This is a genomic window from Curtobacterium sp. UNCCL20, assembly GCF_900101675.1.
Classification (GTDB): domain Bacteria; phylum Actinomycetota; class Actinomycetes; order Actinomycetales; family Microbacteriaceae; genus Curtobacterium.
In genome coordinates this window covers 416,083-470,795 of the sequence record NZ_FNKG01000002.1, presented here as the reverse complement: position 1 = coordinate 470,795, position 54,713 = coordinate 416,083, and the positions used below count along the sequence as shown (strand labels likewise).

Genomic DNA, 54,713 nt, shown 5'->3' with positions numbered 1-54,713 from the left:
CTATCACCGGGTTTCACGAGACGGAAACAGCGCCGAAAACTCCCGGTCGGACCGCGCGCCTACATTGAGCCGCATGACAACGGTGACGAGGATGCACGCCGTCGTGTCGGGGACGGTCCAAGGGGTCGGGTTCCGGTACTGGACCGCACGGAAGGCCGACGGGCTGGATCTCGCCGGGTACGCCCGGAACCTGTTCGACGGGACGGTCGAGGTCGAGGCGGAGGGGCCGGAACCGGCCGTGAACGCGCTGATGACCTTCATCCGGACCGGGCCGCCGTCCGCCACCGTGACCGACGTGTCCTGTCGACCGGTCGTCCCGCACGGCGACGTCGAGGGCTTCTCGATCCTGCACTGATCGTCCTCGCGCACCGATCGCCCGTCGGCACCGACCGTTCACCTGCGGATGTCGGCGCGAAGCGGAATAATCGAATCCACTCAGGCGGTTGCCCTGTCTGCGCGTCTCGCGCCCCCTCGTTCCACCAGTCGTGATCCACCAGGAGCCCCGCATGACCCAGGCCGTCGACACCGCACCCCGCACCGGGAGCGTCTCGCAGCCCTCCCCCGGCGAGACACGACTCGTGATCGGGCTGCTGCTCGTCTCCGCGTTCGTCGTCATCCTCAACGAGACGATCATGGGCGTCGCGTTGCCGCGGCTCATGGACGACCTCGACATCAGCGCCGCGACCGGGCAGTGGCTGACCACCGGCTTCCTGCTCACCATGGCGGTCGTCATCCCGATCACCGGGTTCCTGCTGCAGCGCTTCAACACCCGGCCGGTGTTCGTCTGGGCGATGAGCCTGTTCTCGGCCGGCACCCTGATCGCCCTGCTCGCGCCCGGGTTCACCATGCTGCTGCTCGGTCGCATCGTGCAGGCCAGCGGCACCGCGATCATGATGCCGCTCCTCATGACGACGGTCCTGACCCTCGTCGAGCCGGCGCACCGCGGTCGCGTGATGGGCAACATCTCGATCGTCATCTCCGTCGCCCCGGCGATCGGCCCGACGATCTCCGGGCTCATCCTCAACGCGTTCTCGTGGCGCTGGCTGTTCGGCTTCGTCCTGCCCATCGCGCTCGCCGCGCTCGTGCTCGGCATGGTCAAGGTGCGGAACGTCTCCACGCCCCGGAAGGCCCCGCTCGACGTCCTGTCGGTCGTGCTGTCCGCGTTCGCCTTCGGCGGGATCGTCTACGGCCTGTCGAGCATCGGCGAGATCGCGACCACCGGTCCGGTCGTCCCGATCACGGCCCTCGTCGTCGGTGTCGTCGCGCTCGGCCTGTTCGTGTTCCGCCAGACCCGACTCCAGCGCACCGATCGTGCCCTGCTCGACCTGCGCACCTTCCAGACCCGCGGGTTCACGATCCCGATCGTCGCGATGGGGCTGAGCTTCATGGCGATGTTCGGCACGCTGATCCTGCTGCCGATCTACCTCGAGCGGGTGCTCGGGCTCGAGGTCCTGCAGGTCGGTCTGCTGCTCCTCCCCGGCGGCTTGATCATGGGCCTCCTCTCCCCGATCGTCGGCCGCATCTACGACCGTCGCGGCCCGCGGGTGCTGCTCATCCCCGGCTCGATCATCGTCAGCGCCGTGCTCTGGGCGCTCTCGACGGTCGGCGTGGACACCAGCGTCTGGTTCGTCCTCGGCGCCCACGTCGTCCTGAGCATCGGCCTCGCCCTGACGTTCACGCCGCTCTTCACGGCGGCGCTCGGTGGGCTACCGCCGCGGCTGTACTCGCACGGCAGCGCCGTGCTCGGCACCGCCCAGCAGCTGGCCGGCGCTGCCGGGACTGCCCTGTTCGTCACGCTGCTCACCATCGGTGCCGCGACGGCGACGGCGGGCTCCGGTGCGGACGGCCTCGCGGCGGCGACCGCGTCCGGCGTGAAGACCGCGTTCCTGGTCGGTGCGGTGATCTCGCTGTTCGGCATCGCGACCTCGGCGATGGTGCGCAAGCCGGAGTCGCCAGAGGGTGCTCCGGCGCCCGCGATGCACTGACACCCAGCCCAGGGTGTCGGGTGCACTGCGCCCGACGCCCTGCGCTCGCCGCGGTGTCGGGCGCAGGTGGCATCGTGGGCACCATGCGGTCGACGACGAGCGAGCTGAACTGGTCCGGCACGGTCACCTACACGGCCGAGCAGGTCCTCCGCCCCTCGTCCATCGACGAGGCGTCCGAGATCGTCGCTCGGGAACCCCGGGTGCACGGGCTCGGCACCCGGCACTCGTTCAACGACTCGGCGGACGCTCCCGGTGTGCTCCTCGACCTCACCGGGATCCCCACCGACCTCGAGGTCGACCCGGTCCGGGCCACCGCGACGATGGGTGCCGGCACCCGGTACGGCGTCGTCGCCCCGGAGATCGACCGCGCCGGGTTCGCCCTGCACAACGAGGGGTCCCTCCCCCACATCTCCCTCGGCGGCGCGATCGCCACCGGGACGCACGGCTCCGGCACCGCCCTCGGGTCCCTGAGCACCGCCGTCCGGTCGTTCGAGGTGCTCGGCCCGGACGGCTCCGTGCGGACGATCTCCCGCGACGACCCGGACTTCCCGGGCGCCGTGCTGCACCTCGGCCTGCTCGGCATCGTCACCCGGGTCACCGTCGACGTCGAACCGGCCTACCGCATGCGGCAGGACACCTACGGTCCGATCCCCTGGGACACCTTTACCGCCCACGTCGCCGAGATCCACGCCGCGGCGTACTCGGTGTGCTCGTACACGGTGTTCGGCGACCGGGTGAGCGAGGTCCTGCTGAAGTCCCGCGTGCCGGACGGTGCCGAGGACGTCGCCGTGCCGGACGAGCTGTTCGGCGCACCCCGCCTGCCGGGCTCCCCCGGCGACGGCCACCACACCGCCCGCGACGGTTCGGTCGGACCGTGGTGGGACCGGCTGCCACACTTCCCGATCGAATCGGTGCCGAGCGTCGGGTCCGAGGTGCAGAGCGAGCACTTCGTCCCGCTCCGGCACGCCGCCGCGGCGCTCGACGCCCTGCGGGGGCTCGCCGACCGGATCCAGCCGCACCTGCACGTGTGCGAGCTCCGGACGATGGCGGCGGACCCGTTCTGGCTCAGCCCGACGCAGGGCGAGGACGTGCTCTGCATCGCGTTCACCTGGCAGAAGCACCCCGCCGAGGTCGCCGCGCTCCTGCCCGACCTCGAGGCGCGGCTCGCTCCCTTCGACGGCCGGCCGCACTGGGGGAAGATGAGCTCCCTCGGACGCGACGCGATCTCGGCGCTGTACCCGCGGGTACCGGACTTCCGCGACCTCGTAGCCCGGGCGGACCCGGACCGGACGTTCGCGTCGGCGTTCGGTGCGCGCGTCCTGGGGGCCTGACCCGCGCCTCCAGGCCGACCGTCGGGCACGGTGTCGGACCGGGGGGCCCGTGCCGGGCCGGCACCGCGATCACCGCAGGCGGGTGACCACCTTCGCGTCCCCGTCCCAGTGGCGGAGACCGCCCACGGTGAGCACCTCGGGAAGGGGCGAGTCCGCGGCCAGGACCCGGAGCGCCGCGGGGAGATCGACGTCGCGGATGCGCCGCGCGAGCGTGACATGGGGCGCCCACCGGCCGGGAAGCGAGGAGTCGAGCGACCCCGGAGCCGCGGCGCCGACCGCACGGTGGAAGCGCGCGAGCGGCTCGTCGACGACCACGCCGAGACCGAGCACGTGCCGACCGGGGCCGGCGGGGAAGAGGAGGATGCCCGCGAAGCGCAGGGCCTCCGGCACCGCGGCGTCGAGCTCGGCGGGGACGGGCAGGGACTCGCCGGCCACGAGCGTGACGTGCGGATCGTTCGTGCCCGAGTGTCCGAGGCTCGGCAGCTCCGCGGCGACGAGGGTCTGCCAGAGCACCCGGACCGCTCGGTCCGACGGGCCGTCCAGGACGAGTTCGATGCTGCGCACGTACCGAGTGAACCAACCGACCCCGTGACACCGATGTAACACGGCGGAACGGTACTCGCACCGTCCGGGGCGGCCCGTCACACTCGACTGCACGCCGCGGACCACCGCGGACCCCCACAGCACGGCCCACGAGGAGCACCGCCATGTCCGCAGCACCCGCACTGCCCGAGAAGCCGAAGGGCAAGCGCCCGATCGGCTGGATCATCGCCGCCGCGGTGGTCGTCGTCGCGATCGTCGTCGCCCTGATCGTCGGGGCCGTGCGCTCCAACGGGGACAACGGCAGCAACGGCGCCGCAGCCGGTGGCAGCCCGAAGACCGTCACGATCGGTGTCGCGGACAAGTCCCTCGGCTACTGGAGCACGTACACGAAGCTCGCGAAGGAGAAGCTCGACGTCACCGTCAAGCTGACGAACTTCTCGGACTACTCGCTGCCGAACCCGGCGCTGAAGGACAAGCAGCTGGACCTCAACCAGTTCCAGCACATCCAGTACCTCGCGGACTACAACGTCACCTCGAACGACGACCTGCAGCCGATCGGTTCGACCGCCGTCTACCCGCTGCCGCTCTACGCGACGAAGTACGACAAGCCGTCGGCGCTCCCCGAGGGTGCGAAGGTCGCGATCCCGGACGACTCGATCAACCAGGCGCGTGCGCTCCTCATCCTGCAGGCCGCGAAGCTCGTCACCCTGCGCGACGGCGGATCCGCGTTCTCGACGACCACCGACATCGAGTCGTCGAAGGTCGACGTGCAGCCGCTGAACGCCTCGCAGACCGCGAACGCGCTGCAGCAGGGCTCCGTCGCCGCCGCCGTGGTGAACAACAACTACGCGACCGCCGCAGGCCTGCCGATCTCCGACGCGATCTACCAGGACGACCCCTCGAGCGCCAGCGCCGCCCCGTACGTCAACGTCTTCGCGGTCCGCAAGGCCGACAAGGACAACGCGACCTACCTCGCCCTCGCGAAGCTGTTCCAGGACGACACGGTGCAGAAGGCCTTCAAGAAGGACCTGCCCGAGGCCGTCAGCCGCGACGAGAGCGCCGCGAAGCTCCAGTCCGAGCTCGCAGCGGTCGAGAAGGACGCGAAGGCGGCCAAGCAGTAGTGGCTGTCCTCGTCGAACTCCGCGGCGTCTCGAAGCACTACCGCCGCGCCGACACCGGCGAGAACGTGGTGGCCGTCGAGGACGTCTCCCTGGACGTGCACCAGGGAGAGGTCCTCGGCGTCATCGGCTACTCCGGTGCCGGCAAGTCCACCCTGGTGCGGCTCGTGAACGCGCTGGAGCTCCCGAGCTCGGGCAGCGTCACGGTGGCGGGCCAGGAGCTGACGGCGATCCCCGAGCGGGACCGCCGTCTGGCGCGTCGCCGGATCGGGATGATCTTCCAGCAGTTCAACCTGTTCCGGTCCCGCACGATCGCCGGCAACGTCGCGTACCCGCTGAAGGTCGCCGGCGTGCCGAAGGCCGAGCGCGACCGCCGCGTGGCCGAGCTCCTCGACTTCGTCGGGCTGCTCGAGCGCGCGCACGCCTACCCCGAGCAGCTCTCCGGCGGACAGAAGCAGCGCGTCGGCATCGCCCGCGCGCTGGCCGCGTCGCCCGACCTGCTGCTCGCCGACGAAGCGACCAGCGCCCTCGACCCGGAGACCACGTCCGAGGTACTGGGGCTCCTCCGCCGCGTCAACCGGGAGCTCGGCGTCACCATCATCGTCATCACCCACGAGATGGACGCCGTCCGCCAGATCGCCGACCGCGTCGCCGTGATGGAGCAGGGCCGGGTCGTCGAGGTCGGGGACGTCTACGACGTGTTCTCCGCTCCGGAGACCGACGCCGCGCAGCGCTTCGTCCGCACCGCGCTCCACGACCGACCGTCCGCCGAGACGCTCGCACGCCTGCGCGAACGGCACCCCGGTCGACTGGTCACGGTGCAGATCACCGACCAAGCCGGACTGCAGAACCGGATCGACGCCGCGTTCCGCGCCGCCGGTGTCACCGCCGAGCTCGTGTACGGCGGGGTCGGTGAGATCCGCGAGCGCCGCATCGGCTCCCTGACGTACGAACTGAGCGTGCCCGTGGGCGCGGCCGGTGCGGCTGGCGCGGCCGGCGCTTCCGGCGCTTCCGGCGCTTCCGGTGCGGCCGGTGCGGCCGGTGCAGCCGCCATCGACGCGGCCGTCGCAGCACTCCGCGCCGACGGGGTCACGACCGACGAGGAGGGAGCGGCGTGAACAACTCGTTCCAGAGCGTGATCGACACGTTCGACGTCTTCCTGTCCTCGATCCGCGACACCATCGTGATGTCGCTGGTCTCCCTCGTCATCGCGGGCGTCATCGGCCTGGCGCTCGGCCTCGCGCTGTACGCCACCCGTCCGGGCAACCTGCTCGGCAGCCGCACGGCGTACACGATCCTCAACGTCGTCGTGAACCTGGTGCGGCCGATCCCGTTCGTGATCTTCCTCGCGGCGATCGCACCGCTGTCGCGTGTGGTCGTGCAGACCACGATCGGCGTCCCCGCGGTGACCTTCGCGATCTCGCTCGCGGCGTCGTTCGCGGTGTCCCGGATCGTCGAGCAGAACCTGCTCGCCGTCGACCCGGGCGTCGTCGAGGCAGCTCGGGCGTCGGGCGCGCACCCGGTGTCGATCCTGCTGACCGTGCTCATCCCGGAGGGCCTCGGCCCGCTCATCCTCGGCTACACGTTCATCTACATCGGCATCGTCGACATGACGGCGCAGGGTGCGCTGATCGGCGGCGGCGGCCTCGGCGAGTACGCGACGGTGTACGGCTCGCAGCGGTACGACTGGTGGGTCGTCTACGTCTCGGTGGCCGCGATCGTCGTCATCGTGCAGGTCGGCCAGTTCATCGGCAACCGGCTGGCCCGCGCGACCCTGCGTCGCTGACGCGCGGCGCGCCGTCGCTCGCGCAGGCGCGCAGGCGCGCAGTGCGCGCAGGCGCGCAGTGGCCGAGATCGCACTTCGTGCTGTTGCGCACCGGACACACACCGCCGGAGTGCGATCTCGGCCAGACGCGCGCCCGGCACGCAACCGCCTGGAGGCCCGGTGCCGGTTCACGAGACCGGCCCCGGGCCTCCAGGCCGTTGCGGTGGGCGCGGGGCGCTCCCCGAGCGGGCAGAATTCGTCACGCTCGGCGCTCCCGCGCGGCGCGTCGCGCCCGCTCGGCGGGCGACCGGCGGCGCGTCGCGCCCGCTCGGTGGGCGACCGGCGGCGCGTCGCGCCCGCTCGGCGGCGCGTCGCGCCCGCTCGGCGGCGCCGCTCGGTGGGCGACCGGCGGCGCGTCGCGCCCGCTCAGGCGGCGGGGGACTCGAGCGTGGTCACGGCGCCGGTCGCGCCCTGGTGCTCGTAGTGCGCGCGCACCAGGATCGGCCGGTGGTCGGAGATGCCGGCCGGCAGCGTCTCGACGCCGGCGATGTGCAGCCCGACGCTCGTGGCGAAGTCGAAGTGGCCCGTGAACTTGCGGTACCGGAGGTACGTCGGCTGGTCCGAGAGCGACAGCGCGAAGCCGTGCTGCTCGATCTTCCGGCGCAGGTTCGTCTGGAACCAGGGGTAGTTGAAGTCGCCGACCATGATCGCCGGGGCCTCGTTCGAGAGCTCGCGGAGGAACTGGTGCGCGGCCTCGATCTGCTTGCGGCGGAGCGAGTTGGTGGCGGTCAGCGGCGAGGCGTGGAACGAGGCCACGATGACCTCGGCGTCGGCCTCGTTGTCACGCAGGTGCATCGCGATGAGGCGTTCGTGCGCGGGTGCCAGGACCCGGTCGTGCAGCGACTTCTGGAGCGAGTGGATGCTGAAGTCCTCGACCTCGAACCGGTCGTCGCGCTTGTAGATCGCGAGACCGAGCCGGTTCGCCTTCGTCGAGGCGGCCAGGGACAACCCGGCGACGGACGGCGCGAGGTCGTTGCTGTCGCACTCCTGCACGCAGATGACGTCAGCGTCGGAGGCCTCGGCCAGTGCGGCGAGCTCGCCGTTCGCGGTGTGCTCGCGGAGGTTGTAGCTGACGACGCGCAGCCCGGTCGGTTCCGCTGCCGTCTCGGCTGCGATCGTCCCCTGCTGCTCTCGCGCGGCCATGCTGCCTTCCTGTTCCGGGTGGTTCGGTCACCCTGCCGCGGTCACCGTACTCGGCGTTCGCAAACGGATGCTGAGACTGTAGCGCGGGCCGGGTTTCGTGCGTGTGACCGTGGCGAGAAACGGACGACGGCGCCTCAGGCGGGCACCCGGCGGGCGGGCCGGACGGTGTCGCCGGCGGTGCGGCTCATCAGGAGTCCCTCGACCATCGCCACCACGAGCAGGACCGCGATCACCCAGAACGCGGCGTCGTACGGCCCCGATCCGCCGAGCCCCGCGGCGGCCCGGATGACCACGGCGGCCACCGCGACACCGAACCCCGCCGCGGTCTGCTGCAGCGTGGAGGACAGCGTGTTCGCCGGCGTCATGTCGGCCTGCTCCACGTCGGCGAACGCGATCGTGTTGTACGCGGTGAAGCCGACCGAGCGCGCCGCTCCGCTGACGACGAGCAGCACCGCGAGCAACCAGAACGGGGTCTCTTCGGTCATGAACACCATCGCCACGACGCTCAGCGCTGCGACCGCGCTCGACACGATGATCACCGGCCGGTACCCGAACCAGCGGAGGAAGGGCGTGGTCATCGGCTTGATGCCGAGGTTGCCGACGAACACCCAGAGCACGGCGGACCCGGCGAGGACGGCGCTCCAGCCCCAGGCGTCCTGGAAGAGCAGCGGCAGCACGAACGGCACGGAGGACACGGCCAGGCGGAACAGGCTGCCGCCGGCGTGCGAGACCCGGAAGGTCTCGAGGCGGAACGAGTCGAGCCCCATGATGGGGTGGGGCGCCCGCCGGAAGTGCCAGACGGCGAGCCAGCAGCACACGGCGCCGAGGATGCCGAACAGCACCACCGCGAGCACCGGGACGCGGTCGAGGGCGAGCAGGGACGCCATCACGACGAGCGACCCGAGCCCGAAGCAGGCGAGGAGCGAGCCGAACCAGTCGAACGGGACCCGTTCCGCAGCCCGCTCCTGGGGGACGAGCACCAGGGCGGCGACGAACGCGACCACCCCGAGCGGGATGTTGATGAGGAAGATCCAGTGCCACGACAGGGTGTCCACGAGCACGCCGCCGACGAACGGGGCGATGATCGGTGCCGCGAGGGCCGGCCAGGTCAGGATCGCGATCGCGGTGACGAGCTGCTCGCGGCCGGCGCTCCGGAGCACGACGAGCCGCCCGACCGGCACCATGAGCGCGCCGCCGAGGCCCTGCACGATGCGCCAGATCGTCAGGTCGACGAGTCCGGTCGACAGCGCGCACAGCGCCGAGGCGACGGTGAACAGCGCGATCGCCCCGGTGAAGACCGTCCGCGACCCGATCCGGTCGGTGAGCCACCCGCTGACCGGGATGAACACCGCGAGTGTCACCAGGTAGGCGGTGATCGCCACGCCCACGGCGGCCGAGTCGACACCGAGGTCGCGCCCCATCGCCGGGGCCGCGGTGGCCAGGATCGTGCCGTCCAGGAGCTCCATGAAGAAGGTGCCCGCGACGAGCACGGCCACCGCCGTGCTCCCACGTCGTCGTGTCGTCGTCATCGTCGTCGCCATGTCGTGTCAAGGCTATGCCCGCACGGGTGGCGGACGGTGGAGATGACGGAGCCCGGCGCACGGCCGCTCCGCATCGTCGTTCCGCACTGCACAATGAGGACGACGGCGGCGTTGCCGGCGCACACCCGGCACCGGGAGCGTGGGGGCACCGCACGACGCAACGGAGGCTCGATGACGACCACACCCGCTCCCGGCACGGTCACCGCCAAGGGCGCACCGGATCCGGCGGCACCGGCGGACCGCCACGTCCTCGACCACGCCTACCTGCCGGTGATGACCCTGCGGGACTCCGCCCTGAGGAACAACACGGCGGTGATGCAGGCCTACGTCGAGCGGCACGGGCTCCTGTTCGCGCCGCACATGAAGACGCACATGGCGCCGGCCCTCGCCGAGCGCCAGATCGCCGCGGGTGCCTGGGGCGTCACGGTCGCGTCCGTCCAGCAGGCGATGGTCGCGTGGGAGCACGGCGTGCACCGGATCCTCGTCGCGAACGAGGTCCTCGACCCCGCGGGGCTCGCCTGGCTCGCGTCCCGCCGCGCGGCCGACCCGGACGCCGACGTCCTCTGCTACATCGACTCCCCCGCCGGTGTGGCAGCCGGCCGTGCGGCGCAGGACACCGTCGACGGCGAGCTGCACGTCCTGGTGGAGGTCGGGTTCCCCGGCGGTCGCACCGGCGTGCGCACCGCCACCGCCGCGCACGAGGTCGCGCTGTCAGCGCACGACGCCGGGCTCACCCTCCGCGGGGTGTCCGGGTACGAGGGTGGGCTGCCGGGCGTCGACGCCGCGCGGGACTACGTCGCTGGTGTGCTCGGGATCGCCGCAGCCGTCCGACCGCTCGTCGACGCCCCCGGAGCCCTGCTGAGCATGGGCGGGAGCGCCTGGTTCGACGGCGTGGTCGACGCCGTCGCGGAACGCCCCGACGACCTCGACGTCCTGCTCCGCTCCGGCGCGTCCCTCACCCACGACGACGGCTTCTACGCCGATCGCACCCCGTTCGCCCGCCACCCGGACGAGGGCGCGCTCATCCCGGCGATCGAGGTCTGGGGCCGCGTCACGTCCTGCCCCGAGCCAGGACTCGCCCTGGTCGCGGTGGGCAAGCGGGACATCTCGTTCGACGAGGGGCTGCCGGTGGTCCGGTCCGTCCGACCGCAGGGTCTGCCTGGAGGCGCGGCTGCCGGCACACAGGTCGTCCCACCACCCGGGGCGGTCACCGTCACCCGCCTCGACGACCAGCACTGCTACCTCACGCTGGCAGCGGGATGGGCCGGGCTGACGCCCGGCGACGTCGTCGTGTTCGGCGTCTCCCACCCGTGCACGGTGTTCGACAAGTGGCGGCAGGTGCTCGTCATCGACGACGACGAACGGGTCACCGACACGATCGCGACGTGGTTCTGATGCGGGCGACGACCCCGGTCGCCACGACCGACGACGCGCCTCCGGCCCGGAACGCCGCACTGTCCCTGCGCCGCGGGCTCCGCCTGCTCGACTGCGTCGCGGACCGCACCCGGAACGGCGAACCCTCGGTGTCGCTCACCGCGCTGGCGGCCGAGCTCGGCACCTCGAAGTCCACCGTGCTCCGGCTGACCGCCCCGATGCTCGAGAACGACCTGCTCCGCCGCACCCCGGACGCCGGCTTCACCCTCGGACTCGGCGCGCTGCTCCTCGGGCAGAGCTACCTCGAGGGCATCGACCTCCGCGCCGCCGCCGCTCCCTTCCTCCGTCGCACCGCCGAGGCCACCGGCCTGACCTGCCACCTCGTTGTGCCGGACGGCACCGACATCGTCTACGTCGACAAGGTCGAGACGCGCGGGACCGTCCGGATGGGCTCCCGGATCGGCAACCGACTGCCGATGCGGAACACCGCGTCCGGCAAGGCGATGGTGGCCTTCGGCGAGCCGGAGCTGCTCGCCCGGGTGCTGGCCGAGCCCGCGATCGCGATGACCGAGCACTCCATCGTCGACGACGACCGCTGGCGTGCCGAGATCGACCGGACCCACGGGCGCGGGTACGGCATCGACGACCGCGAGAACGAGCCGGACATCCGGTGCGTCGCCGCTCCGGTGCTCGACCACGCGAACCAGGTCGTCGGGGCGATGAGCATCTCCGGCCTCGCCTCCCGGTTCCCCGCCGCGGCCGTCCGTGAGCTCGGTGACGGCGTCGTCCGCACGGCGCTCGAGATCTCCGTCGCACTCGGCTCCTCGTCCGCCCAGCTCGCCCTGACGAAGGGCACCCGGTGACCGGCCGCGTCGTGACCCTCGGCGAGACGATGCTGCTCCTGACCGGGCGCGACGTCGGTGCCGTGCCGGACCTCGAGCACATGCGCGTCGACACCGGCGGTGCCGAGAGCAACGTCGCGATCGGGCTCGTCCGCGCCGGCGTCCCGACCACCTGGGTCGGCCGCGTCGGCACCGACCCCGCGGGCGACCGGGTCACCCGCGACGTCCGCGGCGAGGGCGTCGACGTCGTCGCCGTGCCGGACCCCGACCGCTCGACCGGCATCATGATGAAGGAACGCCTGACGGACGGACGGACCCGCGTCACGTACCACCGCCGGGGCTCGGCCGGAGCGGCCCTCCGCGCCACCGACCTGCCGACCAGCCTCGTCGAGCAGGCCGCGCTCCTGCACGTCACCGGCATCACGCTCGCACTCTCCGACGACGCCCGAGCGGCGGTGGAGGCGGCGATCGACCGCGCCGACACCGCCGGGGTCCCGGTGTCGTTCGACGTCAACCACCGACCGAAGCTCATCGACGCGGACACCGCACGCGAGCGCTACCGGGCCGCTGCGAGCCGCGCGGCGATCGTGTTCGCCGGCGACGACGAGGCCAGGCTCGTGCTCGGCCTCGCCGACGACGAGGGCGACGACGAGACCCTCGCGCACGAGCTCGCCGCACTCGCGGGCGGCCGCGCCGTCGTGAAGCTCGGGTCGCGGGGTGCCGTCGCGTCGATCGACGGGCGGTTCCTCCGCCGGGTCGCCACCCCGGTGCGGGTCGTCGACCCCGTCGGTGCCGGTGATGCCTTCGTCGCCGGCTGGCTCGCGGCGTCGCTGTCCGGCGCGTCCCCCGACGAGGCCCTCGACCGCGCCGCGGACGCCGGCGCCCTGGCGTGCACCGTCGAGAGCGACTGGCGCTGCCCGGACCCCGCCGCCCTGCACGCTCCCACCAGCCCCTCGGACGTCGACCACGCCGTCCACGACCGCGTCGACCGCTGAGGAACGAGACCATGACCGACACCACCAGCACCAGCTCCAGCACCAGCACCGACGTCACCGGGCCGGCCCGGCACCGGCACGCCGCGGGCCCCGCGATCGCGATCCTGCGCGGCGGGGACGGCGAGCACGTCGAGGACGTCATCGCCACCCTCGTCGACGCCGGGGTCCGGGCGATCGAGATCACCACGAACACCCCGCGCTGGCGCGAGGGCATCGCCTGGGCCACCGAGCGGTACGGCACCGCGGCGTCGATCGGGGTCGGGACCGTGCTCGAGCCCCGGCAGCTCGACGAGGCCGCGGCAGCCGGTGCCGTCTTCGCGGTCAGCCCGCACCTCGACGCCGAGATCGGGGAGCGCGCCCACGAGCGCGGGCTCGGCTGGTACCCGGGGGCTGCGACGCCGACCGAGATCGTGCGGGCCTGGCGGCTCGGGGCTCGCGCCGTGAAGGTCTTCCCGGCCGCGCAGCTCGGCGGTCCGGCGTTCCTCAAGCAGGTCCTCGCACCGCTCGACTTCGTCGACGTGATCCCCACCGGCGGCATCGGTGTCGACGACGCGTCCGACTACCTCGCCGCCGGCGCCGTCGCGGTCGGGCTGGGCTCACCGCTCGTCGGGGACGCCCTGACGAGTGGTGACCTCGATGCCCTGCGTGTCCGGGCCGAGCGGCTCGTCGCCGCACTCGCCCGGTGACCGAGCCGACGGCCGCGGTCCTGCTCCGGGGCGGATCGGTCCTGCTCCGGGGCGGATCGGTCCTGCCCGGGACGGAGACGCCACGGTCGCGCGCCGAAGAGGAGACGCCGGTGCGTGCCGACGTCCTGGTCGCCGACGGCCGGATCGTCGCCGTGGGCACCGACCTCGACGTCCCGGCGGACACCACCACGATCGACTGCGGCGAGCGCCTCGTCCTCCCCGGGTTCGTCGACGCGCACTCGCACGCCGGCTCCCTGGTGTTCGACGAGGCCGTGCAGCTCGGGCTCCTCCGCCAGGGCGTCACGACGATCGTGACCGGACAGGACGGCGTGGGCCCGGCGCCCGGGGACGGCTCGTACGCCGACCGCTACTTCGCCGCGATCGACGGCCCGCACCCGCGCTACCGGGGCGGCGGTGTCGCAGCGCTCCTCGCGACGTACGACGGCACGACGCCGGTCAACGTCGCGACCCTGGTGCCCGCCGGGACCGTCCGGCACGAGGTCCTCGGTGACGACGACCGCCCGGCGACCCCGGTCGAGGCGGAGGCGATGCGCGCACTGGTCCGGCAGGGCCTGTCCGACGGCGCGGTGGGGCTCGCGACGGGGCTCGACTACGTCCCCGGGCTGTTCGCCGACACCGCCGAGCTCGCTGCCCTCTGCACGGAGGTCGCCGCCGCCGACGGCCTGTACGTGTCGCACATGCGCGGCGGCTACGAGGGCAACGCCCGCGCGGGCCTCGACGAGATCGCCGCACTCGTCCGAGCGACTGGCGCCCGTGCCCACGTGTCACACCTGCACGCCCCGGTCGAGCTGGCGGTCACCGCCCTCGCGGAGCTCGAGGCAGCCGGCGCGCCCATGTCCTTCGACGCGTACCCGTACTCGCGCGGCTGCACGATCCTGTCGATGCTGCTCCTGCCCGCCGACCTCGCCCGCCCCGGCACCGAGGACCTCGCCCGTGCCGTCGCCGACGAGTCCGGGCGACTCCGGGTCCGCGGCGCCGTCCTCGACCGGGTGCTCAGCCGCGCCGACCTCGGCACGGGATGGGCCGACCAGATCACGCTCTCGCACGTGCCCGCCGCGGAGTTCCACGCCCTGCAGGGTCGAACGCTCGCCGAGGCCGCGGCGGCCACCGGCACCGACCCGGTCGACCTCGCGCTCGACGTCCTGGTCGACTCGGCGCTGCAGGTCACCGTCGTCATGCGGGTCCCCCGGCCCCGGACGGCCGACGAGCTCGCGCCGCTGTTCCGGCTCCCGGGGCACACCGCCGGGTCGGACGGCATCTTCGTGGGAACGCACCCGCACCCTCGCGCGTACGGCACCTTCCCCCGGTACCTGGCGGAGTACGCGGTGCCGGGCCGGCTCGGGTGGTCCGAGACCGTGCGGCACCTCGCCACCACGAGCGTCGACCGCTACCGGCTGGGCGATCGCGGCCGCGTCCGTGCGGGCGCGGTGGCGGACCTCGTCGTGGTGGATCCGGCGCGGGTCGCCGCGCGGTCGTCCTACGCCCACCCGATGCGACTCGCCGAGGGGATCGACGACGTCCTGGTCGCCGGCGTCCCGGTCCTCGCCGAGGGTGCCCTGACGCACGCGACCCCCGGTGCCGGACTCCGCCGGGACGGAGCGCACACCGGGGGTCGGTGAGGCTTCACTCAGCCACGGCGCACGCCCCAGCCCCGGCCGCGGCAGGCGCCCGGTCGGTGGTCAGGACCCGGTCGGAAGCACGGCGACGACGTCGATCTCGACGAGGATGTTCGCCAGGTGCGACTGCACGGTGGTCCGGACCGGGTACGGCTCGGAGAAGTGCTTCGCGTACTCCTCGTTGAACGCCGCGAAGTCCCGGTCGGAGTGCTCGAGGTGGACGGTCGACTTCACGACGTCGTCGAGCGTGGCGCCGTGCTCGGCGAGGACGGCGGCCACGTTGGCCAGCACCTGCGCGGTCTGCCCGGCGACGTCGTCGGCGATCCGGCCGGTCGCCGGGTCCTGCGGGCCGAACCCGGCGGTGTAGATGAACCCGTTCGCGACGATCCCCTGGCTGTACGGCCCGGCGGGCTTCGGGGCGGCGTCGGTCACGATGGCGGTCTTCGGCACGGGTGCTCCTCGGTTCGTCTGGATGAGGACTCCAGGCTAGGCGGGAGCCCTCCGACGAACCCGGCCACCCGCCGGGCTGGTTCCGCTCTGCACAACGCGAGCTGCGCCTCCAGGCCGACGGACCGCGGCCCTGACGGACCGGGCGCGCCGCGCCGATGAGGAAGCCACAAGGAAGCCGCGTCTACGCTCGGAGCGTGCGCCCTGCCCTGCCCGAACACCGCGGAGTGCCGCGGTGACTCGACTCGACGGGACCCTGACGGAGTCGATCGCCAGCGGACGACGTCGGCTCCTCGACCTCGCGACCAGTCTGCCCGCGTGGGCCGCCGTCCTCCTCGTGTGGACCGGCGGCCGCATCGTGTCGACGTTCTGGCTCGCGCTGGCCTTCCCGCTCATCGGTCGGGCGCTGCCCGAGAACGCGATCTGGGGCAACGACCACGGCTTCCTCAACTTCCTGACGGCGTGGGACGGCCAGTACTACGAGCAGATCTCGGTGCACGGCTACCCGACGACGCTGCCGCTCGACGCCGGCGGCCACGTCGCACAGAACGCCTGGGCCTTCCTGCCCGCGTTCCCCTTCACGATCAGGATGCTGACCGCGTCGACCGGTGTCCCGTTCGACGTCGGGGCGCCCGCGATCGCGCTCCTCGCCGGGCTCCTCGCCACCTACCTGCTGCACCGGCTCGTCCGCGACCGTGCGGGCAACGCGGCGGCGCTCTGGGCCGTCTTCTTCTTCACCTGCGGGCCGCTGTCGTTCCTGCTGCAGGTCGGGTACGCCGAGAGCATGTTCCTCGCCCTCACGTTCGGCGCGCTCCTCGCCCTCGAACGACGGCGGTACGGGCTGCTGACGCTCCTCGGGGTGGTCGCCGCCTTCACCCGACCGGGTGCCCTGGCGATCCCGCTCGTCCTCGGCGTGATCGCCCTGGTGCGCTGGATCCGTGCACGTCGGACCGAGGGGGTCCGGTCGCTCGACGCGTTCCCGGTGGCGGAGCGCGTGCGGGTCGTGGCCGCGGGCGTCACGATGGTCGTCGCCGGGTTCGCCTGGCCGCTCATCGCCGCGCACGCCACCGGCACCCCGAACGCCTACCTCGAGACCGAGATGTCGTGGTGGGTGAACTTCATCGGGCGGGTCGACTTCATGCCGCTCACCCCGTGGTTCCTCATCGCCGCGCGCTGGCTCGGCGTCGGCGGGGTCCTCATCGTGGTGTTCCTGCTCGTGTCCTACCCGGTGTGGCTGCTCCGCCGGTCGACCCGGAAGCTCGGGTTCACGACCGTGGTGTTCTCCGCCGCGTACGCGCTCTACGTCTTCGCGGTGTCGCTGCCGATGGCGTCGACGCCCCGGCTGCTGATGCCGCTCGCGCCGCTGTTCGGCTCCCCCGAGCTCGTGGCGAAGCCCTGGATGCGCTGGACCCTCGTGGTCTGCGCGATCCTCGGGCAGCCGGTGCTCGTCGCCGTGCTGTGGCTGCTCGGCCCCCCGTGACGAGGAACCGAGCAGCCGGACCGAGCACCGGCTAGAGCTCGACCGTTCCGTGGTCGCCGGTGTCGGGCTGGCTCTGCTTGCCGAGCGCGGCCTTGATCGTCTGCACGAGGCTGCCCACCGGGCCGGTGTCCTGGGTCCAGTACTCGACCGAGTCCCCCTCGACGGTGAGGAGGCGGATCGAGGGGTCCTGACGGCCCTCCGGGAACCAGGCCTCCGCGAAGGGCGACCACAGCTCGTCGATCACGGAGTCGTCCTTCGTGACCGTGGCGGTGCCGGCGATGGACAGGTAGCCACCCTGCGACTCGATCGCGACGTTCACGTGCGGGTTCCGGGCGATGTCCTCGACCTTCTCGCTGCCGTCCTGCACGAGGAAGCGGAGTGTGCCGTGGAAGGCCTTGTCCTGCACGGCGAGGGGCCGCGCGTGCAGCTGGCCGTCCTCGTTCACGGTCGTCAACAGTGCCGTGTGGGCTCCGTGGACGATGTCCGAGATGGCTGCTCGCCGGTCTGCCTCTGTGTCGGTCATGGTGCTCCTCTCGCGTCGTGCGCCCCGTTGTGCTCGACGTGCGGCCGGGTCTCCCCGGGGCGCGTTCCGTTCCGGCCAGTCTGCCCCTCGACGCTGGGCGCGTCCGGCGTTTCGCCCGGGCATCGGCCTGGAGGCGCGGTGCGGCTCCCACGCGCGCCCACGGCTCGGATGCGTGCGCACCGAACGACACCGCACCCGTCGATCGACAGGTGGGACGTCGGAACATGCACACGCACCCGATGCGTGCGCACCGACCGACACCGCACCCGTCGATCGACAGGTGGGACGTCGGAACATGCACACGCACCCGATGCGTGCGCACCGAACGACACCGCACCCGTCGATCGACAGGTGGGACGTCGGAACATGCACACGCACCTGGGGCGGTCCGACGCGTCAGGCGGGCTCGCGGATGGTCGTCTCGACGTCGACGACCTGCGGGATGCGCGGCATCGACGCGAAGCCGAACGCCACGGGCGGGTCGAGGGGTGCCAGGGAACCGAGCGGTTCGTCCGCCCAGGTCCCCCGCACGCCGGTGACGTCGTGGGCACCGGTGACGCCGTAGTACTCGCGTCGGCCGCCGCCCGCCGTGCCGGCCGTGCCCGATCCGGGAGCGACGAGACGCGCCACGGGGTCGATCACCGCGAGCCACCGGGGGTCGCGGGCGATCGGCTTCGGGACGATGCGGAGGATCCGGCCGAGCGGCGAGATCGTGCCGACGTCGATGGTGGCCCGCAGCGATCCCGCGGCGAGCTCGAGGCCGCTCGCGGTCCGTCGTGCGGTGATGTCGACGACCGACACGGTGTCGAACCGGTAGGTGCCGGAGACGTAGGCGGCGACGATCTCGTCCGGGGCGAGCAGGACGCTGGTGCCGTCGGGGAGTTCGAGGAACACGTCCGTGAACGCCCCGAACGGCGATCGGTCCCACATGCCGACGACGAACCGCACGCCCGAGGTGGTGCCGACGCCCATGATCCGGCCACGGAAACGACGTTCGACGGTGCTGGGACGGGACGGCATGCCGTGGACGGTACCCGGCGCTCCCGTGAGCCGATGTCGGCGGGCCGACCCGCGCCTCCAGGCCGTGCTCCGGCGCCCCGGCGAGCAAGCGCACGTGCTGAACACCGGTGTTCGTCTGCCGAACCCACAGATGCCGCGGTGCGACGGACGAACACCGGTGTTCAGCGGAGGCTCCCCGCCGCGATCTACGGGACGGGGACCGGCTCGGCCAGCAGCTCGCGCACGCGCGGCGCGACCTGCGTGCCGTAGAGCTCGATGGACCGCATCATGTCCTCGTGCGGCAGGCGACCCGTCGCGTACCGCATGTCGAAGCGCGAGGCCCCGAGGATCCGCATATTGCGGGCGATCTTCCGCGCGACCGTCTCCGGCGAACCGACGTAGAGCGAACCGCCGGCGGACAGGCCCGCGCGGTACCCGGCGACGTCGAGGGGCGGCCAGCCGCGCTCCCGACCCAGCTGGTCCGTGACGGCTTTGTGGTACGGCCAGTAGCGGTCCGCCGCCTCCTCGTCGCTCGCGGCGATGAAGCCCGGCGAGTGCATGGCGATGGGCTGCTGCGGCAGGTCGAGCTGGGCGAGCGCCTGGCGGTAGAGCCGCGAGAACGGAGCGAACTGCGCGGGCTGCCCACCGATGATCGCGAGGAACAGCGGCAGGCCGTACGACGCGGCGCGGATGACGGACTGCGGCGACCCGCCGACGCCGATCCAGGTCGGGATCGCGCCGTGCTCGAGCTTCGGGAAGACGTCCTGGTCGACGAGCGACGCCCGCTTGGTGCCGGACCAGGTGACGGCGTCGCCGCCGCGGAGGGAGGCCCAGAGCTGCAGCTTCTCCTCGAAGAGCACCTCGTAGTCGGACAGGTCGAACCCGAAGAGCGGGAACGACTCGGTGAAGGACCCGCGGCCGAGGATGACCTCGGCGCGGCCGTTCGAGATCGCGTCGACGGTGGCGAAGCGCTCGTACACGCGGACCGGGTCGTCCGAGGAGAGCACGGTGACGGCGGAGCCCATCCGGATGCGCGACGTCGACGCGGCGATCGCGGCGAGGACGACCTCGGGGGCGCTCACCACGAAGTCGGCGCGGTGGTGCTCACCGACGCCGATGAAGTCGATGCCCACCTGGTCGGCGAGGACGGCCTGGTCGACGACGTCGCGGATGCTCTGCGCGTCGGACTTCAGGCTGCCGTCGGCGCGCTCGGTCACGTCGCCGAAGGTGTCGAGGCCGAGCTGCACGGGGCCGATCCGCTCGGGTGCGGGCGGCGGCACGTCCGAGGGGCGGTCGGTGCCGAATGCGTTGCTCATGTCGAGCCTCCAGATCGATGCGTTTGCATCAACATAGCACGGTGGGTCCCGGACGTCGAGGCCGTCCGTGTACGGTCGCCCGCATGCCGAAGATCCCTGACCAGACCGGACGTCGCATCGTCGTCACCGGTGCCAACAGCGGGACCGGGAAGGAGACCGCGCTGCGCCTCGCAGGTGCCGGCGCCTCGGTGGTGCTCGCCGTCCGCACGACGGCGAAGGGCGACGACGCGGCGGCCAGCATCCGGGCCGCGCACCCGGGGGCGGACGTCGAGGTGCGCGAGCTCGACCTCGCCGACCTCGCGAGCGTCCGACGGTTCGCGGCCGGGATCGTCGCGGACGACCGACCGCTCGACGTCCTGGTGAACAACGCCGGCGTGATGGCCCCGCCGACGCGCTTCGAGACCGTCGACGGGTTCGAGCTGCAGTTCGGCACGAACTTCCTCGGCCCCTTCGCGCTGACGAACCTGCTGCTGCCCGTGCTGCTCCGCTCCCCCGACGCCCGCGTCGCCACGATGTCGAGCATCGCCGCGGTGCCCGGCCGGATCCGGTTCGACGACCTGCAGTGGGAGCACGGCTACAACGGCTGGCGCGCGTACTCGCAGTCGAAGCTCGCCGATCTGCTGCTCGCACTCCACCTGCACCGCCTCTCCGTCGAGGTCGACTGGTCGCTAATGAGCACCGCCGCGCACCCCGGCTACACCCGGACGAACCTGCAGTCGGCCGGGCGGTCCCTCGGGCGCGCGAAGCCGGCCAAGGCCAGCAACCGCGCTCTGCCGTTCACGCAGGCCGTCGAGCAGGGTGCGGAGCCCCTGCTGTACGCGGCGGTCGGCCCGAACGCGGTGGGCGGCGCCTACTACGGTCCCTCCGGGCCGTTCGGGTTGACCGGTCCGACCACCCTCGCGTCGATCCCGCGCTCGGCGCGGAGCGCCGACCTGGCCCGCTCGCTGTGGGCGGTCGCCGAGGACCTGACCGGGACGCGTCCGCCGGTCTAGCAGGGCTGCCTGGAGGCGCGGGTCGTCCCCGCCTCGTCACCGCGGGTGGTCGTGGCGTCAGAAGCGGGTGGTCGCGGCGTCAGAAGCGGGTGGTCGCGGCGTCAGAAGTGCACGTGGTCGCGGGCGAACGCCGCGGTCACCGCCGCGGCGATCGCCTGCTGCCCCCGGACCGTGGGGTGCACGTCGTCGGACTGCATCCAGGTCGGGTGCCCGCGGAGCGGCTCCCCGATGTCGACGTACGTCCCACCCTCGCGGCGCAGTGCGGTGCGCATCGCCTTCGAGATCGCGGCGAGCTGTGCGGGCGGCGGGTCCTGGTCCCAGATCGCGCTGAGGCCGATGAGGGTCGCGTGCGGGAGTCGCCGGTGGACGTCGTCGACGACCCGGTCGGTGGCGCTCCGCACCTCGGCGGTGTCCAACCCGAGGTCGTTCGAGCTGGCCTGCACGATGACGACCTGCGGCCGGAGGTCCACCGCACGCTTCACCAGCGTCGCGTACGCGCTCGCGCAGTCGTCGGCGTCGCCGAGTGCGGCCACGCCGGCGCCGTCGCACGACAGGTTCGTCAGGGACCACCCCTGCTGGTCGGCGACCCGGGCCGGCCACGCCTCGGCCGTCGTCAACCCGTGGCCACCGGTGATCGAGTCACCGATCACCACGACGCCCACCCCGGCGGCGTCGTCCCACGCCCGGGTCGTCACGGTCGCGGACGGTGTCGTGTCGGCCGCGACGGAAGGATCCTCGCTGCACGCGCCGAGCACGAGGACCGCGCCGAGGGCCAGGGCGACGAGCAGCAGGGGCCGGGATCGGGTGGTCACGAACGGCGAAGGTACGCCGCCCGGACGAGCAGCGACACGCGCCGGACCGCGACGGCGCTGCGGGTGCACTCAGGCGGCGCGGTTCCGGGGCCGGGAAGCACGGGACGCCCGTCGCCGGGTCAGGCGTGGTGCAGCTCGACCGATCCGTCGAGGCGTCCGGGCTCGGTGAGCCGGGCGTGCTGCAGGACCGTCCGCGCCGGGCCGACGGCAGCCGCGACGATCGACAGCGTCGCGACGTGCCCCTCGTGCTCCTGGGCGTCCCGGAGGATCGCGTCGGAGTCGTCGGACGGCAGGGCTGCCGACTCGGCGAGGACCCCGAACCAGCCGCTCCAGCCGTCGCCGGCGTCGTCGCCGGAGTCGGCGGCGCGGAGCTCGTCGAAGGGTCCGAGCTCGGGTGGCCCGACCGGAGCCGCGGCCGCCCGGAAGGCGTCGAGCCACCGGCCGATGCGCGGTGCCGCCGGGTCGTCGGGTTCGCCGTGCGTGACCATGTGCACGCCGGGACCGAGCACGGTCGTGCGCACCTCGGCGCCGTCCCACGTCACGACCTCGGCCCCGTCGGCCGTCGCCCGGACGAGGTTGAACGCCCGTGTCGTGGGCACGGTGCCGTCGTGGCCGGGCAGCGCCCCGGTGACGGCGTCGAGCGGGACGACCCCGCGCGTGGTCCAGGTGCCGTCGTCGCTCGGCACGTCCTCGCCCCGGTTCAGCACCACGGCGAGCCCGGCCGCGTCCGACGCGGCGAGCCACGCGCCGCCCGCCGAACGGTCCCGGACGCCCCGGACCGAGGCGTCGCGCTCCGGCCACCACGCGGCGGGCGGGTCCCACGGACGCTCCGGCGACTCGTCACGGAGGGCGAGCATCGTGACGGGCCACTCGGCGCCGGGTTCGACACGGACGACGACGGTGCACATGCGGTCGATCCTCGCACGGGTGCCCGGGTAGCGTGACCGACGTGAACGCAGCAGCAGAGCGCCGCCTGACCGTCGTCGTGGGCATCACCGGGGGGATCGCGGCCTACAAGGCCGTGGGCGTCGTCCGCGAACTGGTGAAGCGGGGGCACGACGTCCACGTCGTCCCGACCGAGGGGGCACTCCGCTTCGTCGGACTGCCGACGCTGGAGGCCCTCAGCCGGAACCCGGTCACGACGAGCGTCTTCGAGGACGTCGCCGAGGTCCGGCACGTCTCGCTCGGCCGTCGGGCGGACCTGGTCGTCGTCGCCCCGGCCACCGCGGACTCCCTCGCCCGGATGACCGCGGGCCTCGCGGGCGACCTGCTCGGCACGACACTGCTCGCGACCGAGGCACCCGTCGTGGTCGCCCCCGCGATGCACCCGCAGATGTGGGAGCACCCGGCCACCCGGGCGAACATCGCCACCCTCCGGGAGCGCGGCGTCCGGTTCGTCGGCCCGGTGGTCGGGGCGCTGACGGGCGACGACGCCGGGATCGGTCGGATGGCGGAGCCCGAGGACATCGTCGCCGCCGCACTCGCGGTCCTGGACCACCCGGGCGCCCACGCCAGCGGCTCGGCCGACGTCAGCAGCGCCGCCGGCACCGGCGACCCCGCCGGAACGAGCAGCGCCGCCGGCACCGGCGCCCGAGGCGAGCAGGGCGACCTCGCCGGCGTCCGCGTCGTCGTCAGCGCCGGTGGCACCCGCGAACCGTTCGACCCCGTCCGCTTCGTCGGCAACCGCTCGTCGGGTCGACAGGGCATCGCGATCGCCGCGGACGCCGCCCGCCGCGGAGCCACGGTCACGGTGGTCGCCGCCAACGTCGAGGGGTCCCTCACCGCGGGTCTCGACGCCGAGGTGGTCCCGGTGGGCTCCGCCCTCGAGCTCGCCGCTGCCGTGCACGCTGCCGCCGCCGACGCCGACGTCGTCGTGATGACCGCCGCGGTCGCCGACTACCGCCCGGCCGAGGTGCACACCGAGAAGCTGAAGAAGGACGCGCAGGGCGACACGATGACGCTCGAGCTCGTGAAGAACCCCGACGTCCTCGCCGACCTCGTCGCCGCCCGCCGCACCGGACAGATCATCGTCGGGTTCGCCGCCGAGACCGAACCCGACCGGGCCGCCCGCATCGAGCTCGGGCGCGCGAAGATCGCCCGGAAGCCGGCGGACCTGCTCGTCGTGAACCACGTCGGCTGGTCGCACGGGTTCGAGCGCGAGGAGAACGCCATCGAGGTGCTCGTCCCGGGCGGCGAAGTGGTCCGCGAGACCTCGGGCAGCAAGGCCGAGGTGGCGACGGCGGTCCTCGACCTGGTGGCGACCGCCCTCACCTGAGCCGCGATCGGGACTGCACGCCGGCCCCCCCTCAGCCGGACCTGAGCGCTCTCCGTACGCGCCGAGCGGGAGGCCGGGCACGATGGACCCATGCGACGACGCGAGCGCCAACGACGCGCCACCCGCACCGCCACCCTCCTCGCCGTCGTGCTGGGCGGAGCCGGTGTCACCCACTTCCTGCGGCCGAGGACCTACGACCGCATCGTCCCCGATGCCCTGCCACCGCGGCTGACGACGGTCGCCTCGGGCGTCGCAGAGCTCGGCATCGCCGCTGGCCTGGCGATCCCGGCGACCCGACGCGCCGCCGGCTGGGCTGCGGCGGCGCTGTTCCTCGCCGTGTTCCCGGCGAACCTCAAGATGGCGAACGACCTGCTCGACAGCCCCCGGTCGACCCGCGCGATGCGGCTCGGCTCGGTGCTCCGCCTGCCCCTGCAGGCACCCCTCGTCGCCTGGGCCGTGCGCGTCGGTCGGCACGCGCCGAAGCGGTGACCGAGCCCGCGCGGGCCCGCGCCGCGGTGCCGCTGCTGCACCGTCCGGTGACGGTGCACGCGTGGGAGGACATCGTGTTCGCGCACTGGCGTCACGACCCGGGGTCGTTGGCCGGGCTGGTCCCGCGCGGCACCCGTCCGGACGTGGTCGACGGCAGCGCCTGGGCGGGGCTGTCGGCGTACGTCTTCCGCGAGACCCGGGTCCCGCCGTTCCCGCCGTCCGGGCGGCTCGGCACGATGACCGAGGTCACGATCGAGGTGCTCACGGTCGACGACCGCGGCCGCCGCGGGGTCGCGTACCGCACCGTCGACACGGCGAACGTGCCGGCGATCGTCGCCGCGCACGCCCTGCTCGGGGTGCCGTACACGTTCGCGCACGCGCGGGCACGACGTCGCGGGGACACCCTCGCGTACCGGTCGGTCCGGCACCCGGCCCGGCCCGGCAGGCACCCGGTGCGCTGGGTGCGCGGCAGGACGGGTCGGCCGGGAGGCACGGTGCAGCCCCGCCACGACGCCTCGTTCCGCGTGGTGGCCGGCGACGTCGTCGACTCCCCGCTCGCGACGGAGCTCACGACGCGTGCGGGGATCCACGCCCGTCTGCTCGCGCAGACGCTGTTCTGGCAGCGCGAGCACCCGCCGCTGACGATCCGGTCCGCGCGGCTCGAACGCCTCGAGGGTGATCTGCCCGACGCCGTCGGCATGCCCGGGCTCCTCGACCGCGAACCGGACTCGCTGCTCGTCGTGGACGGCACCACCGTCCGCTACGGCTGGGGGGACGTGGTCCGGTGACCGTCGAGCCGGACCGCTTCGACCGCTTCGTGCAGGCGCAGGAGGGCGTCCACGAGACCGCGCTCGCCGAGCTCCGGAACGGCCGGAAGACCTCGCACTGGATGTGGTTCGAGTTCCCGCAGCTGGCCGGCCTCGGCCGGAGCGCCACCGCGCAGCACTACGCGATCGACGGACTCGACGAGGCACGGGCGTACCTCGACCACCCGGTGCTCGGGCCGCGGCTGCTCGAGGCCGCAGCCGTCGTGGCCGCGGCACCCGCACGGTCGGCGGACGCGCTCCTCGGTGGGGTCGACGCGATGAAGCTGCGGTCCTCGATGACGCTGTTCGCGCGTGCCGCCGACGACGACGCACCGTTCCGAGCCGTGCTCGAGCGCTGGTACGGCGGCACCGAGGACCCGGTCACCCTCCGACTCCTGCACCCGCACGACTGAGGGTCCGGTGACACTCCCTGATCCGACCGGAACGCCGCTGTCATATCAGGTACGGTGAACCATGCGTCCGCACCGAACGGTCGGCTGCACCAACCCGTCCCCTGCCGCCACGATCCCGGAGGAACCCGCATGCCGGTCCCCAGCAGCGCACCGACCGAGCACCAGCTGCTCCGCGACACCGTCCGTCACAAGATCCACGACGCGATCATGGACGGCACGCTCGAGCCCGGGGAGCGCCTGAACGACGACGAGCTCATCGCCTGGCTCGGCGTCTCCCGCACCCCGATCCGCGAGGCCCTCAGCCAGCTCGCCCGCGCCGGCCTGATCGAGATGGCACCGAACCGGTACACGCGGGTGACCACCCCGAACCCGTCCGAGGTCGTCGAGGCGCTGCAGACGCTCGGGGTCCTCTTCGGCGGTGTCGTCCGCCTGGCGGTCCCACGGCTCACCGCGAGCGCGAAGAAGAAGATCCTGACGCAGCTCGACGCCACCATCAAGGACTACGAGGCGCACGACGTGCCCGCGGTCAACCGCGACGCCCTCGGCGTCTTCGCCCTCTACGTCGCAGAGTGCGGCAACGAGAACCTCCAGCGCGTCTGCCGCGACACGATGGACGGCCTGGCGTTCCGGCTCCGGCTGCCGAACCTCGACGAGCTGATCGACTGGGACCAGATGACCGCCGACTTCCGACGCCTGCGCGAGGCGACGGCATCCGGTGACAACGTCGCCGCGGAGCTCGCGACCGAGGCCATCCACCTGCTTCCGGGTGAGAAGCGCTGACCCGACCTGAGGACCCGCTCAGGAAGCCGCCCGTCTCGCCCGCGCGAGGCGGGCGGCCCGCGTTCCACGTGCCTCCAGGCCCGCTGCCGGTGACTGTCGCACGCCGTGGCCGCCACGCGCTCACGGGAGCCGGTAGCATCGCCCCGACCACCCGTTGGACGACCCGGAGCACCGCATGAGCCACCGCCAGCCGGACCGCACCGAGATCGCGGCGCGCCTCGCCGCCGCGGTCGGCCGGATCAACCGACGCGCGCGCAGCGACTCGGCCTCGCTCGGGTACGGTCTGGTCTCCGCCCTCGCCACCATCCAGCGCGAGGGACCCCTGCGCCCAGGCGACCTGTCGCGGATCGAGGTGGTCACGAAGCCGACCATGACCCGCATCCTCACCGAGCTGGAGCAGCGCGGGTTCATCGAGCGCGAAGCCGACCCGCGCGACGGCAGGGCGTTCATGGTGACGGCGACCGCCGAGGGTGTCGCCGCCGTCGAACGCGCACGGTCCGACCGCACCGGGATCGTCGCCGAACTCATCGCCGAGTTGGCCGACCAGGACGTCGACGCGATCGCCGCTGCCCTCGACGCTCTCGAGCGCGTGGCACAGGGCGAGCGCACCCAGGAACCTCACACCTCGAACGCCTGATCCGGTCGTTACCGAACCGTTACCGACGGGTGGACGGACGGTTCTGCCAGTCCTCCTGGACCCGGCGTCCAGGCTGACGCGTCATCGTGTCGGCTTCGCCCATCGGCGGCCACCCCACGGTCGCCGGCCGGCGGACGGACGGGCCCCACACCACCGTCCGGTCCTCCCCCGGCTCGCGAGCTCACGACGACGGACGTCCCCACGTCACGTTCCCCTGCGCGCTCCCCCCACCACCCGCGCGCACCGTCCTGAGCCACGCACCACGAGCCGGCCGACCACCGGAACCGATGACAGGACGCAACACCGCTCTCCCCACGACCACCACGGCCTCGACTCGACGTGAGGCCCTGAACTCCCCCAACCGACGACTGCGCCGGGCGCTCCGCCGCCCCACCACCTTCATCGTGGGCGGCGCAGCGGTGCTCGCCGTCGCCGGTGGCATCGCGACCGTGGGCACGCAGCCCGCGATCGGTGAAGCCCTCGGCATGCCGACGGCCAGCGCAACGTCCGGACCGGCGCTCGACGGCACCGACCTCGACCGCGCACAGGCGGCCGCGACGATCGCCACCGCGAAGGACGTCGTCGACACCGCCAACGCGAAGACCGACACGACGACGCTCGAGCGGCGGATCGACGCGCTCGGCGACTACCGGAAGCTGTCCGGTGGCGCCCTGACCTCGCGCATCGTCTCGACCGTCGACGCGAGCACCGCCGTCGCCGACGCCAGCGCCACGCAGGACAAGCGGGACGCCGACGCGAAGGCAGCCGCCGAGGCCGCGGCACAGCGGGCCGCGGCCGAGCGAGCCGCTGCCGCGAAGGCCGCCGAGGCCGCACGCAAGCTGGCCGAGTCGAACACCCCGGCGGGTGCGAAGGCCACCGCCAGCGCGCTCGCGGCGTCGAAGTACGGCTGGGGCGCCGACCAGTTCCAGTGCCTCGACAACCTGTGGACCAAGGAGTCCGGCTGGAACTACCAGGCCGTCAACGCGAACGGCGGCGCGACCGGCATCCCGCAGGCCCTGCCCGGGTCGAAGATGGCGACGATCGCCGCGGACTGGCGGACCAACGCCACCACGCAGATCACGTGGGGGCTGCAGTACATCAGCGCGTCGTACGGCACCCCGTGCGCCGCGTGGGCGCACTCGCAGGCGTCGAACTTCTACTGAGCCGGCGACACCGCACGCCGAGATCGACCCCGGGTCCAGCACCCGGGGTCGTTCTCGTGTAGGCATACCGGGTGACCACCATCGGACTCCGCCGCATGGCACCCCGGGACCCCACCGAGGGACACCGCGCCGCCAGCCCTCTCGAGCTCCTCTTCGACCTGGTCTTCGTCGTCGCCGTCGGGTTCGCCGCGATGAACCTGCACGAGATCGAGGCCGAGGGGCACGTCGCCTCCGCCGTGCTCTCCTACGGCTTCGTCTTCTTCGCGATCTGGTGGGCGTGGATCAACTTCACCTGGTTCGCCACGTCGTTCGACACCGACGACTGGCTCTACCGCGTGATGACGTTCGTGCAGATGGCCGGGGTGCTCGTCCTCGCCGCCGGCGTCCGGGACGTCATGGTCGACGGGAACACCCTCATCGTGGTGCTCGGCTACGTCGTGATGCGCCTCGCCCTCGTCGGCCAGTGGCTCCGCGTCGCGGTCTCGTCGCCGGAGTTCCGCCGCACCGCGCTCCGGTACTCGGTGGGCATCGTCGTCGTCCAGGTGCTCTGGGTCCTCGCGGTGCTGCTGCCGTACGACGTGGCGCAGTTCGTCATCCCGGTCCTCATCCTGCTCGAGGTCCTCGTGCCACCCGTCGCCGAGGCCGGTGCCCGCACCACGCCCTGGCACACCCGGCACATCGCCGAGCGGTACTCGCTGTTCACGCTCATCGTCCTCGGCGAGGGGCTCGTCGCCTCGGCGAACGCGGTCATCGACGGGATCGCGCACGCCGACCACCTGGGGTCGCTGCTCGTGCTCGCCGCGTGCGGGCTCGTGATCGTCGCCGCCCTCTGGTGGATCTACTTCTCCCGGGAGCAGCACGCCCACATCCGGTCCCTGCCGACCGCGCTCGTGTTCGGCTACGGCCACTACTTCGTGTTCGCGGCCGCCGGAGCCCTGCCCGCCGGGATCGAGGTCGCGGTGAGCGCGGACGCCGGCGAGGCCGACCTGTCCCACGCCACCGTCGCCGCGACCATCGCGGTGCCGGTGGCACTGTTCGTGCTGTCGATCTGGGCGCTCGCGCTGCGGCCGACGCTGACGATCGGGTTCAACGTGACGATCGTCGCGCTCGCACTCGCTGTGGTCGCGAGCATCGCCGTGCCGGAGGCGTCGCTGGTCGCGACCGCCGCGCTCGTGACGGCGATCGTCGTGGTCCTGGAGGTCGCGGAACGCCGGGAGTGACGCACCGCGTGCCGCTGCGGACGCGACCTGGTGACGGCCTCGGGGCCACCGCCGTCGACGTGACCCGCCGACGGCCTGGAGGCGCGGGGCGGCGCCGCCACGTGCCTCCAGGCCGTCGGGTGGTGGCGGACGTCAGCCGACGCGCGCGACGCGGACGTCGACCCGGCTGAGCGCGAGGCCGTGGGCCTCGGCCACCGCGAGTGCGGCGAGGTGCGCGGCGCGCGCCGTCTCCGGTGCCGGGAGTTCGCCGTCGGTCCCGATGACGATGCGGAGGACGTCGTCGTCGAGGACGACGCGTGCGAGCGAGGTGTGCGTCGCGAGCCGCTTCGCGGCGTCGATGGTGCTGCTGAGGGTCGGGCGCGCGTGGTAGAGCTCGCTGACACCGGGGACCGCGAGGACCGCTGCCTCGACGGCGGTCAGGGTGTCATCGCTGGTGCTCATGCGTGGTCCTCCTCGTCGTCGATCGGGCTCGTCGTGTCGGTCGGGGTCGTCGTGCCGGTCGGGGTCGTCGTGCCCGTCGGGGTCGTCGTGTCCGTCTCGTCGTCCGGTGTCGGGGGCAGCAGGTCGCGGACCACCACGTCCACCGACTCGACGACCAGGTCGGTCTGGGTCTCGAGCACCTCGGCGACCGTCTCGCGGACGGTGGCTGCGACGACCGGGATCGTCGCGCCGGCGCGCACCGCGATCTCGACGACGACCCGGACGGGCGCACCGAGCTCGACGACGTCGCCCTCGAGCACGCACCGGGCGATGAGGGCGTCCGGGACGCCGTCGCCGGCGCTCCGGACGAGTGAACGGATCGCGCCCTCGGTCATCACCGGACGTTCGGTCGGGGCCTCCGGGCGGAGCGGGACGTCACGGCCGGCGCGCGCCTCGATCGAGATGTTCGCGAGGACACCGCTGATCCACGACTCGTCGGCCGGCGCCTCCTGCGCTGCGGCCGCGTCGAGCGAACCGAGGGACGACTGTCGGAGGCGGACGATCGCGGCGAGCGCGTTCTGGCACGCCGGGGAGTCGTCGATGGTCGGGTCGGCCGGCAGCATGCCGGCGTCGAGGTAGTCGGCGAGCTCGTCGATCGTGTGCCCGTCGAGGTCGTCGGGTTCGAGGGAGTCGAGCCGGACGGAGTCTGGTTCGGTCATCGCCATCCCTCCATGAGACGGATCATGTTCTTGCGGGCCCGGGACAGCAGTCCACGGACGGTCGAGGTCGGGAGGTCCAGTTCCTCGGCGATCTCCTCGTAGCGGTACTCGAGTACTTCCTTCATGATCCAGCACCGCCGCTGCGCTTCGGGCAGTTCGGCGAGCGCCGTCTCCACGGCTTCCTCACGCGAGCGGGCCTCGGCGACGCGCTCCGGGGCGTCCTCGGCCGGCGCGGCGACCTCGAGCTCCGTCACGTCGTCGTGCACGCGGCGGGCGCGGATCCGGTCGAGGCACTTCCGGCTGAGGATGCGCATCAGCCACGACTTCACCTTCGCCTGGTCCTCGAGCGCGTCGAGCCGGTTCCACGCCGTGATGAAGGTCTCCTGCACGACGTCGTCGAGCTCGTCGGTGGAGCCGAGGGTACGCCGGGCGTACGCGCGGAGCAGCGGCGTGTACCGCCGGATGAGGACCTCGAACGCCCGCACGTCACCGTCGGACGAGCGACCTGCGAGGACGGCGTCGTCGAGGTCGGTGAGGGGCTGGTGTGGCACGGTTTCCTTCTACTGGTGGTGGATGGGGTTCTCCTGGGCGCGCTGCACCTTCATCGGTCCCACGGGGCGCGCGGCGAGGGAACGGACGCGGGCCTGTGCCACGACGTGCGGGGGCGCGGTCCGGCTGTGCTCGCGCTGCGGCGGGGTGGCTGCGGTCTTCGCCGTGGCCGTCGCGGTGGTGGTCAGGGCGGTGCCGATCTCGTCCATGGTGGCTCCTCGGTGTGGGACCACCGGGTGTGGTCCCGCACCGATGAGACGGAGCGGGGAGCGGTTTCGTCACACTTCCCGTCAGCGGAGACCGATGGTGAGCAACAGGTTGCCGTAGAGCCGTTCGTCGCCGGTCGCGATGACGACGCCGACGTCCGGGGAGCGCACCCGGTCGTAGAAGGCGAACCGGTCGACCCGCTCGAACGGGACGTCGCCGCCCAGCAGGCGGGCGAAGGCGTCCTGCGCCGGGGCGGTGACCCCGTCGGGGGGCTGCATGACGGTCGCGGACTCGACGTTGACGACGGTGAGCACGGCGTCGAGCACCGACGTGACGTCCAGCAGGCCGGGACGCAGGTTGAGGTGGATCAGGCGCACGCCCGGTCCGGTGGCTGTCAGGTACGGGTAGTTCCCGTCGGCGATGAGCACGCCGGAACCGTGACCCGACGAGGCGAGCGCCTCCAGGAGCGGCGGGTGCACCACGGGGCCCGTGATCATGCGTCCGCTCCCGCTGCCGTGCGACCGGCCGCACGATCGGCGGCGGAGCCGTGCCAGCCCGGGATCGTCCCGTCCACGTCCCACAGGTCGAGCCAGCTGTCCGCCCCCGGCCACAGGAACACCTGGCCCTTGATGAGGCGGTTGTCCTGGTCCACCGACCGCAGCTCCTCGAGTTCGGCGGGGGTCAACGGGTCCTCGGTCACCGCCCGCAGGTTGGCGACGAACTGCGGCTCCTTCACGGAGAACGGGATCGGGACCTGACCGCGCTGCACCGCCCACTTCAGGCAGACGAGCGCCGGGTGCACCCCGTGGGCGCGGGCGATCGACACCACCACCGGGTGTTCCATGTCGGAGACGTCGGAGGCGATCCGGTCGCGCTCGGGTCGCGACGGCGAACCGAGGGGCGAGTAGCCCACCGGCTGGATGTCGTGGTCGAGACAGAACCGGAAGAGCTCCGGCTGCTGGAAGCACGGGTGCAGCTCCATCTCGTTCAGCGCCGGACGGATCCGCGCGTCGGCGAGGATCGCCGTCAGCTTCGGGACGGTGACGTTCGAGGTCCCGAGGTGCCGCACGACCCCCTCGTCGACGAGACCCTCCAGCGCGTGCCACAGGGCCATGTACTCCTCGTGGACGTACGGGCGCGCATCGGGGTCGCGGTCGGCGGCGTCGGCGAACGGGGCGTGGTGGTTCGGGAACGGCCAGTGCACGAACACCGCGTCGAGCACGTCGAGCCGGAGGTCGCGCAACGAGCGGCGGACCGACGCGACCGCCGCCTCCGGCTCGTGCGCGTCGTTCCACACCTTCGACATGACGAAGAGCTCGTCGCGCGGCACACCCCCGTCGATCGCCGCCTCGAGGACGGCGCCGACCTCCGCCTCGTTACCGTAGACCGACGCGCAGTCGACCAGGCGGTACCCGGCCCGGATCGCGCCCCCGACCGCTGCGGCCACGTCCTCCGCCCGGTAGTGGTCGGACCCGAAGGTGCCGACCCCGATCGCGGGCATCTCCGCCCCGCTCGCGAGTCGCCTGGTCGGAACGCTGTCGGTGGTGGTCATGTGGGGGTCCTCCGGTTCGGTTCAGGGGTGCTGGTCGACGGCGTCGCGCGCTAGATGTCCAGGCCGTGGAAGAAGTCGGTGCGCGGGGCTGCAGCCTCCGGCGCCAACTCGATCCGCACGACGGCGCCGCCGTCGCCGACCCGCTCCGAGTCGGGCAGCTCGACCTCGAGGTGCTCGTCGGTGCGGGTCCACGCGGGCTGCTCCGTCGAGCCCAGGACGCGGACGTCGACGATCGGACGGTCGACGAGCCGGCTGCCCGAGCCGAAGCTGCGGATCCGCATCCGGCCGTCGACCGGGCGGACGAGCCCGATGCCGTACACGTAGTCGTGGCCGACCTCGGTCATCGTCGTGAAGCGGACGTCCTCGGTGGTGTAGACCGGGGCCGCCGCGTCGGTGAACGACCCGGCGGCGGGCGACGTCGGTCCCTCGCCGAACACGACCCAGGGGCTGGATCCGTAGATCGCTTCGCCGTGGACGGCCAACCAGTCGCCGACCGCCTCCAACAGAGCGGCCTCTTCCTCGGGGATGGTCCCGTCCGGGCGCGGACCGATGTTCAGGAGCAGGTTGCCGTTCTTCGCGACCACGTCGACGAGTTCCTGGACGAGTTCGGAAGCGTCCTTGTAGTCGTGTCCGTCGACCCAGCTCCACGACGTCCGCGAGACCGACGTGTCGTTCTGCCAGACGTCGGACCGGATCGCGTCCATAGTGCCGCGCTCGATGTCGAGCACCGCCGAACCGGGTCGGAAAGCGTCCCACTTGTAGTTGATGACGACCCCGCGCCCCCACTCGGCCGCCCGGTTGTAGTAGTAGGCGGCGAGTCGCCGGATGTACGGCTCGAACGAGGGCTCCTCGATCCCGGTGTCGAAGTAGAGCACCTGCGGGCGGTAGGAGTCGATGATCTCCACCGTGCGGAGGAGCCAGTCCTCCAGGAACCGTTCGGTGGGGTTCACCTCCTTGCGGAGCGCCGGGCCGTACAGGTCGGCGTAGGCGGGGTCGCGGACGTCGGAGTCGAACTCCGCTCCCCCGTTCATGAAGAACCAGTGCTCGGCCCGGTGCGTCGACGCCCCGGTCACCAGCCAGGACCGGTCGACCGCCGCCAGGAGTTCTCCCATCACGTCGCGCTCCGGCCCCACCCGGGTCACGTTCCAGCGTGAGCGCGCGGTGTCGTACATCGCGTAGCCGTCGTGGTGCTCCGCGACGGGCACGACGAACTGCGCACCCGCGCGCTTGAACAGCGCGACCCACTCGTCCGGGTCGAAGTGCTCCATGCGGAAGTGCGGCAGGAAGTCCTTGTAGCCGAACCGGTCGTGCGGGCCGTACGTCGCCAGGTGGTGGTCGAACGTCGGCGTCCCGTGCCGGTACATGGTCCGCGGGTACCACTCGTTGCCGAACGCCGGGACCGAGAACGCCCCCCAGTGCAGGAAGACGCCGAACTTGGCGTCGCGGTACCACTGCGGTGCCCGGTACCCGGACAGGGACTCCCAGGTGGCGTCGTACGGTCCAGCCGCGACGACGGCGTCCACCGACGCGAGCGCAGCGCGGTTGTCCGACACGTCCACCGGTTCCGGCAGTGTCGCGGGGTCGAGGGGTTCGAGGTGCACGGTTCTCCGTCCGTCGGGGCGCAGGCGGCCGCCGAAGGCGCCCGCGCCGATCGTGGCCGTCGACCGCTCCTTCGCGAAACGTTACGACCTGCGAGGAGGCTACGAGGTGATGTAGCGTTGCGTCAACGCTTTCATGCCAAGCGAAACGATTCGCGAAAGGAGGGGTCGTGACGACGTACAAGGACATCCAGCAGGCCACCGGCCTCTCGCTCGCCACGATCTCGAAGTACTACAACGGGCGGAACGTCCTGGCAGCGAACCGCGAGGCCATCGAGGCGGCGGCGAGTGCACTCGACTTCCGTCCCAACCAGCACGCCCGGATGCTGCGCTCGCGACGGTCGCGGACGGTCGGCGTGCTCCTGCCGAAACTCGACAACGACTTCCACCTGACGATCATCGCCGGGGTCGAGGAAGCGCTCCGCCCGCGCGGGATCAGCATCATCGTGGCTGCGAGCCCAGACCCCAGCGACGATCCCGTCAGCCTGCTCATGGCCCGGATGGTCGACGGGATCGTCGCCGTCACCGCACCGCACGACGTCCCCGCGCTCCGCGCGGCAGCCACACGCGTCCCCGTCGTGATGGTCGACTGGCACATCGACGACATCCACGCCGACGGTGTCTTCATCGACAACCCGGCGGCGGGAGCACTCGGCGCCCGGCACCTCCTCGACCACGGACACCGCCGCATCGGGTACGTCGGCGGTGAGCCGCTGATCTCGTCCATGCGCCTCCGCACCGAGGGGTTCGAGCGCGCGATGGCCGATCACGGAACGCCGGCGGACCCGACGCTCGAGCGTCTCGTGCCACTGACGGTCGACGCCGGCTACCGCGCTGCGCAGGAGCTCCTCGCGCTGTGGCCGCGACCCACCGGGCTCGTCACCGCGAACTACGAGCTCACCCTCGGCGCGGTGACCGCCGTCAACGACTCCGGGCTGCGCATCGGCCGGGACATCTCGGTGGTCGGCTTCGACGGTCGCGAGCTCGCGCAGGCCCTCGTCCCGAAGCTGACCGTCATCGTGCAGCCCACCCGCGAGATCGCGCGGCACGCCGCTCGTCTGATCGCCGACCACATCGAACTGCCGGGAGACCGCCCCGCACCGACGATCGAGTACCTCGACGCACACCTCGTCCCGGGTGGCTCCGTGGCGCGCCTCGAGGAGTAGGGTGCGGGATGCCCTGGCCCGTCAGACCGGGCTGAGGGGCTGCTGTTCGCCCGCGGGGAGTTCGACCCGGATGGCGTCACCCGGGCGGATGACCCCGCCCGCGACGACCACGCCCATGACGCCGCCCTTGCGCACCACCGTGCCGTCCTCGGCTCGCCCGAGGACCGCACGGAGCAGACCCGGTTCGAAGCCGTTGATCTGCTGGCACGGGTTCCGCAGCCCCGTGACGCGCACGCAGGCATCGTCCCCGAGGTGCAGGAGGGTGTCGGTCGGCAGCCCGAGCAGGTCGAGCCCGCGAGTGGTGACGTTCTCGCCCATCTCGCCCGGTGCCACCTGGAACCCCTCCGACGCGACCTCGTCGAACACCTCGGCGTGGAGGAGGTGCACCTGCCGGAGGTTCGGCTGCGAGGGGTCGCGGGCGACCCGGGACCGGTGCTGCACGGTCGTGCCGGCGTGCGCGTCGCCGTCGACACCCCAGTTCTCGACGAGGGTGATCTCCTCGACGACCGGCTTGCTGAAGCGGTGGTCGGAGTCCCTCGCCACGGCGACGACGCTCGGGAGTACTTCCTGGTTCGCGGTCACGTCCTGATTCTGGCCCACCACGTCGGCGCTCACTCCGGTGCCACTCCGCGCGTCGGCTCGATGGGTCGCTTCGCCCGAGGGAGTCCGGCGACCACCAGGTCGTACGCGTTGCCGACGAGGTCCTCCACCAGCGTCTCGTCGATGCCGTCTCCCGGTGACAGTGTGATCCAGTGCTGCTTGTTCATGTGCCATCCCGGGGTGATCTCGTCGTGCTCCCGGACGAGCGCTGCGCCGTGGGGCGGTGCGCACTTCAGGTTGACGATCGGGACGCCCCGCAGCTCGGACGTCATCACGAACATCTTGCCGACCACCTTGTAGACGAAGGCGCCCTCACCGAAGGGCTGGGTCTCGGCGACCGCCGGCAGCCCCATCGCCGTGCGGATCGCGACCTCGTGCAGCGCCTCGCCGTCCATGCGACCAGCATGCCGCACACCCCCGACGGTGGGCGACCTTGCGGGAACGCGCGAACCTCGTTCTGGGGAGGTCGGCGCATGCCCACGGCGTCGTACGATCGGCTCGCCGAGCACCCGACCCGGCGACCGCTCCGCGGTCACGTCGACTTCCTGGGGAAGAACCGTTGCGCCTCACCCGTACCCTCGGCATCGCTGCCGCCACCGCCGTCCTCGCCGCCACCGCCGTGGTCGGCGGCACCTCGACCGCGGAGGCCGCGCCGACCGTCTACAAGAACTGCACCGCCGTGCACAAGGTGTACTCCGGGGGCATCGCGAAGAAGTCCGTGACGAAGAACCGGGTGACGTCGAAGGGCAAGGTCACCTACCGCGCGCTCAAGGGCACGGTGAAGAAGGACGACGCCCTCTACAACGCGAACAAGAAGTCGGACGCCGACGGCGACGGGATCGCCTGCGAGCTCAGCTGAGCCGAGCCGCGCCAAAACCCGGCCGCGGCGCCGGCGCACCGCTTCCGCCCGCGGCGCCGCGCACGGCTTCCGCCCGCGGGGCCGGTGCACGGGCTTCCGCTCAGAGTGTCGGGACGCCCTCGTGCCCCGAGCGCGGCCGAGCCGTCCCGGCCACACCGGTGACGACCGACCCGGCCGGGACGTCCTTCGTCACGACCGTGTTGGCGCCGACGACGGAGTCCGCGCCGACCGTGATCGCACCGATCAGGGAGGACCCGGCCCCGAGGACCACGCGGTCACCGACCGTCGGGTGCCGACGCACTCCCGGGCCGTGGTCGCCACCGCGGCCGCCGAGGGTGACGCCGTGGAACACCACGACGTCGTCCCCGATCACCGCGGTCTCCCCGATGACGACACCCATGCCGTGGTCGATGAAGAAGCGTCGGCCGATCCGTGCTCCGGGGTGGATCTCGATGCCGGTCGCCGAACGCACCAGCTGCGCGATCACCCGTGCCGCGAACCGCGAACCCGGCAGCCCCTCGGCGGTCCAGAGCCGGTGGGTCAGACGGTGCGTCCAGATGGCGTGCAGCCCCGAGTACACGATCGCGTTCTCGAGGTCGCCGCGGGAGGCGGGGTCACCGCGACGCGCTGCAGCCAGGTCCTCCCGGACGGTCCGCAGCACGCCTCGTCGGACGGGACGCGTCACGCAGTGAGTCCCTCGAAGAGCACCGTCGACAGGTAGCGCTCGCCCGTGTCGCAGACGATGGCGACGATCCGCTTCCCGGCGTTCTCCGGGCGAGCGGCGACCTCGAGTGCGGCGTGGATGATGGCGCCGGACGAGATCCCGGCGAGGATCCCCTCCTCGGTGGCGAGCGCGCGGGCGACCCGGAGCGCGTCGTCCAGCTCGACGTCGAACACCTCGTCGATGACCGACTGGTCGAGGACCTCCGGGATGAAGTTGGCGCCGATGCCGGCGATCTTGTGCGGGCCGGCCTTGCCCTCGGTCAGGAGGGGCGAGTCCTTCGGCTCCACCGCGACGATCTGCACGCCGGGCACGCGCTCCTTGAGCACCTGGCCGACGCCGGTGATCGTGCCGCCGGTGCCGACACCGGCGACGAACACGTCGACGTGGCCCTCGGTGTCCCGCAGGATCTCCTCGGCCGTCGTGCGGCGGTGGATGGCCGCGTTCGCGAGCGTCTCGAACTGGTGGGCGAGGATGGCGCCCGGCGTCTCGTCGACGATCGCCGCGGCCTTCGCCACGGCACCCTTCATGCCCTCGGCGCCCGGGGTCAGGACGATCTCGGCACCGTACGCGCGCATCACGGCCCGGCGCTCGACGCTCATGGTCTCGGGCATCGTGACGATGACCTTGTACCCACGAGCAGCGCCGACGAGTGCGAGCGCGATCCCGGTGTTGCCGGAGGACCCCTCGACGATGGTGCCGCCGGGCCTCAGGTCGCCGGACTCCTCGGCCGCGTCGATGATGGCGACGCCGAGCCGGTCCTTCACGCTGGCCCCGGGGTTGTAGAACTCGAGCTTCGCGAGCACCTCGGCGCCACCGTCCTGCGGGAGGCGGTTCAGCCGCACCAGCGGGGTGTTCCCGAACGCCTGCGAGATGTTGTCGTAGATGGTGCCGCTCATCGGTTCCGTCCTCTGCGGGTCAGGTCGCGTGCCCTCCGCTGCGGAGGCACGGCTGCGCTGCGATCCTAGCGACCGGACCCCGCGTGTCCCTGTCTGATGACGTGCGCTGAGCACCGGACGCACCACGTGCCTCCAGGCCGTCGACGCAGCGCGCCGACCGTGCCGGCCGTGGCGCCCGGGCCGAGTCTCGCGGTGAGCGACACGTTTCGCGGTCCGCAGCCCGAGGAGTGTCGCTCAGCGCGAGACTCGGGTCCACGCGGCGCGGCGCGGCCGCGCGCAGCGCGCACCGCGCGCGTCAGCGCACGTGCGCCGTCCGCCCGAACCGCTCGTCCGTCGCCTCGAGCACCCGCAGCACGTTGCCGCCGGCCAGCGCCCGCAGGTCACCCTCGCTCCACCCGCGCCGCTGCAGCTCCGCGGCGAGCACCGGGTACCGCGACACGTCCCGCAGGTCCGGGGGCAGCACCGGGGTGCCGTCGTAGTCGCCGCCGAGGCCGACGTGCCGGACCCCGGCGACGTCTCGGGCGTGCTCGACGTGGTCGGCGACGTCCGACACGGTCACGGTGGGCGGCTCGCCCACGGACCCGCCGTCCTCCCACGCGGCCCACGCTGCGGACACGAACCCCGGCACGAACGTGATCATCACGACGCCGCCGTTGTCGGACAGCCGCGCGAGCACGTCGTCGGGGACGTTCCGGGGGTGGTCGTTCACGGCGATGGTGGACGAGTGGCTGAAGACCACCGGCTGCGTGGCGACGTCGACGGTGTCCCGCATGGTGCTCGGCGCCACGTGCGACAGGTCGACGAGCATCCCGATGCGCTCCATCTCCGCCACGATGTCGCGACCCCGGTCGGTGAGACCGCCGTGCGGGTGGGAACCGGTGGCCGAGTCCGCCCAGGGGGTGTCGTCGTTGTGGGTGAGCGTCATGTACCGGACGCCGAGTCGGGCGAAGTCGCGGAGGACCGCCAGGTCGTCGCCGATCGAGTGCCCGCCCTCGGCGCCGAGCAGGGACGCGATCCGGCCGGAGTCGATCGCGGCGCGGACCTCGGCCGCGGTGCGGGCGAGCACGAGGTCGTCGGGGTACCGCTCGACGATGCGGTGGGCGACGTCGATCTGCTGCAGCGTGGTCCGGACCGGGTCCGGGTCGTCGGCGGGGACGAACACCGACCAGAACTGCCCGACGACCCCGCCGGCTCGGAGCTTCGGCAGGTCGGTGTGCAGCGAGCCGTCCTCGGAGTCGATGCCCTCGACCCCCGAGTCGTGGGTGTCGCGGCGCTCCCACGGCAGGTCGTTGTGGCCGTCGATGACCGGGAACGGCAGCGCGTCGAACGTCATCCTCCGACGCTACCGCCCTCGCCGCCGTCGTTAGGCTCGCCCCATGGACCCCGTCACGCTCCGGACCGATCGGCTCCTGCTCTCCGCCCCGGAACCCGCCGACGCCGGCGACGTCGTCGCCTACGCGAACGACCCCGACGTCATCGCCTACACGCCGGTCCCGGTCCCCTACGGGCACGCCGAGGCCCGGCACTGGATCACCGAGGTGGTCGGCACCGGGTGGCACGCGGACACCCGGTACGAGTTCGGCATCCGTCGGGCGGAGGACCACCGGCTGCTCGGCACGATCGGGCTGTTCGGCTTCGTGGACGGCGCCGCCGAGATCGGCTACGCGATGCACCCCGACGGTCGCGGGCACGGCTTCGTGACCGAGGCCGCCCGAGCGGTGCTCGACTGGGCCTTCGCCGCGCCGCCGCAGGGCCTCGGCCTGGTCCGGGTGCAGTGGCGTGCGATCGCGACGAACACGCCGTCCGCCGCGATCGCGCAGCGCGTCGGCCTGCGCTACGAGGGCCGGATGCGCTCTGGCGTCTCCCACCGGGGCCAGCGCCACGACCAGCTGCTGGCGGCAGCACTGCGGGAGGACGACCGCACGTCGCCGACGGTCTGGCCTGCGCCGTGACCGTCGCCTTCCGCGTCGTCACCGAGCTCGACGCGCCACCCGAGCGGGCGTTCGCCCTGTCGCTCGACATCGGCGCGCACGAACGGTCGATGGCCGCCAGCGGCGAGCAGGCGGTCGACGGGACGACCTCCGGCACGATCCGCCTGGGCGAGTCCGTCACGTGGCGTGCTCGCCACTTCGGGATCGTCTGGCGGATGACGAGTCGGATCACCGCCCTGGAGGCGCCCCACCGGTTCGTCGACGAACAGGTGCGTGGTCCGTTCGCACGCTTCCACCACCTCCACCAGTTCGAGCCGTCGGCACGCGGCACGCGGATGGTCGACGAGATCGAGTTCAGCGCTCCACTCGGGCCGTTGGGGCTGCTCGCCGAGCGGATCGCGCTGGCCCGCTACCTCCCGCGCCTCATCCGGGAGCGGAACGCCTCGCTCGCCGCGGAGCTCCGCGGCGACGATCAGGGCGCCGCGAGTTCCCCGAGCGCGTCGTAGGCACTCGCCACCGCGTCCACCCGGGCGCGACCGCCCGGCCCCGACGCCTCGTACACGTCGTTCGCGATCGCCGCGACGACCGCGAACAGGGCCGCCATCGAGTCGAACGCCGACGGTGAGTCGACCGGGCACAGGACGGCGGTGGCCGCCGGGGCAGCGATGACCGCCGCGGTGGGGTCGCCGAGCACGACGACGTCGGCCCCGGTCCCGACGCAGTGGCGGACGAGCCGTCCGACCCCGGACGCGTGGCGGCGCACGGTGACGAGCACCACGAGGTCCCGTCGATCGAGGTCCGCGACCTCTTCGCCGAGCCGCTGCCCGGGCGCGGGTCCGATCCGGACGTCCGGCCGGACCTGGGCGAGCTGCGCGCGGAGCTGCACGGCGACCGGGTACGCGCCGCGCTCCCCGATGACGAGCACCCGGCGCGCGCGGACGATCCGGCGCGCGAGACGGGGACGATCCGCGCGCGCGAGTGAGGCGAACGCGGCGTCGAGGTTGCGGGACTCCACGGCACGCTGGTCGACGTGGGCGGCGTCCTCCGCTGCCCACGGCAGCCCGGTGCCCCGCGCCGACATGAGGTTCTGCCGGACCTCGGCGGCGTCCTGGAAGCCCAGGGACCGCACGAGTCGCGAGACCGTGGCCTTCGACGTGCCGGACTCGGCGGCGAGTTCGGCCGAGGTGCCGACGAGCAGCAGCTCGGGGTCGTGGCGGACCATGGCGGCGACGCGGCGTTCGGCGGGCGACAGGTCGTCCCACACCGAGTCGATGCGGGCGCGGACGTCGGTTCCGGCGGTGCTCATGCGCCTGCCACCTGTTCGACGGCGACGGCGAGCGCATCGAGTCCGAGGGCGATGTCCTCGGTGGAGACGAACTCGTCGGGGTGGTGACTGATGCCGTCCGGGTTGCGGAGGAACAGCATGGCGACGTCGGTGACGAGGCCGAGCGACATGGCGTCGTGCCCGGCGCGGGAGAACAGCCGCATCGGCTCGGTCTCCCCCGTCGACTCGATGCCGGCCCGGACGGCGTCCATCAGTCGCGGCGCGCAGAACACCGCGGGCGCTCGGTGCACCTCGGTCGGCGCGACGGCCACACCACGACGTTCGCCGATCAGGGTGAACGCCTTGGTGATCTCCTCCCACACCCGGTCGCGCCCCTCGTCGAACTCCCCGCGGAGGTCGACCGAGAACCGTGCCAGCCCCGGCACGACGTTGACGGCCCCGGGCTCGACGGTCATCGTGCCGACCGTGCCGACGTGCTGCGACGCTCGGCAGATCCGTTCGACCGCCAGGGCGGCCTCGGCTGCGGCGAGCAGCGCGTCGTGGCGGCGCTCGTACGGGGTGCCGCCGGCGTGCCGTGCCTCGCCGACGGCCTCGACCGTGAAGCGGCGGGCGCTGGCGATGCTCGTGACGACGCCGAGCGCCTGACCGGCCTGCTCGAGGTACGGCCCCTGCTCGATGTGGGCCTCGAGGTAGCCGACGAGGGTCGCCGGGTCCACCGCTGCCTCGCCGACCCGGTCGGGGTCGAGCCCGAAGCGCGCGAAGGCGTCGCGGAGCGTGACCCCGTCCCCGTCCTGCAGCTCCCACCAGGACGCGTCCCACACCCCGGCCACTGCGGAGGACCCGAGCAGCGCCTTGCCGAAGCGGGTGCCCTCTTCGTCGGAGAACGCGATCACCTCGAGCGCCACCGGCAGGGGGCCCCGCGCGGTCAGCCGGGCGACGGTGCGGATCGCCATCAGGACCCCGACGATGCCGTCGTACCGGCCGGCGTCGACCACCGTGTCGAGGTGCGAGCCGAGCAGCAGGACAGGAGCGTCAGCGGTGCTGCCGTCGACGCGGCCGTGCAGGTTGCCGGCGGCGTCCTGCCAGGTACTGAGCCCGGCGTCCTGCATCCACCGCCCGACGACGGCGTTCACCCGCGCGTGCTCCGGTGAGAGGTAGACCCGCGTGATGCGCCCGGGCTCCGCGCTGACCGTGGCGAGCTCGTCGCACCACCGTGCGACGAGCTCGGCGTCGGCGCTCGCGAGCTCGGTCGCGCTGACCACCGGTACGGCGCTCACGCGAGGACCTCGGCCGGGACGCCTGCAGCGGTGTCCACACGGTACGCGTCGAGTGCGGCGTCGACGCCCCCGCCGTGCGGCACCGCGTGGCCGGCCCGACGGAGCGCGTGCTCGAGTGCGGCGAGGGTCGTCACGACGGTGTCCTTCCGGGCGTTGTAGCCCATCGTGCCGATCCGCCAGACCCGGCCGTGCAGCGGGCCGAACGAGGTGCCGATCTCGATGCCGTGGTCGTCGAGCATCGACGCGCGGACCTCGTCGCCGACGACGTCGTCGGGGATCTCGACGGCGACGACGTTGTGCATCTTGTGCGCCACATCGCCGAACACCCCGAGCCCGAGTGCCTGCACGCCGGACAGCATCGCCCGGCCGGCCACTTCATGCCGGGCGACGACGGCGTCACGGCCCTCGTCGAGGAGGATGCGGGCGCACTCGTTCGCCGCGTAGAGCATCGAGGCGGCCTCGGTGTGGTGGTTCAGGCGGCGCGGCCCCCAGTAGTCGAGGATCATCGCGAGGTCGAGGTAGTTCGAGCGGATCGGGTCGTCCGACACGTCGTCGCCCGGCTCGCGGATCCCGGCCTCGACGCTGCGCCGGCGCTCGAGCACCGCCACGGCCTTCGGCGACAGGGTGAGCGGTGCGCTGCCGGACGGGCCGCCGAGGCACTTCTGCAGCCCGGCACTGACGGCGTCGATCCCCCACGCGTCGACCTCGAGCGGGTTGCCCCCGACGGTCGCGGTGGCGTCGGTGTAGAACAGCACGCCGTGCCGTTCGCAGATCGCCCCGAGCTCGTCGAGCGGCTGGTTCATCGTGGTGGAGGTGTCGCCCTGCACGATCGCCAGGACCTTCGGTCGGACGCGGGCGATGGCGGCTTCGATCGTGGACGGCGTGAACACCTGCCCCCAGTCGGTCTCGATGGTGTGGACCTCGGCCCCGGCACGACCGGCGATCTCGGCGAGCAGGTGCCCGAACCGGCCGAACACCGGCACGAGGACGCGGTCGCCGGGTGCGAGCAGGGACACCAGCGCTGCTTCGATGCCGGCACGGGAGGTCCCGTCGACGAGCACCGTGGCGTCGTTCACGGTGCCGAACACCTGCCGGTAGAGCTCCTGCGTCTCGTTCATCGTCGTGGTCATCCACGGGTCGTACTGGCCGACCAGCGGCGTCGACAGCGCCCGGAGCACGCGCGGGTCGGCGGTGATCGGGCCGGGCCCCATGAGGAGACGAGCGGGCGGGTTCACTGGGAGCATGGTGGTTCCTCCGTTCCTGATCCGAGCGTATCGGAACGATCGTTACAAACGTGTTTCGATGCCGTCGAGGACGGCGGCAACGGCGCCGACGGGCGCGGACCGCGCGACGAGTTCTCCGCCGACTGCCGTCACACCACCGTCGGCGGTGGCGATCAGCCGCCCGCGCAGCCAGGTCTCGGTGACCCGGCCCCGTGCCTCGTGCCCGGCGAACGCCGAGACGGGATTGCGGTGTGCGAGGCCGGCGACCTCGATCACGGCGGTGACGTCCGGGTCGAACACCGCGAAGTGCGCCAGCGCCCCGGGTGCGATGACGCCCCGGTCCGAGAAGCCGGCGAGCGCCGCCGGTCCGGTCGTGACGAGCGGGAGGAGCGCCTCGAGCGGGACGCCCCGCCGCGAGCCCTCGGTCCACACGGCACGGAAGCCGACCTGCAACCCCGCGATGCCGCCCCACGCGAGCCCCCAGTCGTCGACCTTGAGGTCCGCCGTCGACGGCGAGTGGTCGGACACGATCATGTCGATCGTCCCGTCGAGCACGCCGGCCCACAGTGCGTCGCGGTTGGCGTCGTCACGGATCGGCGGGCAGCACTTGTACTCGGTGGCGCCGTCCGGGATGGTGCCGGCCTCGAACGCCAGGTAGTGCGGGCAGGTCTCGACGGTGATCCGCACGCCGTCGGCCTTCGCCGCGCGGAGCATCGGCAGTGCTCCGGCGTCGGACAGGTGCAGGATGTGCACGCGCGCCCCGGTCTCCCGCGCACCGTCGATCACGCGGGCGATCGCGGACCGTTCGGCGTCGACGGGGCGCGTGACGAGGAAGTCCTCGTAGTGGCTGCCCAGAGCGTCGTGTGCCACCAGGTACGCGGGGTCCTCGGCGTGCACGATGAGCAGGGCGTCGATGCGGGCGACCTCCTCGATCGCCGCGCGGAGCTGCTCGGGATCGAGGTGCGGGAACTCGTCCACGCCCGAGGGTGCGGTGAAGCACTTGAAGCCGAAGACCCCGGCGTCGTGCAGGGCGTCGAGCGAGCCGAGGCTCGCCGGCACCGCGCCGCCCCAGAAGCCGACGTCGACCGCCACGCGACCGGTGGCGCTGGTTCGTTTCACGGCCAGTGCGTCGACCGTGGTGGTCGCCGGGATCGAGTTGAGCGGCATGTCGAGGATCGTGGTGACCCCGCCGAGCGCGGCGGCCCGGGTGGCGGATGCGAAGCCCTCCCACTCGGTCCGGCCCGGTTCGTTCACGTGCACGTGGGTGTCGACGAGTCCGGGCAGCAGGACCTGGTCGTCCGGGACGCGGTGGTCCTCGGTCGCCTGGACGTCGGTGTCGAGCGGCAGGACCTCGACGATGCGGCCGTCGCGGACGACGACCGCGGCGGGACGGAACGCACCGTCGATCCATGCGCGCCGTGCGCGCAGCACGAGGTCCGCCTGGAGGCCCGTCATGCGCCCGCTCCGACCGCCGCGTCGTCGCGGTGGCCGGTTCCGGTTGCGCCGTGGCCGATCCGGGCGGCAGGACGCGGGTGCTCTGGTCCGGATCCACCATCGCGGGAACCGAACCCGGCCAGGAGCCCGGAGAACTCCTTCACCGGTGGCGGGGCGTACTCGCCGTGCTTGCCCGTCGTCAGGCCGAGGCGCACGAGCGACTCGGCGAGCACCGTGGCCGCGGCGACCCCGTCGACGACCGGCGCACCGATCGCCCGTGAGACGTCCGCGCAGAAGTCGGCCATCCCGGCGCACCCGAGGACCACCGCGTCCGCTCCCCCGGCGATGACGGCACGGCACTCCTCGATGACGAGTTCGCGCGCACCCGAGGTCGGGTCCTCGAGCCGGAGAACCGGGACCTCGCACGCGCGGATCTCGGTGACGAGCGACGCGAAGCCGTAGCGATCGGCCAGCTCGTGCGCCCGGCCCGTCGTGCGGGCGAGTGTCGTGACCACCCCGAACCTCCGGCCGAGCAACGCCGCGGCGTGGAACCCGGCCTCGGCGATCCCGATGACCGGCCTGCTGGCGAGCTCGCGCGCGGCGTCGAGCCCGGGGTCGCCGAAGCAGGCGACCACGTACGCGTCCACCCCGTCGTGCTCGCCGACGGCGATCTGTTCGAGCAGCCCGGGCACCGCCAGGGCTTCCTCGTAGTGGCTCTCGATGGACGCCGGCCCCATCGACGGGTTCACCGCCTCGATCAGTGTGCCGGGACCGGCGACGGCCGCGGCGGCGGCACCGATGGACCGTGTCATCGACGCGGTGGTGTTGGGGTTGACGACACGGATGCGCATCGGGGTCCTTCCGGTGGAGCAGCGGAGCAGTGGTGCTGGGTGGTGATCATCGTGGCGGAGACGACCCGCGTCTCCAGGCCGTGGCCGTGTTCTGTGGACGACCGAGCGCCGCGACCCGCCTGTGGAGGACGGGCCGCGGCGACGTGGTCAGGCGCGGCTGCGGGCGGCGCCGTCGTCGACCGTGGGGTCGTCGGCCTCGAGCACCGGCATGGTCGGCCGGACTCGCTCCAGGGCCCAGAAGACCACGAGGCCGAGGCCGCAGCCGATGAACCAGCTGTAGTTCGACAGCCACGGGAGCACACCGGTGGCCGGGGGCAGGACCGCGCTCGTGACCGAGACGACACCCGTGATGACGAGCGTCCAGATGGCGTTCGGGTTGCAGCCCTTCGAGTACCAGTACCGGGCGGTCGTGTCCTTCGTGTACATGTCGTCGACTGCGACGCGCTGCTTCGCGACGATGTAGTACCCGGCGATGAGGATGCCGAACAGCGGGCCGATCAGGGCGCCGAGCACACCGAGCGTGTACAGGATCGCCTGGTCGTTGCCGTACCAGTTCCACGGCGTGAGGAGCACGGAGCCGACCGCCGCGATCATGCCGCCGGCGCGCCAGCTGATCTTCCGCGGCGCGACGTTCGAGAAGTCGAACGCGGGGCTGATGAAGTTCGCGACGATGTTGATGCCGACCGTGGCGGTGACGAACGTCAGGCCGCCGAGCAGGATCGCGAACGGCGCACCGATCGCCTGCACGGTCTCGATCGGGTCGGTGATGAGCTTGCCGAAGACCGGCACCGTGGCGCTCGCGCAGAGGACCGTCAGGATCGAGAAGAACAGGAAGTTGATCGGCAGACCCCAGAGGTTGCCGCGCTTCACCGCGCCGAACGACTTCGCGTAGCGGGAGAAGTCACCGAAGTTCAGCATCGGGCCGGAGAAGTAGCTCACCACGAGGGCGATCGCCGACAACATCACCGGGATGCTCGCGCCGAAGGAGAGCGGCTCCCCGGCGGACAGGGTGAACGAGATGTTGCCGATGCCGGCGGTGCTGACGAGGTAGACCGCCAGCGCGATCATCACGACGTACACCGCTGGGCCGGCCCAGTCGATGAACTTCTTGATGGCGTCCATGCCCATCCAGAACAGGGCGCCCTGTGCGACCCAGAGGATCGCGTAGGAGATCCAGCCGAGCGCGGGGAGCCCGAGGAACGAGTGCTCGAGGAGCCCCGCCGACGCCGGGACGAACTTGAGGAAGATGATGTTGAGCGACTGCGCGGCGAGGAAGGTCTGCACGCCGTACCAGGCCATCGCGATCAGCCCGCGGATGATCGCGGGGACGTTCGCCCCGAGGACGCCGAACACCGCGCGGTTGATCACCGGGTACGGCACGCCGGTGCGCTGGGACGGCTTCGCGACGAGGTTCGCGAAGACCTGGACGATGAGGATGCCGACCACCAGGGCGATGAGCACCTGCCAGCTGGCGATGCCGAGCGCGAAGAGCGACCCGGCGGTGACGTAGCCGCCCACCGAGTGCACGTCGGACATCCAGAAGGCGAAGATGTTGTAGCTCGTCCACGTCTGCTTGCGGAGCGGGGCGAGGTCTTCGTTGGTGAGCGCCGGGTCGTACCCGGGCTTGACGAGACCGGCACCGGCGGGTGCGGTCGTCGTGAGGGGGGCGTGGGGCGCGGCGATCGGGGCGTGGAGCTCAGTGGCCATGGCGTCCTCCGGAGGAGTGGGAAGGGCGAGCGGTGCCCGCCTCTGAGCAGCAAGCTACGGAGGCTGTTCGATGCGCCCGTTTCCCCCGTGTAACGGTCGTGTGTCGGGCCACCCGTCCTGGAACGGACGTTCCGAACCGTTCCCGGTCCCCTGCCCTGCGGGATGCCGCACGGAACTCGCAACGGGCGTCCGACGGCCGCGAGCGGGGACGCCCGCGGTGCTACCAATCAGCCATGACCAAGGGGATCAGGATCGACCACGTGGGCGTCACGGTGCCGGACATCGACGCGGCCACGGCGTTCTTCGAGGCGGCGTTCGACGCCGTCGTGCTGTACGACATGCGACGCCGGAGCGACGCACCCAACGGCACGCCCGAAGCGCACCGCTACCTCGGGATCCCTGGGTCCATGGCCCAGGGGGCGATGCGGATGCTCGCGCTGCCGGACGGGCCCGGACTCGAGCTGTTCGAGTACCACGGGCCGGACCAGCGCGGCGCGGCGCTGCCGTCCGACCTCGGGTGGCAGCACCTTGCCGTGTACGCCGACGACCTCGACGAGAGCCTCGGGCGGATCGAGGCGGCGGGTGGTCGGCGCAACTCGGAGCCGCGGGACCTCCGTGGGCTCGAGGCGGGCGCGGGGAACCGGTTCGTCTACACGCTGACGCCGTGGGGGTCGACGCTCGAGCTCGTCAGCTACCCGACGCCCCAGCCGTACCTGCTGCAGGCGCCGCGGGCGAAGTGGGCGCCGCGGCGGTCGTGGTTCCCGTGGGCGAAGCGGCCGTCGCGGGCCACTCAGCCGACCCGGGCGCCGGCGCCTGTTCCGGCATCGGTGCCGGACCCGGTGCCGGTGGACGCCCTTCGCCGGTGACGCGCGCGGGCGTCGTGCCGTCGTCCAGCCTCCGGGCACGGGCGACCCACGCCCGCGTGGCGCGACCGTTCAGCGCGTGCGGGAACGCCGGACCGACAGGTTGGAAGCCCGCGCTCCGGTAGAGGCGGAGCGCCGGCTCGTTGTCGTCGAGCGCGTGCAGCAGGCAGCGGTCGTGGCCGGCCCGCGCGGCCTCGGCGACGGCGGCCTGCAGCAGGGACCGGCCGAGCCCGCGTCCCTGTGCGCCGGGGGCGACCGCCAGCAGGGAGAGGTACGCGGCGTCCACGGGGTCTCCGGGCGAACCGGTCCCCGGAGAGGTCACAAGCGCGAACCCCACGAGCACGCCGACGCCGCCCGCGCCGCCGCGCGCACCGACGCCAGCACCGACGCCAGCAGCGCTGCCAGCACCGACGCCAGCACCGTCGCTACCGACATCACCGGCACGGTCCTCCGCGACGACGAGCGCCACCCGCTCGGCCGCGAACTTCCCCCGTGCACGGGCACGGACGGCCTCGGACTCCTCCGCACCGTCCCGCGCGGCGACGGCGGCGGCCCAGAGGTCCACGCACGCCTCGGCCGCACCCCGGGTCGCGAGACGGACGACGGTCGCGTCGCGGGAGGGGCCGATCACCCGGTCAGCCTACGACCGCCTCGCTGACGATCCGGAAGGAGGCGCCACGGTGTTCCGCGGGCAGCCGGTCGCCCCGGCCGTGCAGCTTGTGGCGGAGCGAACCCGCCTCGTAGCCATCGGGGTAGACACCTCGCGCCCGGAGCTCCGGGATCACGAACTCGATCACGTCCTCCCACGTGCCGGGCGTGACGGCGTACGCCAGGTTGAACCCGTCGACGTCGGTCTGCTCCTGGATGTCGACGAGCTGCTGCGCGATGGTCGCCCCGCCGCCGACCGCCACCGGGCCGAGGCCGCCGATCGCCGTGTGCCGGGCCAGGTCCCGGATCGTCCAGGCGGACCCGTCCTCGCCGGTGGCGCTCGCGATGTTCGCCGCGACCGACTGGATCGCGTTCGACTCGACGTCCCCGAGGGGCTCGTCGAGGTCCCACTGCGACAGGTCGACGCCCATCCACCCGGAGTTGAGCACGAGGGCGCCGAGCTCCGAGGCGTACGACAGGTAGTCCTGGTACTTCGCCTGTGCCAGCTCGTCGGTCTCGTCCGTGATGACGGTCAGCAGGGTGTACACCTTCGCCGCGTACCGGTCACGGCCGGCCGCCTCGAGGGCGTCGCGGATCCTGCCGACGGTGGCCGCGAGCTGGGGGATCGTGGGTGCGCCGACGAACACCGCCTCGGCGTTCTCGGCGGCGAACCGGACTCCGCGCGGCGACGCCCCGGCCTGGTAGATCACGGGCGAGCGCTGGACGGACGGCTCGGCGAGGTGGATGCCGGGGACGTCGAAGTGCTCCCCGTGGTGCTCGATCGGGTGCACCTTCGACGGGTCGGTGAACACCCCGGTCTCGCGGTCCGCGACGACGGCGTCGTCCTCCCACGAGCCCTCCCACAGCTTGTAGAGGACCTCGAGGTACTCGTCGGCGACGTCGTACCGGTCGTCGTGGCTGAGCTGGTCGGTCTGTCCCATGTTCCGTGCGGCGCTCGGCAGGTAGCCGGTCACGACGTTCCAGCCGATGCGACCCTTGGTGAGGTGGTCGAGCGTCGAGATGCGGCGGGCGAACGGGTACGGGTGCTCGTAGGCGGTGCCCGCGGTGATCCCGAAGCCGAGGTGCTCGGTCACCGACGCCATCGCCGAGACGAGCAGGATCGGGTCGTTCACCGGCACCTGCGACCCGGTGCGGAGCGCCGCCTCGTCGGTCCCGCCGTACACGTCGTACGTGCCGAGGACGTCGGCGATGAAGATGCCGTCGAACGCACCCCGCTCCAGCGTCTTCGCCAGTTCGGTCCAGTAGGACAGGTCGTTGTAGTGGCGGGAGCGGTCCCGCGGGTGCCGCCACAGCCCGGAGGACTGGTGCGCCACGCAGTTCATGTCGAACGCGTTGAACCGGATCTGTCGCTGCTTCGGGTCGGTCACGGTCGCGACGCTACGTCGGCGGCCGCCGTCCGTCACGCACGGTGACGAACCGTGACGCGGGTCAGACGGTGGCCCGCATCACCCATCGCCACTTCGCGATGCGACGGTCACGGACGAACCCGAACGCGGTGAAGAGTTCCTCGGGACCGGTGTGCAGGTACGCCCCGCGCTGCGGCGGCCGGTCGACGGTCTGCTCCGGGTACGCCTCGACGATTCCGCCGCCGGCCGCGCGGATCTCGTCGAGCGCGGTGGTGACCGCGGCGCGGGCGACACCCTGCCCGCGGTGGCGCGACTCCACGAAGACGCAGCCGATCCGCCAGTCCGGCGGTGTCGTCGCACCACGCTCGTACGTTCCCCGGTTCTGCACGTTCGGCAGCTCCGGAGGGCGGCCGAACTGGCACCAGCCCACCGCGGTGCCGTCGGCGTAGACCAGCACCTGGTGGTTCGTGCCGCGGCGGACGTGTCGTCGTTTCGCGTCTTCGTTGCGCACCGTCGGGTCGGCTCGGACCGCCGCTGCGTCCGGGTGGAACCCGATGCACCAGCAGCCGCCCCAGATGCCGTTGCTGCGCTCGACGAGCGCGGCGAAGTCCGGCCAGGTCTCCTCCGTCAGCAACCGCGTCGTGTACTGCACCCGACGATCATGCGCCTGTCGGCGCGTCCGGTCGAGTACCGGCCTGGAGGCGCGGGGCGGGCCCGCACCGTGCCTCCAGGCCGTCTGCTGGTCACGTCAGGGGCGTGCGGTCGCCTCGCGCACGGCGGCTTCGGCCGCGACCCACGCGAGCATGCCGCACTTGACGCGCATGACGAACTTCGAGACGCCGTGGAAGGCGATGAGGTCCTCGAGGACGTCCTCGTCGGGTTCGCCCGCGCCGCGGGACCGCATCATCGCGCGGAACGCGTCGGTGAGTGCCAGGAGCTCGGGGACCGTCCGGCCAACCGCCATGTCCGTCAGGACCGAGGCCGACGCCATCGAGATCGAGCAGCCGTCCCCCTGCCAGGCGAGCTCGGCGATGCGGTCCGTCCCGGGCTCGAGCCGGACGCGCACGGTGATCTCGTCACCGCACGTGGGGTTCCGCTCGAAGTGCGACGCGTCGGCGGCCTCGAGCGGGCCGTCGCCGTGCCGGGACTTGGCGTGGTCGAGGATGACCTGCTGGTACAGGGAGTCGAGCGCGTTCACGCGGACGCCCCCTCGACGCGGAAGTACCCGCGGATCTCGCCGACGGCTCGCAGGAAGCGGTCGACGTCCTGCTCCGTCGTGTACACGTACGTGCTCGCGCGGCTGGTGGCGACGAGGCCGAGCCGGCGGTGCAGGGGCTGGGCGCAGTGGTGGCCGGAGCGCACCGCGATACCCTGCGCGTCGAGGTACTGGGAGACGTCGTGGGCGTGCACACCGTCGACGTCGAACGACACCAGGCCGGAGCGCGGCACCGCGGCGGGCGGGCCGACGACGCGGATGCCGGGGACCGCGGCGAGACCGTCGAGGAGTCGGCGCGCGAGGTGCTCCTCGTGCGCACGGACCCGCTCCATGCCGATGCCCTGCAGGTACCGGACCGCCTCGGCGAGCGCGACGGCCTGGGACACCGGCTGCGTGCCGGCCTCGAACCGCTCGGGGGCGGGCATGAACTCGCTGTGCTCCATCGTCACCGTGGAGATCATCGAGCCGCCGGTGCGGAACGGCGGCAGGGCGTCGAGCAGTTCCCGGCGACCCCAGAGCACGCCGATGCCGTTCGGGCCGAGCATCTTGTGCCCGGAGAACGCGGCGAAGTCGACGCCGAGCGCCTGCACGTCGAGCGGCCGGTGCGGCGCGGACTGGCAGGCGTCGAGGACCACCAGGGCTCCGTGCGCGTGCGCGGCGGCGACGACGGCCGACACGGGGGCGACCATGCCGGTGACGTTCGACACGTGGGCGAAGGCGACGATCCTGGTGCGCGGACCGATCAGGGCCACCGCGTCCTCGGCGGTCCAGGTGCCGTCGTCCGCGACGGGGACCCAGCGGAGCGTCGCCCCGGTGAGGGCGGCGAGTTCCTGCCACGGGACGAGGTTGGCGTGGTGTTCGGCCTCGGTGACGAGGACCTCGTCCCCGGGGCCGATCCGGAAGCGGTCGGCGTCCGCTCCCCCGCGGCCGCGGCTGGCGTTCGCGATGCCGTACGCGACGAGGTTGAGCGCGTCGGTCGCGTTCGACGTCCAGACGACCTCGGTCGGGGCGGCCGCACCGATGAAGCCGGCGACGGTGGTCCGGGCGTCCTCGTACGCGTCCGTGCTGAGCGCAGCGAGGGTGTGCGCGCCGCGGTGCACGGCGGCGTTGTCGTGCTCGAGGAAGTGTCGTTCGGCGTCGAGCACCTGCCGGGGTCGCTCGGCGGTCGCACCGGAGTCGAGGTAGGCGAGGGGGAACCCGTTCACCTCCTGCTGGAGGATCGGGAAGTCCTGCTTGATCGCCTCGACCTCGGACTCGGTGAGCGGTTGGTTCGGCGCCACGACAGTCACCCGTCAATGGTGGTCCGCCGGCGGCCCGGCGTCCAGTCAGGAGCACGCGCCGACGGCGAACGGCCCCGGACCGACGTGGTCCGGGGCCGTTCGGGTCACATGGGCTACTGGTTGCCGACGTGCTTGTCCGCGGAGTCGCGGGCGCCGTCGATCTTGTCGTCGAACTTGCCGCCGGTCGCCTTCTTCACGGCGTCGGCGACCCCGTCGAGCACCTTGTCACTGATGCCCTCGGCCTGCTCGCTCTTCAGGGCGTCCTGGACCTTGCCGTCCTTCAGGAACTCCTGTGCCTTCTTCGTGATGTCGTCGAACCCCGCCATCGGCTGCTCCTCGCGTCGCGCGGAGCCCGGTGCCCCGTCGTCTGCGGCCGATCGTAGGCCGGTCCGACGCTGCCCGTGCCGGATCGTCACGAACTGTTCAGGCGTCGTCCGTCAGACCATCTGGGCGCTGCGACGGCGGGCGAGCACGTAGCCGACCGCGACCGACCCGGAGACCGCCAGCAGGGACGGGATCAGGATGTCGGTCCCCTGCTGCGTGAACTCGACCACGAGCACGAGCGCGGTGAACGGCGCCCGCATGGTCGTGGCGAGGAACGCCGCGGCGCCGATGAAGGCGAAGGCAGTGAGGCTCGGACCGTCCGCCGGCCACAGCAGCAGCCAGAGGCCGCCGAGTCCTCCGCCGACCGCGGAGCCGATCGCGATCGACGGCGTGAGCGTGCCACCCACCGCACCCGCGCCGATCGTGGCGGCGGTCGTGATCGTGCGGATGACCCCGAGCACGAGCAGGAAGAGGATCGGGGACAGTCCCATCACGGTGCCGGCGTGGAGCGAGGTGTTCATCGCGACGACCCCCAGCGCGCGTCCGTTGCCGAGGATCTCCGGGAACGGCACGGCGATCAGCCCGACCATCGCGAACACCACGGGGAGGACGACGAGCAGGTGCCAGCCCTTCGGGGCGATGCCC

General features: G+C 72.5%; 59 protein-coding genes and 1 pseudogene (1 of these 60 running past the window's edge). 26 read left to right on the top strand and 34 right to left on the bottom strand.

Going from position 1 to position 54,713, the window contains the following annotated elements:
- Nucleotides 1-73: 73 nt before the first annotated feature.
- The 3 genes from BLT36_RS11545 (at nucleotide 74) to BLT36_RS11535 (ending at nucleotide 3,316) form a co-directional block, all read left to right on the top strand.
- On the top strand, nucleotides 74-355 hold the full coding sequence (locus tag BLT36_RS11545) for an acylphosphatase (protein WP_254787587.1): 282 nt from the start codon (nucleotides 74-76) through the stop codon (nucleotides 353-355).
- A 151-nt stretch (nucleotides 356-506) separates the two neighbouring features.
- Nucleotides 507-1,985 carry an MDR family MFS transporter gene (locus BLT36_RS11540; protein ID WP_092095280.1) on the top strand — a complete coding sequence of 493 codons (1,479 nt, stop codon included), beginning with the start codon at nucleotides 507-509 and terminating at the stop codon, nucleotides 1,983-1,985.
- Between the two features lie 83 nt (nucleotides 1,986-2,068).
- Nucleotides 2,069-3,316, top strand: coding sequence for an FAD-binding protein (locus BLT36_RS11535; RefSeq protein ID WP_139166446.1), 1,248 nt, complete (start codon nucleotides 2,069-2,071; stop codon nucleotides 3,314-3,316).
- 69 nt (nucleotides 3,317-3,385) lie between these two features.
- Here BLT36_RS11535 and BLT36_RS11530 read toward each other — a convergent pair whose 3' ends face one another.
- Complete coding sequence (locus BLT36_RS11530; protein ID WP_092095276.1) at nucleotides 3,386-3,880, bottom strand: 2'-5' RNA ligase family protein; 495 nt, start codon at nucleotides 3,878-3,880, stop codon at nucleotides 3,386-3,388.
- Between the two features lie 143 nt (nucleotides 3,881-4,023).
- Here BLT36_RS11530 and BLT36_RS11525 point away from each other — a divergent pair, with 143 nt between their 5' ends.
- From BLT36_RS11525 to BLT36_RS11515, 3 genes are read left to right on the top strand one after another with little or no spacing between them, the layout of a single operon-like run.
- A complete protein-coding gene (locus tag BLT36_RS11525; RefSeq protein WP_092095274.1) occupies nucleotides 4,024-4,980 on the top strand; it encodes a MetQ/NlpA family ABC transporter substrate-binding protein in 957 nt (318 codons plus the stop codon).
- Entirely contained in the window at nucleotides 4,980-6,095 is a 1,116-nt protein-coding gene (locus BLT36_RS11520) for a methionine ABC transporter ATP-binding protein (RefSeq protein WP_092095273.1), read from the top strand. The genes BLT36_RS11525 and BLT36_RS11520 overlap by 1 nt, the downstream gene beginning before the upstream one ends.
- Complete coding sequence (locus BLT36_RS11515; RefSeq protein WP_254787586.1) at nucleotides 6,092-6,763, top strand: methionine ABC transporter permease; 672 nt, start codon at nucleotides 6,092-6,094, stop codon at nucleotides 6,761-6,763. The genes BLT36_RS11520 and BLT36_RS11515 overlap by 4 nt, the downstream gene beginning before the upstream one ends.
- 405 nt (nucleotides 6,764-7,168) lie before the next feature.
- On the opposite strand, the gene BLT36_RS11510 is transcribed toward BLT36_RS11515, so the two are convergent.
- Together BLT36_RS11510 and BLT36_RS11505 are read right to left on the bottom strand one after the other, a co-directional pair.
- Nucleotides 7,169-7,945, bottom strand: a complete 777-nt coding sequence (locus tag BLT36_RS11510) for an endonuclease/exonuclease/phosphatase family protein (RefSeq protein WP_092095271.1) — start codon at nucleotides 7,943-7,945, stop codon at nucleotides 7,169-7,171.
- 134 nt (nucleotides 7,946-8,079) lie between these two features.
- Nucleotides 8,080-9,486, bottom strand: a complete 1,407-nt coding sequence (locus BLT36_RS11505; protein WP_217638298.1) for an MFS transporter — start codon at nucleotides 9,484-9,486, stop codon at nucleotides 8,080-8,082.
- Between the two features lie 171 nt (nucleotides 9,487-9,657).
- On the opposite strand from BLT36_RS11505, the gene BLT36_RS11500 reads away from it, so the two are divergent.
- Genes BLT36_RS11500 through BLT36_RS11480 form a run of 5 tightly spaced genes read left to right on the top strand, consistent with a single transcriptional unit; the run spans nucleotide 9,658 to nucleotide 15,023 of the window.
- The gene (locus tag BLT36_RS11500) at nucleotides 9,658-10,881 is read left to right on the top strand and encodes an alanine racemase (protein ID WP_175529613.1); all 1,224 of its coding nucleotides are present in this window, start codon (nucleotides 9,658-9,660) and stop codon (nucleotides 10,879-10,881) included.
- Nucleotides 10,881-11,723 (top strand): IclR family transcriptional regulator, encoded by an 843-nt coding sequence (locus tag BLT36_RS11495; protein WP_092095268.1) that lies wholly within the window; start codon nucleotides 10,881-10,883, stop codon nucleotides 11,721-11,723. The genes BLT36_RS11500 and BLT36_RS11495 overlap by 1 nt, the downstream gene beginning before the upstream one ends.
- A complete protein-coding gene (locus tag BLT36_RS11490) occupies nucleotides 11,720-12,697 on the top strand; it encodes a sugar kinase (RefSeq protein ID WP_092095267.1) in 978 nt (325 codons plus the stop codon). Before BLT36_RS11495 ends, BLT36_RS11490 begins: the two co-directional genes overlap by 4 nt.
- Before the next feature lie 11 nt (nucleotides 12,698-12,708).
- Entirely contained in the window at nucleotides 12,709-13,383 is a 675-nt protein-coding gene (locus tag BLT36_RS11485) for a bifunctional 4-hydroxy-2-oxoglutarate aldolase/2-dehydro-3-deoxy-phosphogluconate aldolase (protein WP_092095265.1), read from the top strand.
- Nucleotides 13,380-15,023, top strand: coding sequence for an N-acyl-D-amino-acid deacylase family protein (locus BLT36_RS11480; RefSeq protein WP_254787584.1), 1,644 nt, complete (start codon nucleotides 13,380-13,382; stop codon nucleotides 15,021-15,023). Before BLT36_RS11485 ends, BLT36_RS11480 begins: the two co-directional genes overlap by 4 nt.
- A gap of 60 nt (nucleotides 15,024-15,083) precedes the next feature.
- On the opposite strand, the gene BLT36_RS11475 is transcribed toward BLT36_RS11480, so the two are convergent.
- Nucleotides 15,084-15,470 (bottom strand): RidA family protein, encoded by a 387-nt coding sequence (locus BLT36_RS11475; RefSeq protein ID WP_092095263.1) that lies wholly within the window; start codon nucleotides 15,468-15,470, stop codon nucleotides 15,084-15,086.
- A gap of 232 nt (nucleotides 15,471-15,702) precedes the next feature.
- Between BLT36_RS11475 and BLT36_RS11470 the strand changes: the two genes are divergently transcribed.
- The gene (locus tag BLT36_RS11470) at nucleotides 15,703-16,947 is read left to right on the top strand and encodes a hypothetical protein (protein WP_092095261.1); all 1,245 of its coding nucleotides are present in this window, start codon (nucleotides 15,703-15,705) and stop codon (nucleotides 16,945-16,947) included.
- A gap of 31 nt (nucleotides 16,948-16,978) precedes the next feature.
- Here the strand turns inward: BLT36_RS11470 and BLT36_RS18755 are convergent, their stop codons facing one another.
- The 3 genes from BLT36_RS18755 to BLT36_RS11455 all read right to left on the bottom strand — a co-directional run bounded on the left by BLT36_RS18755 (nucleotide 16,979) and on the right by BLT36_RS11455 (nucleotide 19,785).
- Nucleotides 16,979-17,470: a pyridoxamine 5'-phosphate oxidase family protein gene (locus BLT36_RS18755; protein ID WP_175529612.1), complete on the bottom strand. Its 492-nt coding sequence runs from the start codon at nucleotides 17,468-17,470 to the stop codon at nucleotides 16,979-16,981.
- Between the two features lie 396 nt (nucleotides 17,471-17,866).
- Nucleotides 17,867-18,490 carry a hypothetical protein gene (locus BLT36_RS11460; RefSeq protein WP_092095258.1) on the bottom strand — a complete coding sequence of 208 codons (624 nt, stop codon included), beginning with the start codon at nucleotides 18,488-18,490 and terminating at the stop codon, nucleotides 17,867-17,869.
- A 185-nt stretch (nucleotides 18,491-18,675) separates the two neighbouring features.
- Nucleotides 18,676-19,785: an LLM class flavin-dependent oxidoreductase gene (locus tag BLT36_RS11455; protein WP_254787583.1), complete on the bottom strand. Its 1,110-nt coding sequence runs from the start codon at nucleotides 19,783-19,785 to the stop codon at nucleotides 18,676-18,678.
- Between the two features lie 83 nt (nucleotides 19,786-19,868).
- On the opposite strand from BLT36_RS11455, the gene BLT36_RS11450 reads away from it, so the two are divergent.
- Nucleotides 19,869-20,777: an SDR family oxidoreductase gene (locus BLT36_RS11450; protein ID WP_092095256.1), complete on the top strand. Its 909-nt coding sequence runs from the start codon at nucleotides 19,869-19,871 to the stop codon at nucleotides 20,775-20,777.
- A gap of 101 nt (nucleotides 20,778-20,878) precedes the next feature.
- Here BLT36_RS11450 and BLT36_RS11445 read toward each other — a convergent pair whose 3' ends face one another.
- Nucleotides 20,879-21,589, bottom strand: a complete 711-nt coding sequence (locus BLT36_RS11445) for an SGNH/GDSL hydrolase family protein (protein ID WP_139166444.1) — start codon at nucleotides 21,587-21,589, stop codon at nucleotides 20,879-20,881.
- A gap of 119 nt (nucleotides 21,590-21,708) precedes the next feature.
- Nucleotides 21,709-22,497, bottom strand: coding sequence for an NRDE family protein (locus BLT36_RS11440; RefSeq protein WP_092095252.1), 789 nt, complete (start codon nucleotides 22,495-22,497; stop codon nucleotides 21,709-21,711).
- Nucleotides 22,498-22,562: 65 nt separating this feature from the next.
- Here BLT36_RS11440 and BLT36_RS11435 point away from each other — a divergent pair, with 65 nt between their 5' ends.
- From BLT36_RS11435 to BLT36_RS11400, 8 genes are all read left to right on the top strand, one after another.
- Complete coding sequence (locus BLT36_RS11435; RefSeq protein WP_092095812.1) at nucleotides 22,563-23,864, top strand: bifunctional phosphopantothenoylcysteine decarboxylase/phosphopantothenate synthase; 1,302 nt, start codon at nucleotides 22,563-22,565, stop codon at nucleotides 23,862-23,864.
- A 90-nt stretch (nucleotides 23,865-23,954) separates the two neighbouring features.
- Nucleotides 23,955-24,353, top strand: coding sequence for a DoxX family protein (locus tag BLT36_RS11430; protein ID WP_092095251.1), 399 nt, complete (start codon nucleotides 23,955-23,957; stop codon nucleotides 24,351-24,353).
- A complete protein-coding gene (locus BLT36_RS11425) occupies nucleotides 24,350-25,141 on the top strand; it encodes a YqjF family protein (RefSeq protein WP_175529611.1) in 792 nt (263 codons plus the stop codon). Before BLT36_RS11430 ends, BLT36_RS11425 begins: the two co-directional genes overlap by 4 nt.
- The gene (locus BLT36_RS11420; RefSeq protein WP_092095249.1) at nucleotides 25,138-25,572 is read left to right on the top strand and encodes a DUF1810 domain-containing protein; all 435 of its coding nucleotides are present in this window, start codon (nucleotides 25,138-25,140) and stop codon (nucleotides 25,570-25,572) included. The genes BLT36_RS11425 and BLT36_RS11420 overlap by 4 nt, the downstream gene beginning before the upstream one ends.
- A gap of 129 nt (nucleotides 25,573-25,701) precedes the next feature.
- The gene (locus tag BLT36_RS11415; RefSeq protein ID WP_092095247.1) at nucleotides 25,702-26,352 is read left to right on the top strand and encodes a GntR family transcriptional regulator; all 651 of its coding nucleotides are present in this window, start codon (nucleotides 25,702-25,704) and stop codon (nucleotides 26,350-26,352) included.
- A 175-nt stretch (nucleotides 26,353-26,527) separates the two neighbouring features.
- Nucleotides 26,528-26,989 (top strand): MarR family winged helix-turn-helix transcriptional regulator, encoded by a 462-nt coding sequence (locus BLT36_RS11410; protein ID WP_092095809.1) that lies wholly within the window; start codon nucleotides 26,528-26,530, stop codon nucleotides 26,987-26,989.
- Nucleotides 26,990-27,276: 287 nt separating this feature from the next.
- On the top strand, nucleotides 27,277-28,152 hold the full coding sequence (locus BLT36_RS18750) for an aggregation-promoting factor C-terminal-like domain-containing protein (RefSeq protein WP_175529610.1): 876 nt from the start codon (nucleotides 27,277-27,279) through the stop codon (nucleotides 28,150-28,152).
- A gap of 71 nt (nucleotides 28,153-28,223) precedes the next feature.
- Entirely contained in the window at nucleotides 28,224-29,372 is a 1,149-nt protein-coding gene (locus tag BLT36_RS11400; protein WP_092095245.1) for a low temperature requirement protein A, read from the top strand.
- Between the two features lie 132 nt (nucleotides 29,373-29,504).
- Here BLT36_RS11400 and BLT36_RS11395 read toward each other — a convergent pair whose 3' ends face one another.
- From BLT36_RS11395 to BLT36_RS11365, 7 genes are all read right to left on the bottom strand, one after another.
- Nucleotides 29,505-29,813: a hypothetical protein gene (locus BLT36_RS11395; RefSeq protein WP_092095244.1), complete on the bottom strand. Its 309-nt coding sequence runs from the start codon at nucleotides 29,811-29,813 to the stop codon at nucleotides 29,505-29,507.
- Nucleotides 29,810-30,511 carry an Asp23/Gls24 family envelope stress response protein gene (locus BLT36_RS11390; protein WP_139166443.1) on the bottom strand — a complete coding sequence of 234 codons (702 nt, stop codon included), beginning with the start codon at nucleotides 30,509-30,511 and terminating at the stop codon, nucleotides 29,810-29,812. The genes BLT36_RS11395 and BLT36_RS11390 overlap by 4 nt, the downstream gene beginning before the upstream one ends.
- Nucleotides 30,508-31,062 carry an RNA polymerase sigma factor gene (locus BLT36_RS11385; RefSeq protein WP_092095240.1) on the bottom strand — a complete coding sequence of 185 codons (555 nt, stop codon included), beginning with the start codon at nucleotides 31,060-31,062 and terminating at the stop codon, nucleotides 30,508-30,510. The genes BLT36_RS11390 and BLT36_RS11385 overlap by 4 nt, the downstream gene beginning before the upstream one ends.
- Before the next feature lie 9 nt (nucleotides 31,063-31,071).
- A complete protein-coding gene (locus tag BLT36_RS11380) occupies nucleotides 31,072-31,269 on the bottom strand; it encodes a hypothetical protein (protein WP_092095239.1) in 198 nt (65 codons plus the stop codon).
- Between the two features lie 81 nt (nucleotides 31,270-31,350).
- Complete coding sequence (locus BLT36_RS11375; protein WP_092095237.1) at nucleotides 31,351-31,764, bottom strand: RbsD/FucU family protein; 414 nt, start codon at nucleotides 31,762-31,764, stop codon at nucleotides 31,351-31,353.
- A complete protein-coding gene (locus tag BLT36_RS11370; RefSeq protein WP_092095236.1) occupies nucleotides 31,761-32,819 on the bottom strand; it encodes an aldo/keto reductase in 1,059 nt (352 codons plus the stop codon). Before BLT36_RS11370 ends, BLT36_RS11375 begins: the two co-directional genes overlap by 4 nt.
- A gap of 50 nt (nucleotides 32,820-32,869) precedes the next feature.
- The gene (locus BLT36_RS11365; RefSeq protein ID WP_092095234.1) at nucleotides 32,870-34,420 is read right to left on the bottom strand and encodes an alpha-L-fucosidase; all 1,551 of its coding nucleotides are present in this window, start codon (nucleotides 34,418-34,420) and stop codon (nucleotides 32,870-32,872) included.
- Nucleotides 34,421-34,587: 167 nt separating this feature from the next.
- Here BLT36_RS11365 and BLT36_RS11360 point away from each other — a divergent pair, with 167 nt between their 5' ends.
- Nucleotides 34,588-35,583 carry a LacI family DNA-binding transcriptional regulator gene (locus BLT36_RS11360; RefSeq protein WP_092095232.1) on the top strand — a complete coding sequence of 332 codons (996 nt, stop codon included), beginning with the start codon at nucleotides 34,588-34,590 and terminating at the stop codon, nucleotides 35,581-35,583.
- A 21-nt stretch (nucleotides 35,584-35,604) separates the two neighbouring features.
- On the opposite strand, the gene BLT36_RS11355 is transcribed toward BLT36_RS11360, so the two are convergent.
- Together BLT36_RS11355 and BLT36_RS11350 are read right to left on the bottom strand one after the other, a co-directional pair.
- Nucleotides 35,605-36,165: an MOSC domain-containing protein gene (locus BLT36_RS11355; protein WP_092095807.1), complete on the bottom strand. Its 561-nt coding sequence runs from the start codon at nucleotides 36,163-36,165 to the stop codon at nucleotides 35,605-35,607.
- 29 nt (nucleotides 36,166-36,194) lie between these two features.
- On the bottom strand, nucleotides 36,195-36,578 hold the full coding sequence (locus BLT36_RS11350; RefSeq protein ID WP_092095231.1) for an MmcQ/YjbR family DNA-binding protein: 384 nt from the start codon (nucleotides 36,576-36,578) through the stop codon (nucleotides 36,195-36,197).
- Nucleotides 36,579-36,742: 164 nt separating this feature from the next.
- Between BLT36_RS11350 and BLT36_RS11345 the strand changes: the two genes are divergently transcribed.
- Nucleotides 36,743-37,042 carry an excalibur calcium-binding domain-containing protein gene (locus tag BLT36_RS11345; protein WP_217638296.1) on the top strand — a complete coding sequence of 100 codons (300 nt, stop codon included), beginning with the start codon at nucleotides 36,743-36,745 and terminating at the stop codon, nucleotides 37,040-37,042.
- Between the two features lie 100 nt (nucleotides 37,043-37,142).
- On the opposite strand, the gene epsC is transcribed toward BLT36_RS11345, so the two are convergent.
- The 3 genes from epsC to BLT36_RS11330 all read right to left on the bottom strand — a co-directional run bounded on the left by epsC (nucleotide 37,143) and on the right by BLT36_RS11330 (nucleotide 39,995).
- On the bottom strand, nucleotides 37,143-37,727 hold the full coding sequence (gene epsC / locus BLT36_RS11340; protein WP_254787581.1) for a serine O-acetyltransferase EpsC: 585 nt from the start codon (nucleotides 37,725-37,727) through the stop codon (nucleotides 37,143-37,145).
- Nucleotides 37,724-38,662: a cysteine synthase A gene (gene cysK, locus BLT36_RS11335; RefSeq protein WP_092095228.1), complete on the bottom strand. Its 939-nt coding sequence runs from the start codon at nucleotides 38,660-38,662 to the stop codon at nucleotides 37,724-37,726. The genes epsC and cysK overlap by 4 nt, the downstream gene beginning before the upstream one ends.
- A gap of 295 nt (nucleotides 38,663-38,957) precedes the next feature.
- On the bottom strand, nucleotides 38,958-39,995 hold the full coding sequence (locus BLT36_RS11330; protein WP_092095226.1) for a dipeptidase: 1,038 nt from the start codon (nucleotides 39,993-39,995) through the stop codon (nucleotides 38,958-38,960).
- 43 nt (nucleotides 39,996-40,038) lie between these two features.
- Here BLT36_RS11330 and BLT36_RS11325 point away from each other — a divergent pair, with 43 nt between their 5' ends.
- Nucleotides 40,039-40,614 carry a GNAT family N-acetyltransferase gene (locus BLT36_RS11325; RefSeq protein WP_092095224.1) on the top strand — a complete coding sequence of 192 codons (576 nt, stop codon included), beginning with the start codon at nucleotides 40,039-40,041 and terminating at the stop codon, nucleotides 40,612-40,614.
- Nucleotides 40,611-41,099, top strand: coding sequence for an SRPBCC family protein (locus BLT36_RS11320; protein WP_092095223.1), 489 nt, complete (start codon nucleotides 40,611-40,613; stop codon nucleotides 41,097-41,099). Before BLT36_RS11325 ends, BLT36_RS11320 begins: the two co-directional genes overlap by 4 nt.
- Here the strand turns inward: BLT36_RS11320 and BLT36_RS11315 are convergent.
- From BLT36_RS11315 to BLT36_RS11290, 6 genes are all read right to left on the bottom strand, one after another.
- A complete protein-coding gene (locus BLT36_RS11315) occupies nucleotides 41,066-41,899 on the bottom strand; it encodes a MurR/RpiR family transcriptional regulator (protein ID WP_092095221.1) in 834 nt (277 codons plus the stop codon). The two genes, BLT36_RS11320 and BLT36_RS11315, sit on opposite strands and share 34 nt — an antisense overlap.
- Nucleotides 41,896-43,155: an allantoate amidohydrolase gene (locus BLT36_RS11310; RefSeq protein ID WP_092095220.1), complete on the bottom strand. Its 1,260-nt coding sequence runs from the start codon at nucleotides 43,153-43,155 to the stop codon at nucleotides 41,896-41,898. Before BLT36_RS11310 ends, BLT36_RS11315 begins: the two co-directional genes overlap by 4 nt.
- Nucleotides 43,152-44,399 carry a pyridoxal-phosphate-dependent aminotransferase family protein gene (locus tag BLT36_RS11305; protein ID WP_092095219.1) on the bottom strand — a complete coding sequence of 416 codons (1,248 nt, stop codon included), beginning with the start codon at nucleotides 44,397-44,399 and terminating at the stop codon, nucleotides 43,152-43,154. The genes BLT36_RS11310 and BLT36_RS11305 overlap by 4 nt, the downstream gene beginning before the upstream one ends.
- 42 nt (nucleotides 44,400-44,441) lie before the next feature.
- Nucleotides 44,442-45,833, bottom strand: a complete 1,392-nt coding sequence (gene allB, locus BLT36_RS11300) for an allantoinase AllB (protein ID WP_092095217.1) — start codon at nucleotides 45,831-45,833, stop codon at nucleotides 44,442-44,444.
- On the bottom strand, nucleotides 45,830-46,663 hold the full coding sequence (locus BLT36_RS11295; protein ID WP_092095216.1) for an aspartate/glutamate racemase family protein: 834 nt from the start codon (nucleotides 46,661-46,663) through the stop codon (nucleotides 45,830-45,832). Before BLT36_RS11295 ends, allB begins: the two co-directional genes overlap by 4 nt.
- A gap of 147 nt (nucleotides 46,664-46,810) precedes the next feature.
- Entirely contained in the window at nucleotides 46,811-48,370 is a 1,560-nt protein-coding gene (locus BLT36_RS11290) for an NCS1 family nucleobase:cation symporter-1 (RefSeq protein WP_092095214.1), read from the bottom strand.
- A gap of 233 nt (nucleotides 48,371-48,603) precedes the next feature.
- Between BLT36_RS11290 and BLT36_RS11285 the strand changes: the two genes are divergently transcribed.
- On the top strand, nucleotides 48,604-49,236 hold the full coding sequence (locus BLT36_RS11285; RefSeq protein ID WP_092095213.1) for a VOC family protein: 633 nt from the start codon (nucleotides 48,604-48,606) through the stop codon (nucleotides 49,234-49,236).
- A gap of 145 nt (nucleotides 49,237-49,381) precedes the next feature.
- On the opposite strand, the pseudogene BLT36_RS19035 reads toward BLT36_RS11285, so the two are convergent.
- The 7 genes and pseudogenes from BLT36_RS19035 to BLT36_RS11250 form a co-directional block, all read right to left on the bottom strand.
- Nucleotides 49,382-49,519, bottom strand: a pseudogene (locus tag BLT36_RS19035) (GNAT family N-acetyltransferase); the annotation flags it as partial.
- A 349-nt stretch (nucleotides 49,520-49,868) separates the two neighbouring features.
- Nucleotides 49,869-51,269 carry an LLM class flavin-dependent oxidoreductase gene (locus BLT36_RS11275; protein WP_302847117.1) on the bottom strand — a complete coding sequence of 467 codons (1,401 nt, stop codon included), beginning with the start codon at nucleotides 51,267-51,269 and terminating at the stop codon, nucleotides 49,869-49,871.
- A gap of 61 nt (nucleotides 51,270-51,330) precedes the next feature.
- Nucleotides 51,331-51,900: a GNAT family N-acetyltransferase gene (locus BLT36_RS11270; RefSeq protein WP_217638295.1), complete on the bottom strand. Its 570-nt coding sequence runs from the start codon at nucleotides 51,898-51,900 to the stop codon at nucleotides 51,331-51,333.
- Nucleotides 51,901-51,996: 96 nt separating this feature from the next.
- Entirely contained in the window at nucleotides 51,997-52,446 is a 450-nt protein-coding gene (sufU, locus tag BLT36_RS11265; RefSeq protein WP_092095210.1) for a Fe-S cluster assembly sulfur transfer protein SufU, read from the bottom strand.
- Nucleotides 52,443-53,744 carry a SufS family cysteine desulfurase gene (locus BLT36_RS11260; RefSeq protein ID WP_092095208.1) on the bottom strand — a complete coding sequence of 434 codons (1,302 nt, stop codon included), beginning with the start codon at nucleotides 53,742-53,744 and terminating at the stop codon, nucleotides 52,443-52,445. Before BLT36_RS11260 ends, sufU begins: the two co-directional genes overlap by 4 nt.
- A gap of 113 nt (nucleotides 53,745-53,857) precedes the next feature.
- Entirely contained in the window at nucleotides 53,858-54,070 is a 213-nt protein-coding gene (locus BLT36_RS11255; RefSeq protein ID WP_092095207.1) for an Rv0909 family putative TA system antitoxin, read from the bottom strand.
- Between the two features lie 111 nt (nucleotides 54,071-54,181).
- On the bottom strand, nucleotides 54,182-54,713 hold the final stretch of the coding sequence (locus BLT36_RS11250; RefSeq protein WP_092095205.1) for a chloride channel protein. It continues 761 nt past the right edge of the window; only the last 532 of its 1,293 coding nucleotides appear in the window; its start codon lies beyond the right edge, outside the window; the stop codon is at nucleotides 54,182-54,184.

What these genes read in the sequence shown, in the direction of transcription:
- BLT36_RS11545 (WP_254787587.1), top strand. Translation starts at nt 74, where the DNA reads ATGACAACGGTGACGAGGATGCACGCCGTCGTGTCGGGGACGGTCCAA.
- BLT36_RS11540 (WP_092095280.1), top strand. Translation starts at nt 507, where the DNA reads ATGACCCAGGCCGTCGACACCGCACCCCGCACCGGGAGCGTCTCGCAG.
- BLT36_RS11535 (WP_139166446.1), top strand. Translation starts at nt 2,069, where the DNA reads ATGCGGTCGACGACGAGCGAGCTGAACTGGTCCGGCACGGTCACCTAC.
- BLT36_RS11525 (WP_092095274.1), top strand. Translation starts at nt 4,024, where the DNA reads ATGTCCGCAGCACCCGCACTGCCCGAGAAGCCGAAGGGCAAGCGCCCG.
- BLT36_RS11510 (WP_092095271.1), bottom strand. Translation starts at nt 7,945, where the DNA reads ATGGCCGCGCGAGAGCAGCAGGGGACGATCGCAGCCGAGACGGCAGCG.
- BLT36_RS11505 (WP_217638298.1), bottom strand. Translation starts at nt 9,486, where the DNA reads ATGGCGACGACGATGACGACGACACGACGACGTGGGAGCACGGCGGTG.
- BLT36_RS11500 (WP_175529613.1), top strand. Translation starts at nt 9,658, where the DNA reads ATGACGACCACACCCGCTCCCGGCACGGTCACCGCCAAGGGCGCACCG.
- BLT36_RS11495 (WP_092095268.1), top strand. Translation starts at nt 10,881, where the DNA reads ATGCGGGCGACGACCCCGGTCGCCACGACCGACGACGCGCCTCCGGCC.
- BLT36_RS11485 (WP_092095265.1), top strand. Translation starts at nt 12,709, where the DNA reads ATGACCGACACCACCAGCACCAGCTCCAGCACCAGCACCGACGTCACC.
- BLT36_RS18755 (WP_175529612.1), bottom strand. Translation starts at nt 17,470, where the DNA reads ATGACCGACACAGAGGCAGACCGGCGAGCAGCCATCTCGGACATCGTC.
- BLT36_RS11460 (WP_092095258.1), bottom strand. Translation starts at nt 18,490, where the DNA reads ATGCCGTCCCGTCCCAGCACCGTCGAACGTCGTTTCCGTGGCCGGATC.
- BLT36_RS11455 (WP_254787583.1), bottom strand. Translation starts at nt 19,785, where the DNA reads ATGAGCAACGCATTCGGCACCGACCGCCCCTCGGACGTGCCGCCGCCC.
- BLT36_RS11450 (WP_092095256.1), top strand. Translation starts at nt 19,869, where the DNA reads ATGCCGAAGATCCCTGACCAGACCGGACGTCGCATCGTCGTCACCGGT.
- BLT36_RS11440 (WP_092095252.1), bottom strand. Translation starts at nt 22,497, where the DNA reads ATGTGCACCGTCGTCGTCCGTGTCGAACCCGGCGCCGAGTGGCCCGTC.
- BLT36_RS11430 (WP_092095251.1), top strand. Translation starts at nt 23,955, where the DNA reads ATGCGACGACGCGAGCGCCAACGACGCGCCACCCGCACCGCCACCCTC.
- BLT36_RS11415 (WP_092095247.1), top strand. Translation starts at nt 25,702, where the DNA reads ATGCCGGTCCCCAGCAGCGCACCGACCGAGCACCAGCTGCTCCGCGAC.
- BLT36_RS11410 (WP_092095809.1), top strand. Translation starts at nt 26,528, where the DNA reads ATGAGCCACCGCCAGCCGGACCGCACCGAGATCGCGGCGCGCCTCGCC.
- BLT36_RS18750 (WP_175529610.1), top strand. Translation starts at nt 27,277, where the DNA reads ATGACAGGACGCAACACCGCTCTCCCCACGACCACCACGGCCTCGACT.
- BLT36_RS11395 (WP_092095244.1), bottom strand. Translation starts at nt 29,813, where the DNA reads ATGAGCACCAGCGATGACACCCTGACCGCCGTCGAGGCAGCGGTCCTC.
- BLT36_RS11390 (WP_139166443.1), bottom strand. Translation starts at nt 30,511, where the DNA reads ATGACCGAACCAGACTCCGTCCGGCTCGACTCCCTCGAACCCGACGAC.
- BLT36_RS11380 (WP_092095239.1), bottom strand. Translation starts at nt 31,269, where the DNA reads ATGGACGAGATCGGCACCGCCCTGACCACCACCGCGACGGCCACGGCG.
- BLT36_RS11375 (WP_092095237.1), bottom strand. Translation starts at nt 31,764, where the DNA reads ATGATCACGGGCCCCGTGGTGCACCCGCCGCTCCTGGAGGCGCTCGCC.
- BLT36_RS11370 (WP_092095236.1), bottom strand. Translation starts at nt 32,819, where the DNA reads ATGACCACCACCGACAGCGTTCCGACCAGGCGACTCGCGAGCGGGGCG.
- BLT36_RS11350 (WP_092095231.1), bottom strand. Translation starts at nt 36,578, where the DNA reads ATGGACGGCGAGGCGCTGCACGAGGTCGCGATCCGCACGGCGATGGGG.
- cysK (WP_092095228.1), bottom strand. Translation starts at nt 38,662, where the DNA reads ATGAGCGGCACCATCTACGACAACATCTCGCAGGCGTTCGGGAACACC.
- BLT36_RS11330 (WP_092095226.1), bottom strand. Translation starts at nt 39,995, where the DNA reads ATGACGTTCGACGCGCTGCCGTTCCCGGTCATCGACGGCCACAACGAC.
- BLT36_RS11325 (WP_092095224.1), top strand. Translation starts at nt 40,039, where the DNA reads ATGGACCCCGTCACGCTCCGGACCGATCGGCTCCTGCTCTCCGCCCCG.
- BLT36_RS11315 (WP_092095221.1), bottom strand. Translation starts at nt 41,899, where the DNA reads ATGAGCACCGCCGGAACCGACGTCCGCGCCCGCATCGACTCGGTGTGG.
- BLT36_RS11305 (WP_092095219.1), bottom strand. Translation starts at nt 44,399, where the DNA reads ATGCTCCCAGTGAACCCGCCCGCTCGTCTCCTCATGGGGCCCGGCCCG.
- allB (WP_092095217.1), bottom strand. Translation starts at nt 45,833, where the DNA reads ATGACGGGCCTCCAGGCGGACCTCGTGCTGCGCGCACGGCGCGCATGG.
- BLT36_RS11295 (WP_092095216.1), bottom strand. Translation starts at nt 46,663, where the DNA reads ATGCGCATCCGTGTCGTCAACCCCAACACCACCGCGTCGATGACACGG.
- BLT36_RS11290 (WP_092095214.1), bottom strand. Translation starts at nt 48,370, where the DNA reads ATGGCCACTGAGCTCCACGCCCCGATCGCCGCGCCCCACGCCCCCCTC.
- BLT36_RS11285 (WP_092095213.1), top strand. Translation starts at nt 48,604, where the DNA reads ATGACCAAGGGGATCAGGATCGACCACGTGGGCGTCACGGTGCCGGAC.
- BLT36_RS11255 (WP_092095207.1), bottom strand. Translation starts at nt 54,070, where the DNA reads ATGGCGGGGTTCGACGACATCACGAAGAAGGCACAGGAGTTCCTGAAG.